Origin of the sequence: Helicobacter rappini (genome assembly GCF_900198625.1) — a bacterium.
Taxonomy (GTDB): domain Bacteria; phylum Campylobacterota; class Campylobacteria; order Campylobacterales; family Helicobacteraceae; genus Helicobacter_A; species Helicobacter_A rappini.
Map to the genome: position 1 here is coordinate 1 of NZ_FZPK01000014.1, position 57671 is coordinate 57671.

Below are 57671 nucleotides of genomic sequence, written 5' to 3' on the forward strand. Positions count from 1 at the left end.
CAAAGAACACCCTTTTTCAAAATACATTTTTGCCTTATCTTGATTTTGTATCACGCCTAAGCCCTCTTTATAGGCTATGCCAAGTTGCAGACAGCCAAGCCCTTCTCTGTTATCACAGATTTTTTCAAAAAGTGTATTTGCCATTTCATAGCTATGTCTCACACCTAAGCCATCATAATAAAGCATAGCAAGATTATAGCAGCCACTCATGCTGCCTTTATTACAAGCGATTTTATAGTATTTTTTTGCTTTTCTATAATTATTTAGTCGCTGATAGCTAAAGCCTAGTTTATCGCAACCTTCTTTATGATTATTATCACATGCTTTTTTGAGATAGGGGAGTGATTGTGTGTATTCTTGCACTTGAATGTAGAGCCACCCGCTAAATTCACATTCTGTGCGGACATTGCAGGTGCGTATGTCTGGTAGATTATCATTTAAAAGCTTTTCACAAGATTCTAAATGCGAGTTCGCACAAGCTACAATGGCATTTTTTCTCTCACTCTCACTTAACTCATTTTTAGAATCTTTTGCATAGCATAGATAAAAAAGCATAAAAAATAGAATGTATAATCGCATAGTTTTCCTTTATTCCCCTGCGTTTAGAATTATAACACACTCTATAATTTCACAGGGTAGTTTCAATACACAAAGCATTAAAACTTCATAATCTTTTGCTATGCTACACTTTTTTTAGCGATATTTTTTAACAGGGGCTTTTATGCTGACATTTTCAGAGATTCTATTAAAGCTACAAACATTTTGGGCGAATGCTACTTTTAATAACACAAAGGGCTGTGCGATTTTACAACCCTATGATATACCTGCTGGGGCTGGGACTTTTCACCCTGCCACATTACTAAGAAGTCTTGATAAAACGCCATGGGCTACCGCCTATGTCGCACCATCTCGCAGACCAACTGATGGACGCTATGGGGAGAATCCAAATCGACTTGGTAGCTACTATCAATTTCAAGTTTTAATTAAACCCTCACCAGATAATATACAGGAGCTATATTTACAGAGTTTAGAAGCTTTAGGGCTAGATACAAACGCACATGACATTCGTTTTGTAGAGGATAATTGGGAGTCGCCAACACTCGGGGCATGGGGGCTTGGCTGGGAAGTGTGGCTTGATGGTATGGAGGTAACGCAATTTACCTATTTTCAGCAAGTAGGCGGTATCCCTTGTGAGAGTGTGAGTGTGGAGATTACCTATGGGGTTGAACGACTTGCTATGTATATACAGGGGGTAGAATCTGTATTTGATATTGCATGGAATGAGAGTATGAAGTATGCTGATGTGCATTTGCAAGGTGAATATGAGTTTTCAAAATATAATTTTGAAGTGGCAGACACTGCATTTTTATTTACAAGCTTTGAAAACGCACAGAATGAAGCAAGGAATTGTCTGCTTGCAAAGCTGCCATTACCAGCCTATGACTACACAATGCTATCAAGCCATTTTTTCAATGTGCTTGATGCAAGAAAGGCTATCTCTGTCGCACAAAGACAAGAATACATTCTAAAGATAAGAGAGCTTGCAAAAGGCTGTGCTACGCTGTATAAAGAGCAAGAAGAAGAGCGACTAAACCGCATAGAATCTGTAAAAAGCAAATAAAATTTATACTAGGATTAAGAATGCAAACAAAACATGCCATTACCCTGCAATTTAAAAAGCTACATGAAAATGCGATAATACCGCAGTTTGCAACGGCTGAGTCTGCTGGATTTGACTTTCATGCTTTAGAATCTTGTGTATTAAAGGCTAGTAGCCATGCTTTAATTCGCACAGGGCTTTGTATGCAAATAGATAAAGGCTATGAGATACAGGTGAGAAGTAGAAGCGGTTTAGCCTTAAAGCATAAGATTATGGTGCTAAATTCCCCCGGGACTATTGATAGCGATTATAGGGGGGAGTTGCAAATCATTTTAGCAAACTTTAGCACACAAGATTTTGTTATAAATGCTGGGGATAGAATCGCACAAGGTGTAGTAGGTGCCTTGCCACAAGTAAATATCATCGAAGTAGCAGAAGTGAATGAAACAGAGAGAAATACAAATGGCTTTGGTAGCACAGGTGTGTAGGTTCTAGAGTCTACACCAACAGAGCACACAAACAAAACTACAAATTCTAGCAGTTGTTCTGTGGCTTTGGCTGAATTGTGATGGTATGAGTTTCTAAGCGATAATGACCGCTCTCTAATTCGCTCAATCGCCCAAATTGTATAGACAAGGGCGAATTTTTATAGAATCTAGATAGAATCTAAAAATACAGAATATTACAGGGTAAAAACATGCGATTAGTATTATTTAGCGGTGGAGTAGATAGCACCACAGCATTATTTTGGAGTAAAAAAGAGTGTGCTACACATGCTTTAATCTTTAAATATCCAAGTTTGCATAATAAAAGAGAGATAGATGCTGCTGTGCAGATATGTAAAGATGAAAATGTCTCTTACACACTTTTAGATATGAGTAGCGTATTTGTGGGCTTTAGGAGTGCCTTGCTGCAAAATAGCAGTGAAAGCATTCCACAAGATTCTTATAATCTAGAATCTATGGCAAAACTTGTTGTGCCTTTTAGAAATGGGATCTTTCTTAGTGTTGCGGCTGGACTTGCAGAATCTCTTGGCTATAAAGAGATTGTATTAGCAAATCATGCAGGAGATCATCCACTCTATCCAGACTGCACACAATCTTTTATAGATTCTATGAATGAGAGTATTATGCAAGGAAGTGGTGGTGCAGTTAAGCTTTGTAGTCCATTTTGTAATTGGGATAAAAAAGAGATAGTAAAGCTTGGTTTAAGTTTGGGTGTTGATTATACAAAGACATATAGTTGTTACAGGGGTGGTGAGAAGCATTGTAATACATGTCCTACTTGTATAGAATCTAATGAGAGTTTTTTAGCAAATGGCATTGTTATAGAGAGATAGCTTTGTATCTATAGAATCTAGCATAATCATAGAGATATTTCACCCATAGAATCTAGTCTAATATCAACTTATAGAATCTAAACGCAACATCAATATTACAATCACACAAAATAATACCTTTTTAGCTTTTTAAATCTTTAAGAGATGATTTTTACAGCCATTTTATAATAATTTTACAGCGATAGAATACACTACATCAATTTATATGAAAGGTGTATTATGCAAAAATTTCTTTTAATCCTATGTGTAAATATTATATTTTGTGCGTGTTCTTCTACCTTGCCAACTTTTTCTTATGAGAATGATTCTGCACTTAAAAGCAGCATAGAAGAAAAGGCAGCCCCCACATATCCACAAGCCTATTTTGCGGTATTAAGCGACACGCATATCTATGATACAAATCTTGGAGTAGATGGCGAGGCTTTCAAAGAATATCTCAATAATGATAGAAAAATGCTAGTCCAAAGTGTAGAGATTCTAGAATCTGCATTGAGTGATATTGCCTCAAAAAAGCCACAATTTGTGCTAATTTCAGGGGATTTAACAAAAGATGGCGAGATAAGCTCACATGAATTATTACAAAAGCGTTTATACGCATTAAAAGCACAAGGCATTCAAACCTATGTAGTCCCGGGCAATCATGATATAAATAACTCACATGCAAGAAGCTTTCATGGTGCTACAACAAAGCAAGTAAAGTCCGCTCAAAAAGAAGACTTTGCTAGAATCTATGCGGATTTTGGCTACAATCAAGCGATAAAAAAAGATCCAGATTCTCTAAGCTATATTATAGAGCCAGTGGAGGGTTTATGGATTTTTGGGCTTGATAGCACGAGATTCCGTGAAAATAACATGAAAAAAGATCCTATTGTAGATGGGAAATTCTATCCGCAAACGCTACAATGGATTGAAGCAAACTTAATTGAGGCAAACAGACAAGGAAAAGCAGTCATTGCCTTTTTTCATCACGGAATATTAGAGCATTATACAGGTAATGCGACCTTTTACCCCGAATATTTGATAGAAAATTTTCAAGCGATAGCAAAAATGTTTGCTTTCTATAATGTCCGCATGGTTTTCACAGGACATTTTCATGCGAATGATATAAGTATGCAAGAGTTTAATGGCAAGGTGCTATATGATATTGAGACAGGCTCACTTGTATCCGCACCCTCGCCTTATCGCTTTGTAACACTAAAGGATAATAAGGCTTTTATCGCAACTTCTATTGTAAAAGAGATTCCAAGTGTGCAAGACTTTCAAACTTTTGCCACAGAATATACAAAAAATGGCTTTGAAGTGCTTGGCAAAGCGGTTATGAATAAATTCTTTGTAAGCAAAAAAGATCAAAATATATTAGCACCTTATATCAGCAGTGCTTTTATAGCTCACTATAAGGGTGATGAGATGCCAGAAAAAAATCAAAAGCTTATCCCAGATTCTAAAGAGTTAGGTATGTTTGGCAAGCTTGTGCTACATAAAAAGAGAGATTTGATTATAAATATTTGGCATGACTTAAAACCGCAAGATAATAATATTGTTTTGGAATTTAAATAATTATGTTTTAACATATAGGAATATGCTATGAAAAGATTTCAAAAAAGTATTATATGCTTTATGCTTTGCTTTGTTATGGGCTTTGCAGATACTACAAAAGAGAGTGAGAATTTAGAAAAACATTTGCGAGATAATGTAGCACAAAAATTAGAATCTAGAATCACAGATTTAAGCGATGAGACAGGCTGGTATTTCACAAATAAAGGCGGATTTAAATACAACTATTTAGGTGCAAGTTACACAAGTCAATTCTACTATAAACGAGCATTATTTAGGGATAAACACCCGCTATTTTTTGGGAGTGCTGAGATAAATAGCGGGATTGAGGCGACTTTTACAAGTTATGGAAGACTTGGGGCTTTTGTAGATTTTCAGCCATTTAGCTTTTTTGGGATTGTGTTTAATGTAACTTATGAAGGGGCATGGAGTGAGCTTGGCAAACCCGTGCTTATAGAATCTCAAAGAGATTACGCACATGCGGTTACAGGCGGACCAAAAAGCACAAAAGAAGTCATACGCACAGGTGGCAATACCCTGCTTTTTCAAATCGTCCCCTATCTTACACTCGGTCTGCCTATAAAAGATGACTTTTTAGTGTTTGTGTATCGCCCCTTTATTACTATATATAAAGCCCTTGATGTAAGTCCTAATACATTTTTATACTATTCCACAGATAATGTTGTAGTAAGACCAAGCGATGTGCATGTAGCCCATGATATTATGTTGCTTTATAGTATCACAAGTCTTGGCATACGCTTTGGCGTTGATGGCGTGATAGAGCAGATAGGCTCATATAAAGGTATATGGCGACATGGAATCTTTGCGATAGGAATCTATCATAATCCACTAAAGCAGTATAAAAAACTCACGCCATTTGCCGCCTTAAAGGTTGGGACATGGCTTAGTGATAGATATTTTCAGCATGATTTTACGATATTTGCAGAATGTGGGTTACGCTTTAAAGTGTTTTAGCAATGCGTTTGTAGATTTCTACAATATGAATGCTTCAATGTATATCAAAGTGTGTTTTAGCACATTTTAAGATTAACATGCTAGAATATTGCTTTATGTTTATGGAATCCTTTTTGCACTTTGTGTTTTAGCATAAAGATTCTGTATGTAACAAGGAGTTATTTTGGATACGGATAGTTATCACTCGATTGGTATGGTTTTATTGGCATTTATTCTTATTCTTTTGAATGCTTTTTTTGTGTTATCCGAATTCGCTATGGTAAAAGTTAGAAAGTCTCGCTTAGAAGAGCTTGTAAAGCAAAATAATCAAGTCGCAAGACTAGCCCTTAAAATGTCTAATTCCCTTGATAGCTATCTATCAGCCACTCAACTTGGCATTACGCTAAGCTCACTTGCACTAGGTTGGGTGGGGAATCATATCACCGCTTTGATTCTCTATAGTATGAATGCGATTTTTCAAGTCCATACGCAGCTTTTAGATACCATTAGTTTGCTTATATCATTTAGTTTAGTAACGCTTCTTCATGTGATTTTAGGTGAGATTGTCCCAAAATCTATTGCTATTGCTAAAAGTGAGACAGCCTTTTTAGCGATTGCTCGTCCGCTTTATCTGTTTTGGCTTATCTTTTTCCCAGTGATTAAATTCTTTGACTTTGCTTCATCTATGTTTTTAAAGCTATTAAAAGTTCAAGCCCATAGTGAAGCCCATAGTGATGAAGAGCTAAAAATCATTGTGGGTGAGAGTTTAAAGGGGGGCTTTTTAGATTCTATTGAAGGGGAGATTATCAAAAATGCAGTTGATTTCTCCGATACTCTTGCAAGAGAGATTATGACACCTAGAAAAGATATGATATGCCTTGATAAGACTTTGAGTTATGAAAAAAATATTGAGACTATTATATCAGGTCCTAATCATACGCGTTATCCTTATTGTAATGGCAGTAAAGATAATGTGATAGGCGTTATTCATATACGCGATGTGCTTGCGGCAAATATTAAGAATAATTATCAGCCTATTAGCTTTGATTCCTTTGCAAAAAAAATGCTTATCGTCCCAGAGAGTGCCTCAATCTCGCAGATTCTATTAAAGATGAATAAAAAGAAAGTAGATACTGCCCTTGTCATTGATGAATACGGTGGCACAGCAGGTATGATTACCTCACAAGATATTATGCATGAAATTATGGGTAGCATTGTAATGGATACTAAAGAGAATGCTGATTATAAAAAGCTTGATGATAAAACCTATGAGTTTGATGGCAAGGTGGATTTAGAAAAGGTTGAGAGTATCTTTGGCTTTGAGTATGATGAAGAGTTTATGCAAGTTACCATTGGTGGCTATGTGCTAACACTCTTTGGCGATATGCCAAATATTGGCGATATAATTAGTGATGAAAAATGTCAATATGAAGTCTTAGAGATTGAAGAAACTCGTATAAAAAGGGTGAAAATCACTCTGGGCTAGACTAGATTCTATGCTTTTGGGTTAGCTTTTTCTTATTACAATAATGAAAATATTTATTTGGAGATATTGTTGCGATTTAATACTATTGTGTATTCTTATCTATTTTTTGCCCTTTTTGTTTTTAATGCGTTAGCTCTTTTAAGTGCAGAATTTATGCCTATTTTCTCACAGCTTTTTACTCTATTAGCAGAAGATGGTCGCATATATGATATATTCTCTTGTATTCTGCTTTTTGTCGTGCTTTTAACACTTCTTAGTATGCCTATCCGCATGTATAAACAAAGGCAAACTTTAGGCAAAACAGCACCTTTTATAGTCAGTATTACCGCTTTTATTTTGTTATGTATTGTATGTGTATTATTGTATTGGCTAAGTGGAAAGATTTTTGAAAAAGATTCTATGGACTTGCTACTTAGTGAAGAAAATGTCATGCAGACATGGCAGTCTTACTATACTTCATTTGAGTTTTTTATCTCATTTGCATGCTGGATTTTATTTATTATCTTGCCTTTAGCTTATAAGGCACTCTCTCTAAAGATTAATATAGAGCATAGAATCGGTAAATCCATGCTTATTTTAGAGCCAAGTATAACGACTATCATCATATTTATGAGTGCAAATGCCTATCACCCCTATTTTTCGCCCTTAGTGAGTAAATATATCCATTTTACTTGTTTTGTGATGGCAAATATATTACTACTTTATGTGCTATTTCGCAATAAAAAGCTATTTGGATTCTATGAATATGCAAATATTATTTTACTTTCTCTTAGCATTTTATATTTTGTGCTATGTAGTAGCAGTATGCTTCGTGGCGAGTTTTTTAACGCACAGCTTACACTTTATGCGTTAGGCATTGCTTCATGGTGTAGTGAATGGCTTTATAATCAAGAGATTGTCAGCGAACAAATCGCATCATAAGGGGGAATTATGAATATTGTTTTTTTAGGCACACCATTATTTGCTAAAGAGATTCTAGAAGGGCTTATGAAAAATCACACTATTTTATCTGTGATAACACAGCCAGACAAGCCCTTTGGTAGAAAAAAGATTCTAAAAGCACCGGAAGTAAAAGAATATGCTTTAGCAAATAATATCCCTTGCTTTCAACCTGAAAAAAGCATAGATATTATAGAAATTTTACATAACATAGACACAAAGCAAAAGATTGAAGCCATCATTGTAGTAGCCTATGGTAAGATTCTAAAAAAAGAGATTATATCTCGTTATATTTGCCTTAACTTGCATGGGTCTTTACTGCCCCATTATCGTGGTGCAAGTCCTATTCAAACAAGTATTATGAATGATTATAAACACTTTGGCTTAAGCGTGATTCACATGAATGAGGGGCTTGATAGTGGCAATATCGCCGCAATACAAGCAATAGAAAAAGACATAGTCGCAAGGAAAAATGTCGTGGAAGTTTTTCATATATTAGCACCTTATGGAATCTCTTTGCTAGAAAAAGTGCTTAATGATATAAAGCACAATACATTGCAAACTACACCACAAAACCACGACATTGCAAGCTATTGCAAAAAGCTTACAAAAAATGATTGCTATTTAGATTTTATAGACTCTTATACTTGCTACTTGCATTTCTTAGCATTAGGACATATCGGGGTATGGACGAAGTATAAAGATAGCGTTTTAAAGATTAATATGATACAAGATTATGTGTTAGATAACTCTGTGTTAAGCGATTCTGTTTTACAAGATTCTAGTTTGAAAGATCCTACTTTAAGAGATTCTAAACTACAAGATTCTATCCCAAAAGATTCTATGCAAAATAAAGTAGCTAAGCAAAAAGGCACAATCCTAGCAATAAAACAAAACATGGCATGTATCGCATGTGAAAATGGTGCATTATGGATAGAATCTGTAACACCACAAAATAAATCAAAAATGGCAATGGCAAGCTTTCTGCAATCTCAAAATTTAAAGGTTGGAGAAAGTTTGATGTTTGGATAGTTGTGAATCTTTAGGTGTATTAAAACATGGTGAGAACCAGCATTATTGTTGTTTAAATCTCCTTGTAATTTCATAATAAAAAATTTTACAAACAGGTAACCATGAGAGTAATATTTATCCAAAAAATATATTTAAATTTGTTGAGTTGTAACAATGGCAATTGGATTTTACTCCAAATTAATCATTTCTTGAAGTTTTCAAGTGCTTATCCTTTCCATATGATTATTTTCTTTCACTTCATTAATTATGCGATTTGAGACACACTTCCCAATCAAAGCAATATTACGGCTGAATAAATGATTTTCACTTTCCTTTATCCATTGTTGATTAAGTTTTATTGCCTCAATGCTTTCATCAATACCGATAATTTTTCTCCCTAAATTTAGGGCTTCTTGTAAAAACCCTCCCCCACCACAAAAGCAATCCATAACTTTAGATTCTGTATTTGATGACATAGCGATAATACGCCTTAGTATTGCTCTATTTTTCTCGGTAGGATACGCTGGATTTTGAGAGTCTTTAAACTCCCAAATATCTTGTATCTTTTTGCCTTTGCATTCATCTATATAAACTTTCTTGCGTGGATTATTATTTTTACTCCATTCAATTAGCCCTGCTTCTTGCAACTTGTCAAGCTCTTTATATTAACTTTTATAATCTTTACAATCTCGCACACATCATAGTTATGACTTTTACTTAGCATTCCAAAGATTTTAAAAATCTCTAGCAAAAAGCATTTGTCCTTAGAATCTAAAATAAGCAAACCGCATTCTTTAGATTCTGCCACTCTGCCTAAAAGCACGGGGCTACAATGTAGCTCTGTGATAGGGAAGCAGACATAAAGCATAGGTTGTACGCCAACTGCCCTTTGCTTTTCTTTAATGATGATTTCCACTAGCACATCAAAATGACTAAATTTATGCACTAAAAGTGGATATTTGACTTGAGATTCATAGAATTCCACGCCTAAAATATTTTTGCTTACAGGGTGGCTTCGTAAAATCTGCAAATCGCTCCTAGAATCTAAATATTCATCATCTTTAATATTTTGCAAAAAGGCTAATAAGTTTGTTATTTCACTCTCTGTGATAATCCCCCATTGCGTAAAATAGTAAAGATATTCACTAAGTTCATATAAGGCTTTTGTTTTGCCATTTGCCCCAATAAACTCACTTTGCCCTAAAGTGCTTAAAGCCAACTTTTCTTTATCATTTTTATCTACATCATAGCCGATTTGCCACTCAATGTAATGCTTTTGTGAAAATGGAATCTGTCTTGTCGCAGTGGGCAGTCCATATTCATAAAAGCTATTGCGTGTTTTTACTCTCGTTTTACCGCTTTGCGTGGTAAGTGGGATTTCTACAAAAATTTGTTGATTTTCACATTTTTGTATTTTCATAATGCACTCCTAGTAAATTTTTAAAATACTGCAAAATTTCAGGGCTTAGAATCTTGCTTTCACTTGCCATTATAAAGTGAGATTCTAAGGCTTTAAATTGTTGAAAATCAATCATCACATCACAATTTCCAAAATAATAAGGAATATGAGATAAAAATGATTTAAACACATCAACATAGCAATAAAGGCTATATTTTTCTTGTGTTACAAAAATCGTATTGCTATTTTCTTTATTTATAAAAGTCTTAGAGCGACGCAGGGCATTTATATCACGCATTGTGTAAAACATCGCTTTGATTTTAGAGCCTACTACACGCTTTTTATTAGGATATTTATCAATATAATTGCCAATATAATCAAACCCCTTTAGGCTAAATTCTTTTTCATTTATTGTCTTAAATTTAAAATTACAAATATATTCATAATCCATTCCCTTATTATCCCTTTTATACAGAGCGATAATAATAGGAAAATACCCCTTAGAATCCTTGCAAAAAAATTGAGAGCTAATGATTGTAGAATCTACAAGTTTATAAGCTTTTGTAAAATCTTTTAATGCGGTAAAATTTGCCCTTTTTATCAAATATGAAAGTGGGTGCAAAACACAGATAAAATCCGCTTTTAATCTCTCATAAGATCGTAAAAAGCTTATGCCTATATCTCTATGTTGCAAAGCAGAATCTATTTGTATGGATTCTTTATTTTTAAGATGATTTTGCACGATGGAAGTTCTATCATTATAAGGCGGATTGCCTATGATAATGAGCCTATCGGTTTGTGCGATAGAAAAATGCTCCCTAGTAACATTATGCAATGCGTTTTTATGAAGCAAAATCACCTTAGAATCCAATGTGCGTTTTGCGATATGTAAAGCCGTTTTATCAATATCAGTTCCTATGATTTTACTAAAGCTATCTTTAGCAAATCCGCTTTTTATAATGGCTTGTGATTGCAAGAAATTCCCACTTCCGCACGAGCTATCAAGTAGCACATAATCTTTAGAATCTACATATTTTTTAAGCATTATATAGACTGCATTGACCAAAAAATCAGCAGTATAAAAACTGCCGAGATTGATTTTTTCTTGTGTGCTTAAATGCGTTGGTTTTGTCATTGAATTATCTCTACTCCCACTCAATAGTTCCCGGGGGTTTTGAGGTGATGTCATACACTACGCGATTAATGCCTTTTACTTCGTTAATAATGCGGTTTGAGACAGATTCTAAAAATGCGTGGGGTAAGTGTGAGAAACTCGCTGTCATTCCGTCCATTGCTTCTACTGCCCGGACACAAATAGTATTATCATAAGTGCGGTTATCGCCCATTACGCCCACACTTCGCACATTTAAAAGCACACAAAATGCCTGCCACACAGAATCATACAAGCCCCATTTATGTAGCTCTTCTATGAAAATAGAATCTGCTTCTTTCAAAAGCTCTAAATCCGCCGCATTCACCTCGCCCATAATGCGTATGGCAAGTCCGGGTCCGGGGAATGGGTGTCGCATAAGCATAGATTCTGGCATTCCTAATTCTCTGCCTAACGCCCTTACCTCGTCCTTAAACAGCTCTCGCAAAGGCTCGATTAACTCAAACTTCATCCATTCAGGCAGTCCGCCGACATTATGGTGGCTTTTTATCGTTTTGCTAGGACCTTTCACGCTCACAGATTCAATCACATCTGGGTAGAGTGTGCCTTGTGCTAGGAATTTTATCTCGCCTTTTGTGTTGTGCTTTTTGGCTTCAGCTTCAAAGACTTCTATGAAGGTTTCGCCGATGATTTTGCGTTTCTTTTCCGGATCTGTAACGCCCTTTAATCGCCCTAAAAATAGCTCCCTAGCGTCCGCTACAATCAAAGGCACTTTTAAGTTTTCTCTAAACATCGCTTCTACCGCTTCTCTCTCGCCCTTTCTTAAAAGTCCAGTATCTACAAAAACAGGGATAAGATTCTCCCCTATGGCACGATAAAGAAGTGTAGCTACTACGCTAGAATCTACTCCACCACTCACAGCACATAAAACCTTAGAAAATTCAGCTTTTTCTAAAGAAACTTCGTTTTGCGAAAAATCGCTGCGGTCATTTATGTTTAATAAACTCCTTGCTTCAAAATCTGCACAACCCTTAAAATCATCACAAAATCCTTCCGCATTAGAATCTAACTTCTTGTCATTTTGAGCCATAGGCGAAAAATCCCTTCTAGAATCTATGTTAGATGTTTCGCTACGCTCAACATGACAATTATTAGAATCTGCACTCCCCCCTTGTGCTATGCCTAAAGTTTCAAAACTTCTCCACTTCTCTTTTAAAAGCGTTAGCACTAATTCATTATTAATATCTCTCTCGCCATTTGCCACAAAACCTAGCTTTTTATAGAATCTTAATGCACCAATATTTTCTTCATATACACTAAGATAGATTTCATCTTTTTTAAACCTACTAAAAAGTTCATCTATAAGTCTGCTAAATGCCTTGCTGCCAAACCCTCTGCCGCTGAAAGCCTTATCAATCATAAATCGATCGACCCACACTCTATCTTCGCATGGCACATAGCCATACATCACAAAGCCAATGGGAGTGCTATCACTATAAATAGCCCTTGTCTCCCAGTAGTCTAGCTTTTTTGCTTCATTTATAGAATCTAGATTAGATTCTATAAATCTTTTTTGCTCTTCACAAACACTTAAAGCACATACACTTGAGAGATTATGTTCGGTAATAGGATTAAAGGATATGCCCTTGCAATCTTGATTAGAATCCACTTTTTTAGACTCCCCTAATACCTTTTCACGCAGTTTTACAATCTCACTTTCCGCAAAATTCCGCATATTCCAGCTTGTATCCGCCCCACAAATCCCCACGGCAAAATTCCGCAAAATCTCCCCACCGCATTCACTATGCACCACTTCTGGGTGAAATTGCAAAGCATACACTCTCCGCTTAAAATCGGCGATAGCACAATAATGCGTATTCCCACTTTTAGCTAACTCCACAAAGCCACTAGGTAGAGACTCTACCTTATCAGCATGACTCATCCACACGATAGAATCTTGCTTCACATTAGCAAATAATGCTATCTTGTTATTCTTATTTTCTATATTATTATGAGTATTACCCCTTAGCGTTGAATATGTGCTTATAAGCAAAGATTCTCTATCGCAATATAGAGAATCTTGCAATAAGAATGAACGCAATGAAAGTTTCAGCTTGTCTTTTGTAACCCCATAAATAAAGCAGGGCAATTCTGTATTATGATAGTTATACACGAGATTTTTATCTACATTTGATATTTCATTTTCAAGGTGTTTAAAGTGAGTGTCATCACGGCTTTTAATAAAGCCCAGATACTCATATAATAGCCCTGCTTCATCTTGCTCTAAAAGGCAAGGTAGCGTAATTGTCTCACTCTCATTTGTATGCAATAATGCTTGTAATAATGCTATACCCTCTTTTTCTAGCTTTGCTTTTTTCGTGCATAAAAATATCTCTACAAAGCTATTTTTATCTGCTTTATCATATACGACTAAAAAGCCTAATGCTTCATTTTCTTTCGCATTCTCTTCTATACTTTCAATCACCAAGCATTGATGACATTTTGAGAGAATGTCTTGCATATTTTTACCACTACTAATGATTGCTTCTTGTGATACATGCGTATGCGTTTTTGCAAAGTATTCTTGCCATAACGCACTTAAATCTAGCACTTCTTTAGAATCTAGCGTATTCAATGAATTAATTTTTAGATTTAATCTGCTAAGATTTTTTTGCAAAGATTCTAGAGATTCCATAGAATCTGTGTAGCTATATTTTGTATAAGAGAGTGGATTTATCCTGCTTGTAGCACAAAACTCTGTGCATTTTGTATTGCTATTTTCATCAGTTACAATCCCCATTTTTTCCATGCCAACTCTCTTTGCTACATTTTGTGCAGCAATATCTTCTTCCCTGCATAGTGAATACATCTCTTTTACACGCAAATGCTTAAAGGCATATTCCTTACATGCAAGGGCTACTTCAATAGCATAGCCTTTATGCAAATGGTCTTTATGCAATACATACTGCATTTCAAGATATTTTGTATAATGAAGTCCTGCAAGTCCAATCACGCTGCCATTATTTTTATCAGTGATAACCCACCAGCCAACGCCAAATCGATCTATACTGCTTTGTTCTCTCTCTATCCAAGTCTGCACTTCTTCTTCGCTTAATGCACCATTGAAAGATTGCATAGTCTCTTTATCTTGCAAGATTGCCCTAAGCATAGGATAATCGAAATCTTTATAAGGACGCAATATCGTGCGGTTTGTCTCAAGGCTAAAATGCGTTGTATTTGTGTTTTTGATTCTATATACAAGCCGCTGCATTTCTCTACCACGATAAGTCCAAGTCGTCTCTCCAAGCAAATATGCTTGTAGTTTATTTGCTACCGCCTTTGACGCTTCACTATCTTCTTTAATAAGCAAGTATAGCTCTTTTGCTTTCAATACGCTAAAAGCATAATGCTTGCACCCAAGTGCCACTTCAGCACCATAGCCCTTTTTCCAATGGCTTTTTGCGATGATATAGGTCATGCCAAGCACTTTTTTATCATTATATGTTTGCAAACTAAGTCCTGCTTGTCCTATCATTGCCCCGCTTTCTTTCTCTATCACAGCCCAAAGCCCAAAGCCAAACTTTTTGTATCTCTCTAACTGCGTGTTAAGCCACTCTTGCACACTTGAATCATTAAAGTTATACTCCCATGAACTCATTACTTCATGATCAAGCAGCATAGCATTAAGCCCTGCTGTATCACTTTTACGCATAGCCCTTATTATAAGTCTTTCTGTCTCAAATAAAGGCATATCATAGCTAAGATTAAAAGAACGCATGAGTAACGCACTACTTGCCTTAAAATGCACGAGCGCTAAATCCCTATTATGTGAATCTCTAGGGCTTCTGCCAAAGATAGCAAAGCCTAGTGTATGATAGAATGCAATCGCATCAGTATTTGCTTCATTACAATCAACTAGAATATAATCATAATCGCCTAAGCCAGATTCTAAAGCCTTTGCTATCAATGCTTTTCCAACACCTTTTTTAAAAGCACTAGGTGTTATAAAGAGTGCTTCAATCTTATTGCCTCGCAACGCAATAAAGCCTAGCTTTTTGTCGTAATCGCTTGCTACAATAATATGCGTAGAATCTAGATTCCCAACCACTTGGGCGGGTGCAGGGCTTTGGGGTGCAAAATGTATAGAATCTAGATTCTCTACCAAATCTGGGTGGGTGCAGGGTTTAGGGTGTGTTATTTTGGAATCTAGATTCTTGTTTGACTGCGTTGTCTCTTTGCCACTTTTGCAGGAGTTTGATATTGCAACTGCGCCATTATCGTCTAGATAACTCCTTGTTGCAATATCTACACAACCTGCAAAATTGCCTAAAGATACTTCCGCAGAACTCTTCATTGTGCGTTTTGTAGAATCTAGATTCCGTGTCAAACTAGATTCCAAACAAATAGAATCTAAAAGATTCTCCATATCATTTGCAATCTCATCAATATCCTTTGCTTTCAAAAAATGATGGGTTGCATGCACAGAATCTCTCCATATCCTTAAAAGCTCATCTTTTGTATCGCTACTCATAGGATTATTTTTTGTATAACTTGCAAACTCAAGCAAGACTTTTTTAGAATCATTTGCATTTAAATCTAGCCCTATATAATCACTTGCCTTTAGCATATAGACAAAATGCGCTATATCTTTATTATCAAAAGTTTTATTACTTTTACCTATGATACGCATTTCAAGTCGCTTTGCTAGATTCTGTGGAGCGATATTATCCGTTTTTATAAGACTTATAAGCAGGGGCAAACCTAGCTCTTTAAACGCATATTCCATACACATTTTAGCTGCTTTACTTGCCAAGCCTTTATGCCAATGACTTTTTTTAAAGATATAGCCTAGTTCAGGTAATAATGGTGCTTTAGAATCTAGCAAGGTTTGCATAGCATGTTGTGTTGCATGGTTTAAATAGTCTGTATTACTCAAACTCGCCTTAATTGTGTCATAAAGATTAGAATCTTGCACACTCTGCCATGTAATGCCACACTGCCCCACTATCTCATTACTGCTTTTTTCAACGACTGCAAATAAGCCAAAACCATACTTTCTATATGACTGCATTTGCTTATCTAGCCATTCTTTTGCCTCTTGTTTGCTTAAAGCCCTGCCCCATGCACTCATCACTTCAGAATCTAAAAGCATAGATTCTATATCCTCTAAATCACTTGAGACAAACTCTCGCAAGATAAGCGTATGGCTTGTTATTTGCTTTATATTATTGCTTTCAATATTGTTTGTATGTGTGCTATGAGATTCCATATCATAAGTTTTAGAATCTCCATTTAAAATCGTTAAAACCGCCCTACCAAACTCTTGAGCTTCAGCCTTTACCACACTCCCACCAAAAAAGTGTGCGATATACTGCATACCATAGCAAATGCCAAGTATAGGAATATTTAAATCAAAGATTCTAGAATCTGGTTTATATGCCCCTTCCTCATACACACTTGCTGGACCGCCACTTAAAATGATACCTTTAGGCTTTTTTGCCTTAATAGAATCTAGTGTTTCAAAATAGGGGACAATCTCTGTATAAATGCCATATTCACGCAATCTTCTTGCAATAAGCTGTGTATATTGAGAACCAAAATCAAGGACTAAAATCTGCGGATTATTCATAATATCTCCTTTTATACTATATAACTAACTATAACTTAAAGAGTCTTATTTAACTAGATTATATCAAAAAAAATAAAAAATAAGTTATGATGAGTTTGTGTGAAATATCTTAAATAAAAATGCACTCTTTGATAAAAAATATAAAAAGAGTGTAATTTTTGTTTTATATATTATTTCGACAATCAATAAGATACGATTTCAAATAATGTGTGATCGTTTTAGTTTAAGTGTGTCGAATATTCAGTAAAAGAATATACGAACAAATAGCAAAAAGATATATAAAATTAAGATAAATGTTGCACGATTGAACAATTTATAAATCCAAATAAAACCAACCATACAAGGGCAAGGAAGCATAGAATATAAAAAACTAGCTTTTTACCCTATCTTTTTTCTGTGTATCTTTTTTCTTATTTTGTCCAGCCTGAAGTATCTTTTGAATCTGTTCGTTTGCCTTAAAGCTTGCTTGAAATTCAACTCTTCTTGACAATTCATCGCTTGCTAGTGGTTTTGCAAAGCTTACGCCATTTGCACGCAAAAGTTTAATAAGCCATTCTTGCTTATCATTAATGCTAGGCAATGAAAAGCAATATTTTAGCACTTGAAAGGCTCTCTCTTGACTTAATTCAGCATTGCCCAAATACCTTCTCTCTAGTGATTGTGCGCCTTCCCAGTCTTTAGAGGTATGCCCCTCGATTCTAATATCTTCTATAAAATCTCTGTATTTTTCACCATATAAAATACGCACATAACGCGGGAAAAAATCATCTAATATCTTTTGGAATCTCTCTTTTACCCTCTTTTGTCCCACATCAAATAAAATGTCTTGCTTTTGAAATCGTATCGTTGTATCTTCATCTATGAAAGCGTCCCATTTCTTTAAATCCTTGCCAAACTCTTGCATTAAATCCTTGTAGAGTTCTTGTTGCAGGTTTGAATAATTCTCCGCTAAATCTCGCATTTTTTCATTCTGTATCTCTAGCTGCTTTTTTTCATTCTCTAAAGTTACCATAAAGGCTATGGCAATCATCATAAAAATCATCATAATGCCAGACATCATGTCTGATATGGTAATCCAATGGCTTGACTTCTCTTCCATGTGCTTCCCTTAGCTATGCAACACCCATAATTTCTTTAACTTTCTTTAAAAACCATTCATAATTGTTCGCAAAGCTTTGTGTCATTTGCTCCATTTTAGAATCTAGGGCTTCAAGATTTGTGCCTAAATTTTCATGGATTAATGCCCCTTGTCTTACTATCTCATCTGTGTTTGTTTTAAAATGCGTTACCACTGCTTCTAGTGTTTCTCTCTGTTTTGTAAGCAATGTATCGCTTGAAGCTGTGATAGTTTTCACATTTATTTCTATGGCTTGGACTGCTTTATGCAATTCTTGTGTGGCTTGATTTTGATTCTTAATATTTGCTTGCATGCTTGCTTGCATAAGCTTAATGTATTGCACACAGAGATTTTTAAAATGCGTATTGAGATTTTCAAAGCTTGTTTTTGTGCTGCCCTCAAAGCCTTCAAGTGTGGAGCTAAAACTTGATATTTTATCATCAAAGCTTTGCAATAGAGTCTCATTTTTCTGCATAACACTACTAAATTGAGTGATAAGCCCTTGTGTGAGTGAGTTTAGATTTTCTTCTAAATTTGTATAGAATTTCGCATAAGTCTCTTTTGCTAGACTTAGGGCTTCTTGGCTTAGATTCTGATTATTCTCTCTCAAAGTTTTCATATCACTTAGAATATTTTGGCAGTTTGAGTGTATATCGCTGCTTGTTGTCTGCAAACTCTGCGTAAAACTCTCTAAATTTTTACCTATGGTATCATAGAATCCTTGCGATTTTGTCTGTATATCTGTGAATATTGTCTGCTGTGTGCTTAATGTGTGATTTAGCTTTTCATCATAGCTTTTTTGACTTTCTGTATTTGTCTCTTGTAGTTTTTCAATAATCTCTTGTAAATTCTCTTTTAAAGCATCACTTGTTAGCCCAAGATTCCTTGATAATGTCGTGCTATTATTTGTGATTTTAGAAAGCAAGGAGTCTGCATTATTGCTTAATTTTTCATAAGTAGAATGCAGGAAGTCATCTAGCTTTTGATGTGAGTTCATAAGGCTATTTGATAGATTTATAGCTTGAGAATCTAGACTTTTTACAATGAGATTATTATCTTTTTCAAGCATATCACTTAGATTCATATAGTTATGCTCTAGCATTTTATTAAACTTATTTAGCATTTGCTGTAAGTTTGTATCAAGGCAGGTAGTTTGTGTTTGTAAAAACTCATGCAATATCTCGCCTTTTTTGCTTAAATCTTGTTGTAATTGCTCTGTTTGTGTGCTAAAGGTTGTTTTTAGATTCTCATTTTGTGATAATAGATTTTCATTCAAGGTATTTGTTTGTGTTTGTAAAAACTCTTGCATTTCTTGGGCTTGTTTGTCAAAAGTGGTATTCATACGCTTATATTGCCCTTTGAGTAATTCTACAAAATCATCTGAAGTTTGTATGAAATGCTGACTTGAGTTTTTAATCACTGCAGTGATAGAATCTGTTGTCTTTGTATGCTGCGTTTGAAGTCCATCTTGCATGTTTTGCAGTGTGTCTTTTGTGGCTTCATGTAGCATATTTAGCTCTTTTTCTAGGTGTTCGTGTGTGGTTTGCAGACTAGATTCTATATTTTCTTTGTATGCAGTGTGGAGTGTAGATAGACTTTCTATTGTATTTTGTGTTGTTTCCTTGCTGCTTTCTTCTAGCTTTTCTAGTGCTGCTGTATGCAGGTTAGTTAGAGTTTGCATACTTGCTTCTTGAGCTTGTGTGATAAATTCTTTTGTTTTTAGGGCATGTTCGTTTATTTGCGTAAAGTTTTCTTCTTGCATATTTTGGAGTGTGTTTATATGCTCTTTTGCAAGATTGCTTGTCATTTCTATACTTGTGTGTAGATTTATCTTTCCAGAATCTTGCAATTCTTTCGCACAATCTTTTAGGAAGTCATAGGCTGTTTGAGAAGATTCTAGAATCTTATCTTGCATATATTGATAATCTTTGGCTACTTTTTCTTGGAAGCTTTGATGCAGACTATCAATATTTTTCATAATTGCTTCATAATTATTTTGCAATATGTTTTGTAAGATTTTATCGCGTTCTTCAAAGGCATTTGTAAGCGTTTGTATAGAATCTTTTGTAAAGTTTTCTAGCTTATTTGCGTTATTTGCAAGGGTTTCTTGCAAGACTTCTGTTGTATCTGTCATCTTTGTGTGAAGTGTAGCAAACTGCTCGTTATAGAGTGTTTGCATTTTCTCTTGCATTTGTGTGGCTTTGTGTATGCTTTCATTACTTGCTGTGTTAAGCTTTTCTAGCATAGAATCTGCGTTGTTTTTAAAGGATTCATTAAGAGATAGCATAGAGTTTGACTTCATCTCCATATCTTCATTAATCACTTTTGCTAAATCATTTGAAGTTTTACTTGCTTCTTTAAAAGATTCTAAAACTTCTGTATTTGCATTTTGCAGTGAATCTTTAAAGTCATTATAAGAGATTTTAATAGATTCTAGAATCTGGCTATTTTGAGTTTGCAGGGTTGCATTTGTGCTATCAAGTCTAGCACAGCTTGTTTCAACAAATGAAAGCAGCTTTTCTTCATAATTACGCAAATACTCTTGCAAGTCTTCTTTTGCTTGTTGCAAAGATTTTATAAAGTCTTTAGAATCTTTCAAAGCTTCAAGGCTAGAATCTTTTAGCGTTGCTATTGCCTGCAATTTCTCTTCAAAGCTTTGCTCTAGTGCGTTTAGCATTTGTAATGCTTGTATTAGATTTTCTTGTATTTGATTATTTTGCTTATTGTATTCTTGTATTTGTGCGAGATTTTCTTTATTTGCTAGGATAGATTCTGTTGCTTGCTGCATAGAATCTTGCGTATCTTTTAGGGTTTGCTGCATCATTTGCATTGAGTTTGTATTATCTAATATCTGTTGTTTATATTGGTCTTGCCATGTTAGCATATTATAGGTTGCTTCATTTAGCTGCTTAAAGTTTTCACCAAACTGCTCTTTTAAGTTATTATTAAAATCACTAATCACTATCTCTAAAGCTTTAATGAGTTCTTTACTTGCTCCACTTGCCAATGTCTCAAGGGCTTTATGCAAGGAGACATCAATATCTTTTAGCATTTGTTTTAAATCTTTTTCAAAATCTTCTTTTTTTACAAACTCTGCTTTAATCTCTCTTAATGCGGTATTTATATATGTGAGTTCTCTTAAGTGCATGAGTTCATCGAGTTTGTGTGCTTGTGTAGCGATAAAATCTATTTCACTATTTTCAGTTGCCTTGCTTTTTCCTTTTTGATATATGCTAAGGGCTATGGCTAATCCCATACCTACAATAGAAGTGTAAAAGGCTGTCTTTAAACCATCTAAAAGCATAGGCACAGAGCTTAATAAATCATGCGTATCAAAGCCTATAAGCCCCACAAAGATACCTGCAAATGTCCCAAGTATCCCTATACTCATAATGAGTGATTTAAAATCTTTGTGATTGTTACTACCAAAGCTTCTTAAATCCCATACAGCTAGTCCTAGCATAATTAGCGTAAAAACTATATTAATAATCATTGCAACCTCTATTTAATGTATATTTGATATTCTCACTCTTACATGTGTAATTTTTATAAGACCACGCAGTATAAAGCCAAGTGCTATGCAAAATGTAGCAAATATCACAACAAGCAATACTAAAAAAGCAAACAATAAACTAGAATTTGCCTGTGCTAAAGTCGCAATAGCCATATCAACCTGCATACCGCTTTGTATCCCGCTGGTATCAAAGGCTAATGCGACTAGAAAGATTCCTAAAAGCATAACAAAAGATGCTAACGCATAAAGTTTAAAGGCAGTGATAAAATGCCCTAAATTAGTAATAGAGCTCATCTCATAAGCGATTTTATAAGAAAAATACATATTGCAGCAAAGGACTACAATAAAATAGGCGATTAAAGCTTCTAAAAGCACTAACGCACTGCTAGATTCAAACAAAGCTAAGGCAAAGCTACAAAGAATCTGTATAACTATCATATACACATAATTGCGAAATAATAACGCATTAACAATCTTACTAAATCTATACAACACATAGAGACTATATACTAAGAAAGCAAGTGAAATAACATTAAAAAGCATGTCAGATTGCACGAGTATGGGGGATAACATGCAGATAATAATACCGCAAAGAACAGCATATACTAAGCCATTCTTTGCGCTCTTTAACTCCGCATGATTCTCAATCTCAAGGATTTCCATATACGATTTTACTCCCTTTTGCTATCTTGTTTTTTGTTTATGTTGTTTTTCCATTTTTTCGTTATCGCGTGATTATAGCAAAATTTTATTATTTTTTAATCTATGATATGAAAAGGATAAGTTAATTATGTTTTTGTTTATTTGGATTAATTCTAGCATATAGTAGAGAAGCATTGCATGTGATTTTACTATATGCTCCAAAAAATAGACTATACAAAAGATTTTAAGTAAAAAGTGTTTGTATGATAAGCACATACAGAATCTTATATCATCTTAAAACTTCTTCCTATTTACATCTTCTAGAATCTTAGCGGCAACAGAATCTATTGCAGTGCTTATATCTTGTGATTTGTTAGCGATTTCTACATTTTGTTGTGTGGTTTGCTCTAGTTGTGAGATAGATTCATTAATCTGTCCTATGCCTTGAGCTTGTTCTTTTATAGATTCTGCCATATCGTTAATGCTTTGGACTAGTATATTTGTATTTGCTTCAATCTCACCCAAAGACTTTTGCGTTCTCTCTGCTAGCTTTCTTACTTCATCTGCAACGACTGCAAAGCCTCTGCCATGCTCCCCTGCTCTTGCTGCTTCTATTGCTGCATTAAGTGCAAGTAAGTTTGTCTGGTCTGCTATATCTCTAATAATACCTATTACATTTTTAATGTCTTCGCTTTGTGCGATAACTTCACTTGTTCTGCCACTTACATTTTGCATTGATGAAGTAATCTCTTCAACTGAAGCAGCAGTTTGCTGAAGTGAGCTTGCTTGTGTGTTTGAGCTTTGTGTAAGAGTAGTTACTGCTTCTTCTAAATCTTTTGATTTAGATTCTAACTCTTTTGCAAAACTTTGACTTGTATGCAGCATACTTCTAATCTCTTTGCCCAAAGTATTTGTAACAATATCTACTCTACCTTGTGCGTCTTTTACTTCTGTTGTGAAATCTAGGCTTACATAAGATTCAAACACGCGATTGATTTCATTGAGATTCTTACCTACACCTACAGCTAAAAGATTTAAAAGTTCATTTACAGAATCTCTTAATTCATTTAATTGCGGATTATTCCCTTTAGATTCTATAAGGCTATCGGCATGTCCTTGTTTTGCTCTGCCTATGACTTGAAGAGATTCTGCTACAAGGGCTTTATCACATGTTAATCCTTGCGTTGTTTTCTCAATATTTTCATTAACGATTTGTGCCATTTCGCCTATTTCATCTAATGCCTTTGGTCGCAACGCATTTGGCAACTCTTTCCTTTCATGATTAAGAAAAGCAAAGAATGCATGTAAATGATGACGCACATTATGAATCCTTGAAACAATACGCTTTCTAATATAAAGCTGTGTAGCAACAATGATAACCCCTAGCGATATAAGCACGGAGCATAAAATAATAAGACGAAGTTTAAAAAGAGAACTAAATATAGAATCTTCTGGTGCGACAACCATAAATGTCCAATAGGTATCCATATTTCGCCCTGCTTTAAAAGGCACAATACCCGCATAGCTTAATTCTCCACGAGCATTGTAATACTCAAGCACACCTTCTTTGTGGGTATTGATAAAATTTACAACCGCTTTCATGCTTTCATGTGAATTTGCTTGAGTTAAAGTTTTACCTAAAAATGACTCATTTGGGTGAGCTACAATCGTGCCATCTTGTGCGATAAGTATATTATAATCATTTGTAAATACAGATCTTCTGCTTGCTAGAATCTCTTTGCTAAATGTTTTAAACTCAACAAAAAAGCCAATTATCCCTTTAATTTCTTTTTTCCTGTTTAAGATAGGAAAGTTTATAGTTACACCAAATTGACTATTGCCATCTATCTCTAATATCCTAGGTGTGCCGATATTGGGTTTTCCTGTCTGCATGACTTCTTTGAAACCGGGTAGATTTGTAAGATTTGAAGAAGCTTGTAAATGTTTTATATCCCCACTTATATTTGGATCATACATAAGGATCAAAAATTCATCATTATCTAGTCTATTCTTTGGATTTATGATATTATCACCACTATATCTAGAATCTTTTAAATACACATAGCCATAGCTCCCCCACTCAGTTGTCTTAATCATATTCATGACATTATCTTCCATGATTGCTTGATTGCCACCATTTGCCGTTAAGAGTTTTTCGATATTTCGTTGAGATAGGGCAAGAGATAGCATAACCTCGTCGAGATAACCACGCATGACATTACTTGTGCGTTTCCCTGCGTTAATAATCAATTTTTCTGCTTCACGCGATTGAATCTCTGTTGATTCTTTTACAATAACTCCAAGCATAATAAGCATACATATTATAAGAATGGTGCTTACATTTATAAGGATTTTTGCACCGATACCAAGTCTTGAGTAAAAATTCATAATATCATCTCCCTTCTCGCATTTAGTTAGAAATATTGTTGTTTTATTTAGAATCTATATCAGCACTTCTTTGGTGTAAGGTTACAAATCTAAAGAGAACATTTCCACTACGCTAAGACAATGCAAAAAAATAAAGATTCTATAAAACAAAATGGATAGTTGCAATTATAGCAAAAAAATACTTATTCTTAGTATATGAAAACTATCATATATATAATTTTGTAGCTATATTATTATATATTTTTGATTTTTAATTACATAAATATTATTTCTGTATATATGTATTTTTCATTATTTTTATTTAATATAAATTTTACATAGTTATGCATTATGAAATGGTATGAGTGCTTAAATATGGAATATTTGTATCAAAAAGTTTTATATCATGCGATTTTAATACTATTGACACGCAAGATTCTAAAAGTAGAATTAATATATAACACCATTAACAATCACATTATTTTCATTATTAAAAATCAATGTTATATTTTTTGCATTTCTATGTTTGCACAGATAGCAAACTTCAAAAAAGTTAGCCCTGCATACCTTACTATAATTTCATGCAACTAAAAATACAAACTTTTATGCTACCATAACAGGTTTATTCTAGAGTTCTATACTATTTCAAAGGAGATTTTATGTCACCAAGCCATTCTTCAATATCAATCATTCGCACAGAAGCTGATTTTAAACAATTTGTGGAAGCGTTCTATCAGGACAAAAAGCAGCCAAAAAGTTTTGGGATAGCTAGAGCAGAGATTTCCCGTCTTGATTCTAAAAGTGTTATAAGTATCAATTTTCCTTTTCTAAATTTTATGCAAAATTTTGGCAGCTTTGCAGTGTTTGCAACGGCGGCAAAATTGCAAAATTTTGAGAATAATGAAGTGGTTATTGATATTGATGCAGCATTTGTATTTCGTGCGTTATGTCTATTTTATCCCTTTATTGAAAAAGAGCTTTCAATCTATGATGAAAAACATGCAGGTGAAAACACTTTGCAAAAGTTTAAGAATCTTTGCGATAAATTTTCAACCGATCCATACTCAATAAAAACTGCTGATGTGCTTTTTACAGATAGCAAAATACACAGACATATCGGGGAGAAGCATAAAAATATACAAATTATTTTTGAGTTATTGCGTCATGTAAGTGATATTTATAAAGGTGAAAATGAGTTTTATAAATTCCAACTTGTTGCATATTTTGATGATTTACAAACAAACTCTCTGCAAGTAGCCTATGCTAAATTACACGCATTATCAGCAGGATTTGCACCGCTTAGAAGTCTTAATCTCGATGGAATCTTTGGACTTTTACCAAATCTTGCATGGAGTGGTAATAAGCCCTATGAATTGCAGTATTTGCGTGATAATGAAGTATCGCTAAAAATGGAGGGTGAATTCCCATGTATTGACTTTATAGACAAATTCCCCCGCTATTTAATGCAGGTATTACCACAAGCAGATAATATTAGAATCCTAGATAGTGCAAAAACTCGTTTTGGTGCGTTTTTGGGTGCTGGTTATACACAAATGCCGGGTGCTAGCTATGTGAATTTTAACTCTGGCACACTTGGGGCATGTATGAATGAAGGACGCATTAGCTCATCTGTAATCGTTGGTGAAGGCACAGATATTGGCGGTGGAGCAAGTATTTTAGGTGTGCTTAGCGGTGGGAATACAACGCCTATTAGTATTGGTAAAAACTGCTTACTAGGGGCAAACTCTGTAACAGGCATTAGCCTTGGGGATAGCTGTATCGTTGATGCTGGGACTACAATACTTGCTGGAAGTGTCGTAAAGATTAATAACGAAGAAGCACAAAAGATTAAAGAAGTAAATGCTAATTTTGAAATACAAAGTAATGGACTATATAAAGGACACATGCTAAGCGGTCTAAATGGCGTGCATTTTAGATTCATGACACAGAATCCTTGTCTTATTGCCTTTAGAAGTGCTAGGGCTATTAGTTTGAATAAAGATTTGCATTAGTTTGGAGTTTGCTACTAATAGGATTTAAAAACTATGTTTATTTATGTGAAGTTTTTAGGCATAAATAAGCCTTGCAAAATATTCTTTATAAAATTATAAAAATAGTATATAATTTATATTATTTTTTTGGAGTGTGGTTATGGCAGAAAAGAACGCAACAGAAGACAAATATGAGATTTTAGACAAGAAGCAGGTGCATACCCCGCGTGAGATTGAGCTAGCTTCATATCTTGAAGATATGATGGCAAATTATGAGGGGTTGCTTGATATGAAAGTGCTTTTTAGTGCAGATTTAGGCACGACACAAATACCACTTAATGAGATTCTAAAGTATGAGAAAGGTTCTATCATAGATTTACAAAAACCAGCAGGGGCAAGTGTAGAGATATTTGTAAATGATAGGGTTGTAGGCAAGGGTGAAGTTATGGTATATGAAAGAAATCTTGCTATAAGGATTAATGAGATTTTAGATTCCAATGCGATTGTGTATTACATTGCGCGTGAAGTCTCTGATCATGAGAGTTAATTGCATAAAGATTTAAGGATATGTATGCGTTATAGCATATTTGCATTTCTATTATATTACGCCCTATTCTCTTGTGTGTATGCAGCTACAAGGTATAAGATAACACAAGCCATATTGCATGATACGACAGAATCTAGCGTTCTTAAAATAGACAATAAAGAACATATTGCCCTACTTTTAGAGCTTACAATTGCACCACAGATTTTAGATTCTACAAGTTTTAACACATCTTTATCAATACAAGATTCTATCAAGCAAGACTCTATCAAAGCACAACAGCCAAGCACAAAATATAAATACATCATGCTAAAAGGCTTTATCATTGATAAAACACAGCATATAGCTACACCTTTAGGTAGTCTTTCAATAAAGCAAGATTCTATATTAAAACACGCCTATATTGAATTTAGCAAAGATACTGCATTACAGAGTGCCATGCTAATTTCACATGATAAAAAAGTATATCTTGTGTGTTTTGATACTACCCAAACCGACACAGATAAGCCCTTAGCTAAAGATTCTGATATAAAAAATTTATTAGAAGAGAGTAATTATGAGATTAGCTCATGGCGATATTTCCTTGTATTAGGCATTATGATTGCTATTTTGATACTCTTATATGTGATTAAGTTACGGCAAAATAGAGGGATAGAAACTTCTAGCATTGTATTAGAACAGGCAAAAATACTTGATTCTAAAAATAAAATTGCACTCATTAAATACGGGGGGAAACGCTATCTCATCGGTATAAATCCGCATGGTATAACCCTGCTTGATTCAATACAGCACGACACTCAAACAGACAAAACAAACGACATAGAATCTAGCCCAAAACAGCAAAGCTTCACACAGATTCTAAGTGAAAATCTTCTTTCTAAGCAACCAAAAAGGTAATAAATGCGTAGTGTTGCCACACATTATAGAATCTATAAGGATAGATTCTTACTTGCCTTTAGCCTATCAATACTTGCACATATTGCCCTATTTTTTATCTACAAAAGTTTGCCTATGCCAGAAAAAAAGGTGGTTTTGCGTCCTATCTCACTTGGTGTGTTGCAACAAGAAAATATGCAGCCAAACATTATAGAATCTAGCACAAATACATCACAACCACAGACAGAAGCCACGCAAAATAAGCCTACACCGCAACAAAAAACTACAAAAAAAAACACAGCTACAATCACGCAGCCACAAACGCCACCAAGCACAGATATAGACTTACAAAGTCTAAGTATCCCGCAAAATACAGGGGAATTCAACCCCTTTGCTAGTCCAAAGCCAAGCCTAACACAAGAGCTAAAAAGACAAGCAGATAATGCAAACTTTGATAAATTGCCACAAAAAATACGCGATGATCTCTTGCAGCTTTATGGCACAGAGCTGCAAAATATGAGTAAGGAAGAAAAGGATTATCTAGCAGAGAGCTATTTTTTAAATGGCGAAGTGTTTCAAAAAACCGCCGATAGAATGGGCTATCCACAACTTGCTATATATCTAAAACAGCAAGGCGTGGGCTTGATTGAATTTGTATTGTATCCAGATGGGCATATTGAGAATGTAAAAATATTGCAATCAACAAATGCAGAAGCCCTAGATGATTCTCTGCGATTATTAATAGAGCAGTCTGCAAAAAGTTTAAAGCGACCCCCAAAGCCAATCACAATACGCGTAAGAGGAAACTACAACCTAAGAATGCAGTAATCACAAATTTATTTGATAACTCTAAATTTAACACAGCCCCAGATTAGCCAGACTAAAACTCCAGCATATACGAAAACAAATATAACTCAACGCAAATAAATCTAGACTCTACCAATTTACAAATATGAGTCAATATTTGCGGTTTGAGACACCTTAACAAAGTAATAATCTCATTTCGTATTGTAGCTTTAAACTTGAGTACATAAATGTAGTTTCTACTTGGAAAAATAGGTTGTGGCAGTAAAAATAGAAAATCTAGATTCCAACCATTACACACTGAACCCCTATGTCCCTCATAGATGGTGAATCACCCCATAAGCTTGATCCACCTTAAGCAACAGCATAACAAGTAAAATGCGGTATAGCAATATTACCTTGGCTTTTTTATCCTATTTTGTGCGGTAATGTCAATCGTAATGCTATCATCTTCATTATTTGCATACGCCACAGCGTAATATACAATATAGTATGGTGATTTATCGCCTTTTTTGTCTTTCCAGCCATTGCCAAAGTCTTCTAGCACTTCTGTGTAGTAGTTTGCCACACATGTTCTTTTTTGCGTTTTTGTCTGTATGCCCTTATCTTCAATATTACTGATATGGGCGGTTAGCTTTGTGGTGATTTGAGCTTTAGTTTTATCCCATAATTGCATAAATTTTTGCTGTGCCTCTGTGCCGTTTCTGCGACCTTCCTCTTGGGCTCTTACCATAGCATGTTGGTAGAATCCCGCTTGTGCAAACTGCCTATATACAAGATCTGAATCACACATTGGCGGTGTGCGTCCTTGTGGCTTTTGCTGTGCTTCATTGTTACGCACAAGAGTTGTTGTTTGTTTGCGTCCTTGCACTTGAGTTTCATTTAAGATTGTGAGTTTGGCTGTATTTGAATCTTTGCATGAGATTTGATAGGTAACCTGATACATAGGCGATTTATCGCCCTTTTTGTCTTTCCAGCCATTGCCAAAGTCTTCTAGCACTTCTGTGTAGTAGTTTGCTACGCAGATTCTAGTCTCTCTATCAACTTGAGAATCTTGCTCATAAATATTACTTACACGCGAGATAAGTTTTGGTAAAATCGCCCCTCTTGTCTGCTTCCACAAACGCATGAATTCATCTCCAGCACTCTGCCCTTTCAGCCGTGCCTCTTCTCTAGCACGCACACTTGCATGTAAATCAAGGCTTGTTGCGGCAAATCTGCGTGTTATCTCACTGCTATTGCAGCTAAGAGCAGCTATGCAAGCACCTATTTGTGTGCTTTCTCTTGGCTGTGTTTGGTTTGCCTTGTCTTGGGGATTATCTTGCGTTGTTTTTTCTTGTTTGTTTTGCTTATCATCTTGGTCATTCATCGTTTCTTTATTGCTAGTTTCATGAGTTAAATCTTTATTGTCTGATTGCTGATTTGTAGAATCTTGATTGATAGAGTTTTGGTCTATATTTTCAGTGTTTGTAGTGTTTCTATTTTGCGTATTTGTAGAATCTGTCTCATTTTGGGCTAATGTATCATTAGGTTGATTAGAATCTTGGCGTGTGTTTTCTGTATTATTTGTAGTTTTAGATTCTGCATTTTTGTTGCTTTCTTGATTATCTCGTGTGTTTGTGTGATTAGAATCTGTTGTTATGGCTTCATATTTGTCCTTATTAGTCTCATCATTGGGGGCATTCTCTTTATTAGGTATATCTTGCGTGGTGTTAGATTCTGCAAGAGTGGTGGAATCTGCTTGATTATCATTAGTGGGGTTTTTATCAGATTTTTTACTGCTTGTTGTAGCGTCTGTATTTTGTGCGTGTTGCGTGTCTTTGCTAGATTCTCTGTTATCTTTTGTAGCGGTTTTTGTTACAGAATCTTTATGAGTTTTATTTGGGCTAGTTTTAGAATTATTGTTTTTAGATTCTGTTGTATTGGTTGTGGGGTTTAGATTTGCTTTAGGTTGCTGGTTGCTATCTTGCGATACCTTGGTGGTATCGGGATTTTGTGCTTTAGAATCCTGTGACTTATTTGAGTTTAGAGTATCATCTTCTGGTGAAATTGCTGTATCTGTTTTTATAGACTTAGTTTCTTGTCTCTCATTGGATGTATCCGTGGGTAACACACTATCATTGGTGTCTAAATGAGATTCCAAATTTTCCTCATGTTTTGTTTGAGAATCTTTTGATTTATCCAGATTGGTATCAAAATCTTGCTTATTACCTTGCTCTTTGCTCTCTAGCACTTTATTGTTCTGTGTATCACCAGCGGTATTTGTGTAATATACAGCAACACCGCCTACCAAAACTAGCAACACAAGTATAATGAGAATTCGCATCTTCTTTGCTTTCATCATGCCCTCACAAAATAAAAATAGGCTTATTATACATTAAAAGTGCTGAAAACATGCTTTAAAATAAAAGTATGAAATATCTATATTATCTTTGTTTTGACTAACAATTTTTATCTGACTATCTTTATTCACACTTATATATTTATATTTGCTTCTGTCTTAATTAATTATTGTCCAATGTTATGGACTTATCCCAAGCTCAAGGCTAGAAACTTCTTATTTACAGCGTGCAAATCCACACCTCACCCAGAGATATAAAGTCTAAGTCTTTGTCATTTCTAAACAACTTAACATAAACTTATGGAAATATAAGCAAAAAGTCTGTATTGTTCTAGATTCTAAAAATAGTAAAAGTTTTAGAATCTTGTGAGTTTTATCCATAGTATTGATTGATGGCAGGGTTATTTTAAAGCCAACTTTAATTAATAACTAAATCTTAATGAAAGGAAATCATGTATTTTCACACACAAAATAGAAACTATAAAACCGCATTTATGCTTATAAGTGCTATATATATGCTGAATGCTACTTTATATGCTAGAGAGATTGTTGCTTACAATAAACATCATATTGCACTATCAAGCGATAATGACGCATATTTTGAGCCTACAAATTACGATAGATACTATACAGCTGGGCATAATCTTAGTTACACCTCAAAGGAATGGCAGAATAGCCCGCTTGCATATACTGCATTATTCTCTAGGCTTTTTAAGAAAGATTTGGCAAGCTCTTTTAGCATTGGCATAGGGCAAGAAGTCTATACGCCCTCAGCCCGTTTTGCATTAAATCCACCTGCAAATGACGCCCCTTATGGCGGCTATCTCTATCTCAACACCATGATACAAAATCGCACGGATAATTTTTTAGAACAGCTTGAGTTAAATATCGGCATGGTGGGCAAGGCTGCACTAGGTAAAGAAGCACAGGATTTAATACATGAATTAATCAACTATTATCCTTTAGCAGGTTGGGATCATCAGATTAAAAATGAATTTGTCTTGAATGCGTATTATAAAGCAATGTATCGCTTTGATATCATCTCAAATATTTTTGATATACTGCCCTATGGAGTTATAGCCCTTGGTAATGCAAATACGCATTTAGAACTTGGTGCAAAAATGCGTGTTGGCTATGGTTTGCATGGTGATTTTGGAATACAAAAAGCTACTTCAAATCATATAGGTTCGATGAGTTTGAATGATGATTTTAGATTCTATGTAACTTTTGGTATTGCAGAGCGTTTTGTGGGACGCAATATGTTTATACAAGGAAACTCTTTTGGTGGATTTCAAACACAGCTTGATATGGCAAGGTGTGTTTATGAAGCAGAGATCGGGGCTTTAATCGCATGGAAGGGCATATCTCTAGCTTATATGTATTCATATAAACAAAAAGAATTTAGAGAACAATTACTTGATTCTAACTATGCGACACTGCGTTTGGAGATAAGTTTTTAGAAGTGCATACAATTAGTTGCCTATTATAAAACATATGATGCTAACTTACACCTCCACATAACACCAGCCTACATATGCAAAATACTATATCAATAATTTTTAGGACTGTTAATATAGTGTGTTTCAAATTTTAATATTGTCTATAATATAACAACCCCACAATCTTTTAATATAAAATAAGCGTATTAGACATACGCAAAAATAAAACATATAGACACAATAAAAACCTTTAATAACGAACACAACACAAAGCTTTGACATAAATAATAAAGCTTACCAAGACTTCGTAAAAGCAAAACTAGCCGCACAAAAGGGCGCAGAAGTCTTAAACGATAAATTCTCAAACAATGATTATATACAAGGTGCATACAGAGCAGTAAAAGAGAGTGCAAAAAGCTTTAATCCCCTTGATGAAGAAACAAAAGAGAGATATAACAGGGGCGGATTCTTTGATGCCACATGGGAAGCATGGAACACAATGACAGGACAAACTGCCCTAAGAAACTATAACAAAGAAAAGCTAAAAGAGAAAGAAGCACAACAGGCAGTGTATTCATACCTAGAAAAATATGGGACAAGTAAGGAATCTATAGGCTTAAAAAACTATGAAGAAGATAAGCTAAAAGAACAAAAGCTTATAAAAGGGATTCAAAACAAAGAGATAAAAGACTTAAGCGAAGAGGAAAAGGATTATTTAAGAGATTCTGAATCTAATATATCCCGCTTTATTGACTATCTTTTTACAGATGAAAATAAAAACCTCCAAAAGTATAAAAACAATCTTACAAGACAAAATATTAACCATGAATTAGTAAAAAAGCTAGTCATACTTGACTCTCAAAACTCATCGATATTTAACTTAACAGAGGATTTGCAAAAAGAAGCCAGACAAAAGACACTTACATCAGGCACAAAACTAGCCCAAATGTATGGCTATGATAGGCTAGAGTATGACAAACAGGCACAAGATTATGTTTTAATCGATAAAGAGGGTAATAAGCTTTACCCCGATATGCAATCAGTCTTTAATAACTTAGGGACTGCCCTTGAAGCAAATTATTATGATGTAGTGTCTTCCTTTGTCCCAGTAGGAAAAGCCCTTCAATTAGGAAAGGGGAGTGTTAAACTCACCCAAAGCTTAGCAAAAACAGCCCTGCAAAGTGCGGGAATGAGTGCGCTAGCTAGTCCGCTAGATTATATCAATATGCAAAACGAGACAGCCCAAGAGGGCGATATACAAGACATACTAAAGCATAGCACAGGAAATGCGTTAGGCAGTGCAGTAGGCGTGTATGTTGGTGCAGGTATAGCAAAAGGGGCAAGTAAGGCATACAACAGCATTAAAGATTTAAAGAATCTAAGCACAGATGATTTAAAAAATATAAAAATAAGCAAATACCTAGATAATGAAGAAGCTTCAATACACAGAAAACTAGCAAAATTCAATAAAAGTGAGATAGATTCTAACTATGAAATATTTAAAGGTTTGCAAAGCGATAGAATTATAAGTAAAGAGATGAAAGACCCCACATTCATGGGTAACTTCATGGATAAAATAAGCGATTATAATGTATTAAAACATCTCTCAAGTAAGAAAGAAAGCCAAGATAAGCTACTTTCTGCATTATTTTCTAATAAAGAGTTAGCCAGAGAGTTTGCAGGAAAACTCACAAGCGAAGAGGCTACAATCGTAAATAAGGCAATTCATGCAATGGGGGAAAACTTTACAAGACTTTCTAAAGAATACGAACAACAGATTATAGATGAGTATGCAAAGAGTGGGAAAATAAAGGGATTAAACCCGCATACTGAAATGCAAAATCGTCATGTTGAGACGAAGCACGAAACATCTTACTTAAATGAAAAAATCGATTCTAATTTCACATACACCACACAAGAAACAAAAGGTATAAAAGTTTTAAGAAATGATTTAATAGGAGTATTGAGCCTATATAAAACCCAGCCCATAACAAACAAAGAAACAGGAATGCAAGGCTTTATAACGACTGATGAGATTAATAAAATATCAAGTAAAAAGGCAATAGATAAAAGTATCGCAAACGGATTTAGTAGAGACGAGCATTTTAAAGTAGCACAAGATTTAAAAAGTTTATTTGAAAATAGTAAATTAAAAGAATCGCACGCAGACAATAAGCAAAGAGAGCATATAAAAGTGCATAGATTTATACAAGATTTAAGTATAAATGATAAAGAAGCACAAGCAAAAATCACACTATTTGAAAAAATAGAAGGGAAAAACAGAATCTATACTTTAGAATTAGAAGGTTTAGAAAAACCCGATTCCTTAAGCGTTAGTATGCGTAACGCAGAATCGGCGGTTAAAGCTCAATCGGTGGCGACCGCACACCCTGAAACCACTACTATTGCTAAAACCGATACTGACATTATACCACAAAACCTGCCAGAAGTCTATAAACACATGCTAGACGAAATAGACAAACAAGCAAAACAAGATTATAAAACAAGCATTAATAACTTGCAAAACGCATTAAGTGATACAGACTTTAAAGCCACATTACTGCAAGGCTACAAACAAGTAACAGATGATGCAATTGAAAGCTTAGGACTTGATAATCAACTCACAAATACTTTAATACGAGAAACACAAAAGCTAGAATCTAAACAAAGCATAAGTTTAAGCGAAGCCATAGAATTACGCAAAAATATAAATGAAATCATGCGAAATTATGAAAAAAGCAGCAGTGATTTAAAGAAATTTAGGGCAAATAAACACCTAGATAACATAAAAGATAATATCGATAATGCCATTAAAAACGCCCTAGATTCTAAAATATAAAGTGAGTTTTACTCACAACAACTAAGCGATATTAATGCACTCAATATAACAAAGTAATAAAGATTCTATTGTATAATTTTGCAAAAAAAGACAGAAACTTAAAGGATATATATGCCAAACCCCACACAACAAACACCAAAAATTGCACCAAAACGCACCGATATTCACACGATTTTACTCATTGGTTCAGGTCCCATTGTCATTGGACAGGCTTGTGAGTTTGACTACTCTGGCACACAGGCGGTAAAGACGCTAAAATCTTTAGGCTATCGTGTTGTGCTAATTAATTCAAATCCAGCAACTATTATGACAGACCCAGACTTTGCGGATCGCACTTATATTGAGCCTATTACTGAAGAGATTATTGCGGATATTATTAAAAGAGAGAGTGTTGATGCGATTTTGCCTACTATGGGCGGACAGACAGCCCTTAATGTTGCAATGAGTATGTATGAAAAAGGAATGCTAGAAGGCATAGAGTTTTTAGGTGCAAAGCCTAGTGCGATTAAAAAAGGTGAGGACAGACAGGCTTTTAAAGAGGCTATGCTAAAGATTGGTATGGACTTGCCAAAATCCCGCTATGCCTACACGGAGGAAGAAGCCTTAGAGGCAGCAAAAGAGATAGGATTCCCCCTTATCATTCGGGCTAGTTTCACTCTTGCAGGTGGGGGCAGTGGCGTAGCATATAATATTGATGAGTTTAAAGCGGTGGCAAAAAATGGCTTAGAGACAAGCCCTATTAATGAAATTTTGATTGAAGAATCTTTGCTTGGCTGGAAAGAATATGAAATGGAGGTGATACGGGATAAGTTTGATAACTGCATTATTGTGTGTAGTATTGAGAATCTTGATCCTATGGGCGTGCATACAGGTGATTCTATCACTATTGCACCAGCTTTAACACTCACAGATAAAGAATATCAAAGAATGCGTGATGCAAGTTTTAAAATCTTGCGAGAAATCGGCGTAGATACAGGCGGTAGCAATGTGCAGTTTGCTATAAATCCAAAAAATGGCAGAATGACTGTCATTGAGATGAATCCGCGTGTATCGCGTAGCTCCGCCCTAGCGAGTAAGGCAACAGGCTATCCTATAGCAAAGGTGGCTACAATGCTTGCTGTGGGCTTTAGCCTAGATGAGATAAAAAATGACATTACAGGCACGCCGGCGAGTTTTGAGCCTAGCATTGATTATATTGTTACAAAAATACCCAGATTCACATTTGAGAAATTCCCACAGGCAGATTCTACACTCACAACAAGTATGAAGTCTATCGGCGAAGTAATGGCGATTGGCGGGAGCTTTAAAGAGAGTTTGCAAAAGGCATTGTGTAGCCTTGAGACAGGCATATTTGGACTAAATCAAATCTGCAATGATTTAGAGACTATTAAAAAAGAGATTAGACGACCAAACGCAAATAGGCTGCTTTATATCGCTGAAGGCTTTGGGCTTGGAATGAGTATTGATGAAATGCACGAGCTATGCAGGATTGACAAGTGGTTTTTACACGAGATAAAAGAGATTGTAGATTCTGAATCTAGTATCACTTCGCAGATTCTAAGCGATGAATCTCTTATGCGGCGGATAAAAAGCTATGGCTTTAGCGATAAGATGATAGCCCATTGGCTAAAGCATAATGATGGAATGGAGATAAGTGAAAGCGAAGTATATCAGGCTAGAATTGGGCTTGGTGTGGAGTGTGTGTATAATGAGGTGGATACTTGTGCGGCGGAGTTTCCAAGTCTTACGCCTTACCTTTACTCAACAATTGGCAACTTTATGAGCGTTGGCAATTCGGCTTTCACGCGATCTTTTGGGGAGTTTGAAAATTCTTTGTGCGGCAGCCCTTTGAGGCTAGCCTCCGCAGAATTTTCTGCACAACCCCAAAATCTTACGCAAAATCCTAGAATTGCGGATTCTGTAAATACAGAATGCCAAGATTCTAGTGATATGGATTCTAGCAACACAGAAAATTCTAGTATCGCGAGTGAAGTTCGTGGGTTATCAAAGAATTGTGCGGAGACTAGCCTAAAGGGCTGTCGCACAAGCAATTCTGCAGATTCCCGCGAAATTCACCACGAGACGAATTTTCCCAAGGTTATGATTATTGGTGGTGGTCCTAATAGAATCGGTCAAGGCATCGAGTTTGACTACTGCTGCGTTCATTCAAGCTTTGCCCTAAATGATCTAGGCATAAAAAGCATAATGTATAATTGCAACCCAGAAACGGTAAGCACAGATTATGACACAAGCGATGTGCTTTACTTTGAGCCAATTGACTTTGAACGCGTCCGGGCGGTGATTGAGAGAGAAAAGCCAGATGGCATAATCGTGCATTTTGGCGGACAAACACCCTTGAAACTTGCAAATTCCCTAACAAAAATCAATGCCAAAATCATCGGCACAAGTGCAAAGGTCATCGACACCGCAGAAGATAGAGAAAAATTTGCAAGTTTTGTAAATAATCTAGGGCTAAAGCAACCCCAAAATGGCATAGCTTATGAGAAAGAACAAGCTTATAGTGTGGCTAATAAAATCGGCTTTCCAGTGCTTGTTAGACCTAGCTATGTGCTTGGTGGGCGGGCTATGCGGATAGTGTATGATGATGATGAGCTAAAGCAGTATATGGACGAGGTGATTGCTGTGAGTGATAGCTCTCCCGTGCTTATTGATAAGTTTTTGGAATACGCCATTGAGCTTGATGTGGATTGTATTAGCGATGGAGAGAGTGTGTATATCGGCGGGATAATGGAGCATATTGAAGAGGCAGGGATTCACAGCGGGGATAGTGCGAGTTCCTTGCCTACGATAAATATTAGAGAATCTATGCTAAAAGAGATAGAGCAAAGCACGGCAAAAATTGCTTTGAAACTTGGTGTAGTGGGGCTTATGAATGTGCAGTATGCAATCTATAATAATGAGTTGTATTTGATTGAAGTAAATCCGCGTGCTAGTCGCACCGTGCCTTTTGTAAGCAAAGCTACCGGACTGCCTTTAGCTAAAATTGCTACAAGAGTTATGTGGAATCATAGTGTAAAAAAAGCAGAATCTAAAGATTCTATATTAGAAGAGGCGTTAAGATTCTATGATAAATATAATATGGTAAAAGAAGTGGGTTGTGTTGATATGGAATCTTTGAATATAGATTCTAAGATAAATAAAATATTCACACATAAATCATTAAAACATTTCAGCGTTAAAGAATCGGTTTTTCCTTTTAATAAATTGCCGGGAGCTGATTTACTACTAGGACCAGAGATGAAAAGCACAGGTGAAGTTATGGGGATAGGCAAAAGCTTTGCATTCGCATTTGATAAAAGTCAAAGTGCATGTAAGAATCCACTGCCAAAAAAGGGAAAAATCTTTATTTCACTAAGAAATAGCGATAAAAAACACGCCGCAGGACTAGCAAAGACTCTGCAAGAAATCGGCTTTGAGATTGTAGCCACGCTTGGCACACATAAGATTCTAAGCGAAGCGGGTATAGAGGCTAAGGCGGTGCTAAAAGTGAGTGAGGGCAGACCGCATATTAACGACATGATAGCAAACCATGAAATCGACATGGTAATTAACACAAGCAGTAATAAAGCCCAGCCAGACGCAAGGCTTATTAGAGAAGCCGTTTTGCGTGCTAATATCCCATATTTTACAACCATTTCAGGTGCAAAGAGTGCCGCTATTGCTATGCAGGCAAATGGCAATGATAATGAAAATACAAGAGTTAGCACTAAAGCATTGCAAGATTATCTCAATGAGTAGTTGAAAATAATTTAAACAATAAAAGAAAGGATAAGTCATGTTTGATAATTTTCCAAAGATAAGAGAGGCACTACCACAAGCCTACCAAGAGATTTATGAGCAATTTTATAAAAGCAATCGAGAGGGCGAAGGGGTAGCAAGTGGCTTAGCCCAAAAATTAGAGCGTTGGCTACATTACAAAGTAGCCAATGACACACAAGGCATTAGCGGACATAAAACCCTAGAAATAGGTGCAGGAACGCTTAATCAAATATCCTATGAAAGCGATTTCACACATTATGATATTATAGAACCATTCAAAGCCCTTTATAAAGATTCCCCAAAACTCCAACATATCAATGCCATATATAAAGATATTGCAGAAATAGCACAAAGCAGTGATATTAACGGGGGGGGGGGGGGTAAATACAAATGCCGATAAAATAAGTGCATTTGCCAAATCCCACATAGAATCCCCTGTCTCCCTTGAATCCACGCAATCCATTCAATCCCAAGTCCAAAGCCCATTTTATGACAGAATCATCTCTTGTGCAGTTTTAGAACATATTGCAAACTTGCCTGAAGTAGTAGCACACTCGTGCTTGTTATTGAAAGATGATGGCGTGTTTTCCGCTGCTATCCCAAGCCAAGCTAGATTCCTATGGACTATGGCTTATAAACTCTCAACCGGCATAGAATTTAGACTTAAATACAAGCTAGATTATGATGTGATTATGAACTATGAGCATATCAACACACAAGCTGAAATTATTGAAATATGCGATTATTTTTTTGATTCTGTGAAAAAGTCGCTTTTTGGCGTGTGTGATGAGCTTTCAATCTACACACACCTTTCTTGCAGAAAGCCAAATAGACAGAGGGCAAAGGATTATCTCGCTTCATTTAAGTCGTAAGCTATTTTTAGGATCTCTAGACGCTGTAATTTTGATATTGCGTATAAATGCCTACAACCTATACGACAATATCATTTTCCCCAGCTATACAGATTTTCATCGATACAGCCTTACGCGCATAGCTAAAATAAGAAATAAAAGCACGCGGTTGCTTATGTCTCTCAAAGAAGTGTATTCTATCTTTTTTTGCTGCAATACTGCTGTTTTTACTGAATTTTCAAAGATTCTATAAAGCAATCTATATCAAGTGGCATAAACTTTAGATATTTCTGTTTAGTTTTCTCGTATTCTTGGCGTGTGAAATGGAAATAATAGTTTTGTATATCCTCTGCAACAATACTTGCACCAAACTTTTGATGAAATGCAACTACGCGTTCATTTTCTTTTCTCACATCAAAATGACTTTGTGTGAAACCAAGTCCATAAAATGCAAACTCATAAACACAACAAACAGATTCTATTGCAGCATAAAAAGGTGCATTTTCAATAGTGATAAAACTCCCCCAACAAAAAGAATCCTCTAAAAAATCATAAAGACGCACCAAGCCAAGTGGCACACACTCTTCTATCACAAAATAATATTCCTTGCCTAAAGATTCACGCTTTTTGTAATCTACAATCCATTCCCTTTGCTTTTCAATCTCGCTATCAATAGGGTGCAAAAACCTTGCTTTATGTTGATTAGAACGCAACGATAAAATAAATTCCGCATCAAAAACCTCCACCAAACGCAAAGTAATCTTGCGACCTTTTATCACCGCCATCATCGCACAACCCCTAAAAGCAATCGTTGCGATAAAAAGCATTGACACAATAGGGTAGTCAAACATTTTGCTAAAAGATTCCAAATAGCTACAAGGTATTCACCCCCCCCCCCCATAATAGCAACTTTATTACCTATTACTTTAGCATTATCACAAACATCTTTTATTACAATACTACCTGCTCCAATAAGCGCATTTTCACCGATAGTAATCCCGGGTAAAATCACAGCACCCGCTCCAATAGAAGCCCCTTTTTTAATCGTTGTTCTTAGAAATTCGCTAGGATATTGCTTTGATCTTGGATATTTATCATTAGTAAAACTCACATTAGGACCGATAAATACATTATCCTCAATCCTTAGTCCATCCCACACCTGCACCCCACATTTTATCGTTACATTATTACCGATTACAACATCATTTTCAATGAAGCAGTGAGAGCAAATATTGCAATTCTCCCCTATAATCGCATTGGGTAACACCACGCAAAACTGCCAGATTCTAGTCCCTTTGCCAATATTTTGGCTTTGCACATCAGAGAGTGGGTGTATCACGCCGCCCCCTTTGTAATGGGGTTTAAAGCAAAGTTTGTAATAGGTTTGCTAGAGCAGTATTTAAATCTTTTGTATTGAGTATGCCAAGATATAGGGCTTTTAGTTGCAAAACACTTAAGGGTTATTACCCCCCCCCCCCCGTTAATATTCAGCTCATAAAAACTATGCACAATTGTCCTTGCACCAAACCCCTCTTTTTGTGCGATAAGTCCTTCGTTTAAGAATAAACCATTATTCTCTGTGGAGATTCCAAAGTCAAAGTATTGTTTTGTTGTAGCATATTTATCTATCAATGTTTTTATAAGTAAGTCTAGCGCACCTATCGCCCTGCCCTTTTCACTTGTTGCTAAATATTGTGTATGCACGAGATTTGGATAGATAAAAAGCAAAGTAGCTGCTAGAATCTCATTATTTTGTTTTGCAATGTAGAGAGTAATATTTTCTTTAAATCTATTATGAAGTAATTCTAACTCTTTAGCTGAATGCACGGCTTGTGTATTATGCTTTGTTTGCAAGACTTCATTTAATAGCGTGATAAAAGCGGGGAAGTTGGTGGAAGATTCTATTTGCACTTCATTTTTTAATGCCTTTTTTACACCCCTTTTTCTTAACTCACTGAATCTAATGGGATTTTGTAAATAAATCGTAGCGGAACAATCTATCCGCATTATCTTAGCTCCACTTCTAAACAACGCATACAAATCTTCCTCAGCTGATACCTTGTGGTATATATGCGGTATGCTTTTATAAATCAAGCGATTAGATTTAATTTCTCGCATATACTCTTGCAATTTGCAAAAACACTCAAGCATTTTTTGCTGTCGCATAGAATAATCAACAATAAATCCACCAAAAGTTAGCCCTTGATGAGAATATAATACGCAATCTTTGATATTTAAAGGTAAAAGGGCGATAAGCTTAGAATCTTCATAAAACATTAATGAATGATCCATAAATCTATCGGCGTGATAGTCCATATAATTTCTATCAAACATAAAGATTCCATTTTTAGAATCTCTGTTAAAGGCATTCCATGTGTTTGCATACTCATTTGTGTAAGGCAAGATTCTAATCATAGAATCCCCCTTTTGTTTTTGCAATATTTAACCGCAAAAATACCAAACAACAAAGAGTAAAAGTATAGAAAAATGTGGTAACAAAAAAGTAGCGAAAATAGAGGTAACTTACCCCCCCCCCCCATAGTAGTCATGGCATTTGCAGTTATAGTCGCCAAAGCACTAAGCTCATAAAAACTATGCACGATAGTCCTTGCACCAAACCCCTCTTTTTGTGCGATAAGTCCTTCGTTTAAGAATAAGCCATTATTCTCTGTGGAGATTCCAAAGTCAAAGTATTGTTTTGTTGTAGCATATTTATCTATCAATGTTTTTATAAGTAAATCTAGCGCACCTATCGCCCTGCCCTTTTCACTTGCTGCTAAATATTGTGTATGCACGAGATTTGGATAGATAAAAAGCAGGGTAGCTGCTAGAATCTCATTATTTTGTTTTGCGATATAGAGAGTAATATTTTCTTTAAATCTATTATGAAGTAATTCTAACTCTTTGGCCGAATGCACGGCTTGTGTATTATGCTTTGTTTGCAAGACTTCATTTAATAGCGTTATAAAGGCGGGGAAGTTGGTGGAAGATTCTATAACTACACCCTCACGCTTTGCCCTAGAAATCTGTGCTTTTCTACCCTTTGGCATTGAAAGTAAATGTGCTAAATTAATGCTTGAAGAACAATCTGTGCGACAGGGCTTTGCCCCAAAGAGAGACAACGCATATATATCCTCTTGTGCGGGGTATTTATGATAAATATAGGGGATTGCTTTATAAATCATCTTTTGTGCCTTAATCTCTCGCATATACTCTAATAACGCCTTGAAACACTCAAGCATTTTGTATTGCTTCATTATGGAATTAGTGATAAATCCACCAAAAGTTAGCCCTTGATGAGAATATAATACACAATCTTTGATATTTAAAGGTAAAAGGGCGATAAGCTTAGAATCTTCATAAAACATTAATGAATGATCCATAAATCTATCGGCGTGATAATCCATATAATTTCTATCAAACATAAAGATTCCATTTTTAGAATCTTTATTGAAAGCATTCCATTCGGCACAATGCCTCATCTCGTATCGACAGATTCTCATATATCCACCTTGCCTATACTTGCCTTACACACACTCACTTTGCAATTTAGAAATATTTCCGCACCAAACTCTGGTAGATATTCAGTCATTTTATCTAGTCCTAATAACAGATTCTCATCAATGATTCCATTTTGCATACACTCTTGCATTTTCTTGTGATTAAAGGGTTTAATAAAATATGAGCCTTTATCCATAATGCTTACCCCCCCCCCCCATATTAGTTTTATTTACAAAGTCTATAAGACTTGCAAGGCTAAAAGTTGTGTGTTGCTGGAGATTTTTAGCGGTATGTGTTAAACCGCCAAGTGTCTCAATAAGCCCACTTTGATACGCCCACAATAAATGGAATGAATACGCATTAGGCACATTAATATGAAGTAAAGTATGAGAATCACAAAGGCTAAATATATCTCTTAAAAAAGATTCTGGATTTATCACTTCGTGCAAAAGAGAGCTAAGGATAATGAAGTCAAATTTTTGTGTTTTTAACTCTATAAGTTTAGATTCTATAAAGTCATTTATCACTTGAATGTTTTTATTGCCTTTAGAATCTTTTTGTGCTTTCTCTGCAAAGACTTTGGAAGGTTCAACAATGCAAAACGATTCAAAATCTTTATAATGATTTGCTATAGAATCGCTACCACAACCAATTTCTAGTATATGTTTCGCATTATAAGATTCTAAAAACTCTAAAACTTTCTTACGGCGAAAAGACACCATAATGCTTTCAAAGTCATAAGAACTCGCTAGATAATCTTGCGTATACTTATCTATATCTCGTTGCATTTTTACCCTTTGACTGCTTTTATTCTTATGAAACATTTCATGCACTCACTTTGCAATTTAGAAATATTTCTGCACCAAACTCTGGTAGATATTCAGTCATTTTATCTAGTCCTAATAACAGATTCTCATCAATGATTCCATTTTGCATACACTCTTGCATTTTCTTGTGATTAAAGGGTTTAATAAAATATGAGCCTTTATCTACAATGCTTGCTTGCTTGTCAACCTTAATAACAAAATCTACAAGGGTGGAAAGAGAAAAAGCCGTATGTCTTTGAAACTCTCTCGCTTCTTTCGTAATATCCCCAATTGTCTCAATAAGCCCACTTTGATACGCCCACAATAAATGGAATGAATACGCATTAGGCACATTAATATGAAGTAAAGTATCGCTATCACACAAGCTAAATATATCTTTTAAAAAAGATTCTGGATTTATCACTTCGTGTAAAAGAGAGCTAAGGATAATGAAATCAAATTTTTGTGTTTTTAACTCTATAAGTTTAGATTCTACAAAGTCATTTACCACTTGAATATTTTTAGCACCCTTAGAATCTTTTTGTGCTTTCTCTGCAAAGACTTTGGAAGGCTCAACAATACAAAAAGTTTCAAAATCTTTATAATAATTCATTATAGAATCATTGCCACAACCTATCTCTAGTATATGTTTCGCATTATAAGATTCTAAAAACTCTAAGACTTTTTTACGGCGAAAAGACACCATAATGCTTTCAAAGTCATAAGAACTCGCTAGATAATCTTGCGTATATTTATCTATATCTCGTTGCATTTTTACCCTTTGACTGCTTTTAAAAATTCATCATAATCGCGGATATATTCACTCTCATCATAGTAATCGCTAGCTAAAATCATTAGCTTACAACCATATGAGAAATTCCGCATTTCTCGCCACATATTTTTGCCAATATATAAGCCCACATCGGGGCGATTAAGCCATATAGACTGCCGCTTTTGCCCATCATCTAGGACAAACTCACACGCACCATCCATTGCCACTACAAGCTGCTCCAAATGCTTATGCGCGTGGAATCCCCTCTCTTCATCAGGCAATGTGTCATAAATGTAATACACCCTTTTAATCGCAAAAGGGAGATTTTTATTAGATTCTAAAGCGATGAGTTTCCCTCTCTCATCACCCATAACTTTTAATTTCACAATGTTATGCATTTTAACTATATATTCCCTATCTAACTCTTTATATACTGACCTGCAATCTCAAAAATTCTACACATTTCTTCTTGTGTTATTCCAAAATATAGGGGCATTCTAACAAGGGTGCTAGAAACTTTATTAGTTACTTTCATTTCCCCCCCCCCCCCATAAGTATGTCCAAATTTTTGTCCAGCAGGCGACGAATGCAAAGGAACATAATGAAATACTGGAAAAATTTCATTCTGCTTCATAAACTCTATAAAATCGCTTCTTTGCTGTAAGCTCTCAAATAACACATAATACATATGTGCATTATGTTTGCACTCTGCTGGGATATACGGCGTTTTTACACTTTTAAACACACGAAAAAAGTCATTATACTGATTCCAAATATCTAATCTTTTAGCATTAATTTTGTCCATATTCTCTAGTTGAGAATACAAAAATGCGGCTACCATGTCAGATGGCAAGAAAGACGAACCAATATCTACCCATGTATATTTATCCACCTCACCTCTAAAAAACTGAGTTCGATTGGTCCCTTTTTCTCTAATAATCTCTGCCCTTTCAATAAATCTCTCATTGTTGATAACCAGTGCTCCCCCCTCTCCAGAAATAATATTTTTAGTTTCATGAAAAGAAAAACAACCCAAATCTCCAATGCTACCAAGTGGCCTTCCTTTATAAAAGCTACCCACGCCTTGTGCTGCATCTTCCACAACAAATAGGTTATGTCTCTTAGCAATCTCTAGAATCTTATCCATTTCACATGCAACGCCTGCATAATGAACGCATACAATAGCCTTTGTTTTCTGTGTAATAGCAGATTCAATAAGATTCTCATCTATATTCAAAGTATCTTCTCTGATATCTACAAAAACAGGGACAGCTCCACGCAATACAAATGCATTCGCCGTAGAAACAAAAGTATAAGATGGCATAATGACCTCATCCCCTGCTTGCAAATCTAATAAAATTGCTGCCATTTCCAAAGCAGCTGTGCAAGAATGTGTAAGAAGCACCTTTTTGCAACCAATCTTAGATTCCAGTAATTTATGACACTGTTTTGTATAAAAACCATCACCACACAAAGCACCACGACGAATTGCATCTTGAATATACTTAAGTTCATTTTCAATCATGAAAGGTTTATTAAAAGCTATCATATATCTATCCAAATAAAAAGTAAGGTCGCATTATAACATATTTTTAATATATTTCAAATGCAACTAGGGACAATATCGCAACTATCTAAAATGTATTCGAAAATTTGGAGCAATCCATCTTTGTCCATTCTCATCTACAACTTCGCACAGTTTAACCAACCCAATCCCACACACAACAATACAGCATTTATTTTCCATAAAAATCACCTTACCACAATCTCTATTTGCTACCACAACATCTTTAATTACCTCTGCTTTAAGCACTTTTAAGATTTTATTCTCAAACATTGTTTTAGCCCCATCATACGGAAAACCAACAGCATCTATAAAACGAACAATTCTAGCGCTATCCCATTGCCAATTAATATGGTAATCTTGCCTATCTCTCCATAAACTATATGTGGCTTCTGCATGATTCTGCTTTTTAGCAATTAAACTTTTATTTGATTGAATATCTTTTAAGACCTTAATGCAAAGATCTGCATAAAGATGTGATATTTTACCAATAGCCTCCCATATCGTGATAGGATAAGATACTGCCATACTCTTTTGATAAATAATATCGCCCTTATCATACTCATTTGTGCCATATAGAACACTAACTCCAATCGTATCATCACCATTAATTAAACTAGTAACCAGAGGATTAAAACCCCGATACTTTGGCAACAAGGAATCATGAAAAACAATAATTTTAGAATACCCCTGAATCACCCATTTCCAACCGATCGCTACAGCATATGAGTTGTTATCCTTGTGAAATTTTGATATCTCATCTTTAAGACAAAATGGAATTCCATTTCGACAACATATTTCTTTAATATCATCAAAATAGCTCTTTTCGGTTTTGATGATATGTGTTACCACACATTCAATACATTGCAACAAGCCTTTTCGTTCAAGTTCGTTTAATACAAACAACCCCTTATATCCCAATACAAAAAGATAGCACTTCATGATGCCATCCCTTCCTTAAAGACATAATAACGATATTTAGTTACCCCCCCCCCCCCATTGATTGCATTAAAGCTTTTTAAGTACATTTTGGCATTTTCTCCCTCATTAAAGATAAGATCTATAACACTGACATTATGCACAAAAGGTGGATAAAGTTGAGTATATTCTTTATAATCAGAATAATCAAACCAAGTAAGTTTTATATTTGCTTGATTGAAAAGATCCTCTTGTATATAGCTTTTTGCTGCAGGTCCAGATATATATTCATCTGCCCCTACCTTTTGACATAAATCAACCAACCTTTGTGTTTTTCCTTCTATTAATCCATAATCTGTGTCCCAAGAAATTTTAGTTTGGATTCCAAGTATCGCATTAATCTCAATAATAAATTTATAATTAATCAACGATAAAAGAGATTCTGTGCTACATTCAGCATATAAAGATTCAAAAATTGTTTGATAGTGCTTAAAATATTGAGATTTAGCATAATTCATTTTAATGGCATTCCAATGTTTTTTGCTCCATCCAGAATCTGCAATTTGCGTTTGATTAATTGTCTGATTTTGAGAAATTCTTCCACCTATTTTAACCGGTATGCTTAACCATTGTATACCAACAGCAGTTTTGATTTGATTGCGATTTCTCCAATCATTTTTTGTGTATTGCATAGTATCATAAATAATAAACTCATCTACAGAATTGATTATGTCAAAATAACCTTTCCATGGAATGTAATTTGATTGTAAAATAGCTACTTTTTTCATCATATCTCCAAATATTTTTTATTGAATCTTAGAGATATAACTTGGAAACAAAAACTTGCATTGAGTAAAAAGTTGAAGAGACTTAAAAGTGAAAATTTTGCGATATACACATAGACAAAAAAGTATAAAATATAGGTATTTACCCCCCCCCCCCCCATAGAGTTTTACACGCTTAAGTAACTTTGCTGGAGTACCAACATATACACTATAACTCTCACATACGCCTTTAACGAAACTAAGCGCACCAACAGACACATAATCACCAAGCCTACTTCCAGCATAAATAACACTATTTGTCCCACAAATACAATGATGACCAATTACCACTCTATCTATATATACTTCATCTTTATTCGTTGTAACATAATTGTCGCTGCGAGAAAAAGCTCTTACACCATAAGCAAAGACACTATGATTGCCGATAATAACTCCACCTTTTTGCAAATCTTCACTTTTACTACCACCGGCAATTAAACAAAAAGGTGCAATGCTGACAGATTTTCCAAGATAAACATTGCCACTTATCACACAAAAATCATCAATCCTTACATTATCATCAAGAATCATTAAATGCGTATCATATAGACTTGCTTTTGAAGATATTAATACATTTTTGCCAAGAGATTTAAAGTCTAAAGATAAAAGTTCATGTTGTGTTAAATAGCTCATTTAATCACCTCTCTACATCTCAAAGTAGAAAGGCAACAAAACAATATTAAATATGCGGTTTTCTTAGATATATATGCAGATAAAAAGAGATAAAAATAAGGGTATTCACCCCCCCCCCCCCATTGATTGCATTAAAGCTTTTTAAGTACATTTTGGCATTTTCTCCCTCATTAAAGATAAGATCTATAACACTGACATTATGCACAAAAGGTGGATAAAGTTGAGTATATTCTTTATAATCAGAATAATCAAACCAAGTAAGTTTTATATTTGCCTGATTAAAAAGATCCTCTTGTATATAGCTTTTTGCTGCAGGTCCAGATATATATTCATCTGCCCCTACCTTTTGACATAAATCAACCAACCTTTGTGTTTTTCCCTCTATTAATCCATAATCTGTGTCCCAAGAAATTTTAGTTTGGATTCCAAAATACTCACATATAGCCTTCATCAAGATTAAGTTTATTTCACTTAAATAAAGCGATTTGATCTCCATCAATAAAGATTCTAGCCATGCAAAATTATCTTTAAAACACAGGGCTTTTGAATAATTATGTCTTAAACTCTCAATATGTTTAGCCTTCCACCGCATATCTGCAACCTTAGTTTCTCTTATTGGGCTGGTATAATTGCCTTTTGTTTCGACCGGTATACTTAGCCACTGCAACCCATTTGCCGTTTTGATTTGATTTCTATTTCTCCAATCTCTTCTAGTGTATTGCATGCTATCATAAATAATAAACTCATCCACAGAATTAATTAAGTCAAAATAGCCTTTCCATGGAATGTAATTTGATTGTAAAATAGCTACTTTTTTCATCATATCTCCAAATACTCTTTATCTTTAGAATCAAAAAACACAATATCCTGTTTTTCAATAACTAACGATGGATTAAAACCTTTATGAAAAGTATCATCTAATAAATGAATCTGATCTCTAGACACAAGAACACATAAAAAATTTAATAGTAACACGCTTTGATTAACAAACAACTTATGTGCGTATTGCACAAAATTATCACTATCTCTTTCAACAACACATCTAGCAACTCTAGGTCCCATATCAAGCTCCTTTGTTACATAGTGAATAGTTGCACCATATACAGAATCATCCGACACAAAACTTCTTTCGACGGCACGCATACCAACATAATTAGGCAACAAAGCTGGATGAATATTGAAAGCTTTTTTATTTTTACAATAACTATCTAACAACGAATATCTCAAAATTCTATCGCAAGTCAAAACTAAATAATCTACATTTTTAGATTCCAACCAGCACTTAGCCTGTCTCTCAAATTCCACTCCACCAAGCTCGCTATATTGCAATATAATGGAATCTATTTTGTCTTTCAAATCTACATAAGCACCACATTCTCTATCGCATAGAAGGTATAGATTTACCCCCCCCCCCATGCAAATTTCCCTAACATATCTCTATTTTGCTCAATAAACTTTAAAAACGAACCATTGCCTGTGCAAAAAAATGCAACATTGATTGACATTATCCTTCCTTTTCTACAAATTAATATCCCAACTATTCTTAGAAAGCCTGATAGCATCACTGGACCTATACACACTTCCTGTATTCGTGTCCTTTAAAATGCAACAACCTGCACCTATTAAACTTTTCTCACCAAGACACACACCATTTTTAATAATAGAACCCGCACCTAAAAAACAATTACTTCTCACTTCAACAAAACCATTAATGCAAACTCCCGAAGCTACAAAGCAGTGATCTCCAATATAACTATCATGGCAGACAATCGAAGCAGGCAAAATACTAACATTATCACCTATCTTAACAAATGGTTGTAGCACAACATTTTCAAATATAAAAACATTTTCACCAATACTTACCCCCCCCCCCCCCATTAATCATTCGCACACTAGAATGGATATAAGTAATACATTTATAACCACTTTCCTTAACGCTCTTATAAATTCGTTCTTTTATAGCATTGATTTGCTTGTAGCCAATTGCAACAAACATTTGGTAACTATGCGGTGGATACAATTCGCAAATATCTTCAAAAGCCACAAGCGGTTTATTTAAAAACATCTTTTCATTTAAATATTGTCTATGAACCACATAAGCAACAATCTCATAGCATTCCTGCAAATATTGAGTTACCACCTTTGCATAGTCACTATTGCCAAAAATCAATATCTTTTTCATACTGCATCCCTTTGCACCATATCTGCTATATTTTCAATCTAATCTTCAAAAAAATCCCTATACAATTTTGCAAGGTAGTCTTCGTTATAATACTTTTCTCTTGTCTCTTTTTTGTTAGCACTACTATATGGGTTTGATATAAATTCATCAAAACTCAAATTAACAATATTCATGCTATCGTAAATATGACAACCATCATTATTGAGATAGCCATAGACCGAAGATTCCCGTCGAATAAATACCTTTACCCCTAAATACAGAGATGCTATTGTGTTGCCAAAGCCTTCTTGATTGGCTTGGTTTAATATCAAAATATCATTTTGAGCTAAATACTGTGCATACTCATGCGAACTCAGAAGTTTATCTAGGTATTCAAACTTGTTGCCAAATATCTCTCTACCCTTAGCTATAATATCATTGTTATATCTCGTATCTCCATACGATACAACCGTTCTAACCACAATATCCTTATCTCTAAATTTTGCAAGTATATCCAGCATTTCAAGCGTCGATTTATCAGATGAGTTATTAATTTGTATCGTAACACAATCGGTTTGTTTTTTAACGGTGTTATCTAGCATTTCCCTAGAAAGTGGAAAAATATAGAACGATCTATAAAACTTACCTTCCATACCATAAGTTTGCAATGCATACTCTTTATCTAAATCGCTATGATAGCCTTTAAAGTGTTTTCTTACAAAATCATTTTTCTCGTCCCTTACTGGATGATACAGATCGCCTCCCCACATTATCCAATAACTCTTATTCAGTAAATCACGATTATTATAAAATAGGTCTACAAGCTGCTCATCAAATAACGAGTGACAAATAATTTTTTTGATATTATTGCAAGAAAAGTTCAGTCCAGAATAATCCATCACCTCAATAACATTTGAGCCTTCAGGAAATGAAAACTCGTTGAAAGTTCGTTTACATAAAATCAAATGCTCTCTTTTGTCAAAATATTTATTCAAAAAATCAACAAATGGTTTATTAAACTTATCATTGAACATTAAATGGACATATTTATAATGCCTTAATGCGCGATTGGCAACAAATCTCTGATAACGTTTCTCAAACGATCGTTTTAAATTCATATTTTCCTACCTTTCATATTTTTCAACATAATACCGCAATGTCTTCTCTAGCCCACTTGCGAAACTCTCTTGTGGCTTCCAGCCTAGAATCTTAGCTATCTTGCTAGAATCAATGGCATAACGCCTATCGTGTCCTGCCCTATCCTGCACAAAAGCAATTTGACTTTGATAAGACTTTTTATCCGCCCTTGGGGCAATCTCATCAAGCAACGCACAAATATGCTTTGCAATCTCTATATTCACACGCTCACAATTCCCACCGACATTAAAAGTCTCGCCATAGCATTGTGAGTGAAATACTACATCAATAGCACGGCAATGATCCTCCACATAGAGCCAATCACGCACATTTTTACCATCGCCATAAATAGGTATTGTCTCACCTTGCAGAGCGTTACGAATGATCGTGGGGATAAGCTTCTCATCGTGTTGCTTAGGACCATAATTGTTAGAACAATTTGTGATAAATGCCTTTAATCCATAGGTATGGATATAAGATCTCACAAGCATATCGCTTGATGCCTTAGAAGCTGAATAGGGGGAGTTTGGTGCATAGGGTGTAGATTCTGTAAAATACCCACTCTCGCCCAAAGAGCCAAAAACTTCATCAGTGCTAATGTGATGAAACACACAATTTTCCTTGCCTCTTTTTGCAATATGCGGTGCTTCAAACCAATGTAAATAAGCAGTATGCAAAAGATTAAAAGTCCCATTGACATTTGTTTTTATAAACGCATTGGGATTGGCAATAGAATTATCCACGTGAGATTCAGCAGCAAAATGTATCACACTTTCAATCTCATATTTTGTGAAAATCTCATTCACCAAGCTTTCATCGCAAATATCGCCCTGCATAAAAGTATAATTGCTGAAATTTTCCACACCTTTTAGATTCTCTAGACTCCCAGCGTAAGTAAGCAGATCTAAATTTACAATGTGATAATTTGGATATTTTTTCAAAAAATACAACACAAAATTGCTACCGATAAAACCAGCCCCACCTGTTATTAAAATACTTTTCACTGCCCTACCCCACCTAATGTTCTAAAAGATTTTTCAAATACTCACCATAGCCACTTTTTTGCAAAACACAAGCACGCTCTAGCAATTTTTCTTCATCAATCCAACCATTATGATAGGCAATCTCCTCTAAACAAGCAATTTTATAGCCCTGCCGCAACTCAATAGTCTGCACAAAAGTAGAAGCCTCCACAAGACTATCGTGTGTGCCCGTATCAAGCCACGCAAAGCCCCTTCCTAGCACTTGAGATCTTAGCTTATTTTGCTTTAAATACGCAATATTTACATCAGTGATTTCTAGCTCTCCCCTTGCACTAGGCTTTAAAGATTTAGCGATAGAAATGGCGTTGTTATCATAAAAATACAGCCCAGTTACCGCAAAATTACTCTTAGGATTAAGTGGCTTCTCTTCAATACTTAACGCCCTGCCCTCTTTATCTATCTCTACCACACCAAAACGCTCTGGGTCTTTAACGCGATAGGAAAAAATCGTAGCAATGCCATTTTGTGCCTCTTGCTTTGCCTCTAAAAGCATAGGCGAAAAGCCCTGCCCATAAAAGACATTATCCCCCAGAATCAATGCTACATCATCATTGCCTACAAACTGCTCTGCTAAAATAAGTCCTTGAGCTAATCCATCAGGGCTCTCTTGTATAGAATACTCAATCTCCATACCAAGCCAACTACCATCGCCAAAAATCTCTCTAAATCTTGGTGTATCTTTAGGGGTAGAAATGATTAAAACCTCTCTAATTTGCGCAAGCATTAGCACAGATAATGGATAATAAATCATAGGCTTATCGTAAATAGGTAGCAATTGCTTAGATACCATAAGCGTAGATGGATAAAGTCTTGTCCCACTTCCACCTGCCAAAACTATGCCTTTCATGCCTACAAACCTTTCTTTAAACAACTTCGAAAACTCGCCATAAAAGTGCAGATTGTAGCAAAAATTATTGCAAGTAAGGTAAATATAAAAGTTTATACTTGGCGTATCTATTATGCTTAATAGTCAAATATAGAAAATATATAATATTGCATCAGGACATTTAAAAAAACAGATTTTTTGTAAATAAAATGAAGTGAACATAAAACATCTTTAAACATAAGCTTGATATTCTTGCTCAATATCAAGCTATAAGTCAGTTATCGCCTTTTCTAAAGTTTCGCACTAGACACTAGCTTCACGCTAACTCGCAATTATGCAAGTCAATAATAAGGCTACATTTTATAGTTCTGAATCAACATTAAGATTCTAGCGTAAAGCCACCATCTTGCGACGCAAATATGCTATCTTGCTTTGAAGTGGCAACTCTTTAGGGCATACATCATGACAAGCAATAAGACTCATACAACCAAATACACCATCATCATTACCTACAAGCTCATAATAATCTTCATCAGTTCGCTCATCATGTGGATCAATCATAAATCGCACAATTCTATTCATACCAGCAGCACCTACAAAGTCATCACGCATAACCTTTGTCGCACAACTTGCGATACAGCACCCACACTCAATACATCTATCAAGCTCAAAAACTTCATCAGCCACTTCAGGCTCTATAGGCATTTCAAGCTTTGAAATATCGGGTTTATGCTGTGTGTGAATCCAGCTTTCAACTCGTTTTGTCATTCCTGCAAACCAATCACCTGTATTTACACTTAAATCCTTAATAAGCTTGAATGCAGGTAAAGGCATAAGCGTGATAACGCCATCAGGGAAATCTTGTGTCAAAGTTCTGCAAGCAAGACCGGGTCGCCCATTAATCATCATGCCACAACTACCACAGATTCCAGCACGACATACAAAGTCAAAGCTCAAATCCGGGTCTTGCTGCTCTCTAATCATACCAAGCGCAATAAAAACAGTCATAGAATGTGCTTCTTCAATTTTGTATTCCCTAAAATGTGGCTTTGAAGTGGCACTCTGTGGGTCAAATTTTAATGCTCTTATAGTTAATGTTCTTCCTTTAGTTTCAGCACTCATTATCTATCTCCTAATCTTTGATTTCTTGCTTTATATTGTGGTTGCAAATTAAATGGCATAAGAGCTTCTTGCAGGGCATATCTATCGCCACCTTTAGCTTGAATCTCTTGTGTGATTCTATCAATCTCAGCTTGTCTTATAGCACTATTTGGATGCTCAATAATCATACCTTTAGCACCATATCCGCGGAAGCCCGGAGCAATCTCCATTTTCATAATATCCAAATCTTCATAAGTTACCGTTGGTAATGTTTGGTTTGGATCTTCCCAGCTTGTAAGTGTGCGTTTAAGCCAATTTGCATCGTCTCTTTTTGGATAATCTTCCCTTGAATGTGCCCCGCGAGATTCTGTCCTATCAAGCGCACCTTTCGCTACACATAAAGCAACTTTAAGCATTTTTGGCGTGCGGTAAGCATCTTCTAGCTCTGGGTTATTATGCAACTTTTTGTTTTTCACATGAATATTTCTGCTGCGTTTAAATAACTCTTCAAGTTTATTAACAGCTTCTTGCAAACTCTTACCATCACGGAAAATACCCACATCATTATCCATAATATCTTTCATCGCATTTTTAAGCTCATAGACATCTTCATTGCCAGAATTATTAATAAGAGAAGCAATATAGCTTTCTTGCTCTTTAATAAACTTCTCAAGCACAGAAGTTTGCACTTCAATTTGTGCTTTCACACAATAATCAGTGAAATATCCACCGATAATCATGCCAGATACCACCGCTTCACTTACAGAGTTTCCACCAAGCCTATTGAATCCATGTAAATCCCAGCACGCAACTTCACCCGCCGCAAATAATCCTTTAAGATAAGTTTCACCTTGATAATTTGTGCGAATACCACCCATAGAGTAATGCTGCATAGGTCGCACAGGCGCCCATTTTTCTGCTGGATCTAAACCTGCAAATGTTTTACAAATATCTTGCACATCGCGTAAATTTCTCTCAACATGTGCTCTACCCAAGATAGCAATATCAAGCCACAAGTGATCACCATAAGGTGATTTTACACCTTTACCATTGCGGATATGCTCAAGCATTCTACGAGACACAACATCGCGGCTTGCAAGCTCCTTTTTCTCTGGCTCATAATCAGGCATAAAGCGATAGCCATCAACATCACGCAAGATTCCACCATCACCCCTACAACCTTCTGTAAGTAGGATTCCACTAGGCACAAGCGGTGTTGGGTGAAACTGCACAGCTTCCATATTGCCAAGTTTTGCAACACCTGTCTCCATCGCAATAGCTGCACCAATACCTTCACAAATTACCGCATTTGTCGTATTTCTATACACTCTACCATAACCACCTGTGGCAAGTAATGTGCCTTTAGATACATAGGCTATAAGCTCGCCTGTTACCAAATCACGCACAACCGCACCATAGCACTTGCCATCTTGATGAATGATAGAAATAGCTTCTTTTCTATCTTGTATATCCACACCAAGCTTATAAGCTTCATTTGCCACCGCATAAAGCATAGTATGCCCTGTCGCATCGGCAGTATAGCAAGTTCGCCATTTTTTTGTGCCACCAAAGTCGCGTGAATGGATATAGCCGTGGCGGAAGTCATCTTCTGTAATTGTTACTTTTTCGCCATTGATAACTGCCGGACGATCACCTTTTTGGATTCTAGTCCAAGGCACACCAAATCCTGCTAGCTCCCTAATTGCTTTTGGAGCGGTGGTAACAAACATTCTTGCTACATCTTGATCACAACCCCAATCGCTTCCTTTCACCGTGTCAGCAAAGTGTAAATCCTCATTATCACCATCACTCTTTACAGAGTTTCCAAGACTTGCTTGCATACCACCTTGAGCTGCTGCCGAGTGGCTTCTTTTTACTGGGACAAGACTTAATACAATTGTGTTTAATCCTGCCTCTTTTGCTGCAATAGAAGCCCTAAGCCCTGCTAATCCGCCCCCAATAACCAACGCATCACAATATACTACTTTCATATATCTTCCTTTTCTATTACTTGCTTAGATTTTCTTTTGCAATAGCAAGAGCTTTGTCTGCCATTGCATTTGTGTTTGTTGCTTCAACATGAACACCAAATCTTTCATGGTCATACTCTTTAGCATCTTGAATGCTTTTAAAATCCTGATTCATTCCCTTACTAAAATACGCATAGAATGTAGCTAGACCTAAAATAATAAAGAACGCACTCATAAGCCATTTTGCAGTTCTTAAACCACTGATTCCAAGCCCTTCAAACCATCCCC

At 35.4% G+C, this 57671-nt stretch carries 47 protein-coding genes and 4 pseudogenes (1 of these 51 running past the window's edge); 17 read left to right on the top strand and 34 right to left on the bottom strand.

From position 1 onward, the window contains the following. The coding region (locus C6H17_RS03435; RefSeq protein WP_104731339.1) for a tetratricopeptide repeat protein at window positions 1-579 on the bottom strand (579 nt) is incomplete at its 3' end. Window positions 580-721: 142 nt separating this feature from the next. Here C6H17_RS03435 and glyQ point away from each other — a divergent pair. The 8 genes from glyQ (at window position 722) to C6H17_RS03480 (ending at window position 8904) form a co-directional block, all read left to right on the top strand. Beyond that, entirely contained in the window at window positions 722-1621 is a 900-nt protein-coding gene (gene glyQ, locus C6H17_RS03440; RefSeq protein ID WP_005218082.1) for a glycine--tRNA ligase subunit alpha, read from the top strand. Window positions 1622-1659: 38 nt separating this feature from the next. Continuing rightward, the gene (gene dut / locus C6H17_RS03445; protein ID WP_190318789.1) at window positions 1660-2088 is read left to right on the top strand and encodes a dUTP diphosphatase; all 429 of its coding nucleotides are present in this window, start codon (window positions 1660-1662) and stop codon (window positions 2086-2088) included. Between the two features lie 209 nt (window positions 2089-2297). After that, complete coding sequence (queC, locus tag C6H17_RS03455; RefSeq protein ID WP_005218087.1) at window positions 2298-2939, top strand: 7-cyano-7-deazaguanine synthase QueC; 642 nt, start codon at window positions 2298-2300, stop codon at window positions 2937-2939. Window positions 2940-3158: 219 nt separating this feature from the next. Next, complete coding sequence (locus tag C6H17_RS03460) at window positions 3159-4496, top strand: metallophosphoesterase family protein (RefSeq protein WP_005218089.1); 1338 nt, start codon at window positions 3159-3161, stop codon at window positions 4494-4496. 27 nt (window positions 4497-4523) lie between these two features. Continuing rightward, entirely contained in the window at window positions 4524-5468 is a 945-nt protein-coding gene (locus C6H17_RS03465; RefSeq protein ID WP_005218091.1) for a hypothetical protein, read from the top strand. Window positions 5469-5631: 163 nt separating this feature from the next. Then, a complete protein-coding gene (locus C6H17_RS03470) occupies window positions 5632-6933 on the top strand; it encodes a hemolysin family protein (protein ID WP_005218093.1) in 1302 nt (433 codons plus the stop codon). A gap of 69 nt (window positions 6934-7002) precedes the next feature. Beyond that, entirely contained in the window at window positions 7003-7854 is an 852-nt protein-coding gene (locus C6H17_RS03475; RefSeq protein ID WP_020995915.1) for a hypothetical protein, read from the top strand. 9 nt (window positions 7855-7863) lie between these two features. After that, complete coding sequence (locus tag C6H17_RS03480) at window positions 7864-8904, top strand: methionyl-tRNA formyltransferase (RefSeq protein ID WP_005218097.1); 1041 nt, start codon at window positions 7864-7866, stop codon at window positions 8902-8904. 197 nt (window positions 8905-9101) lie between these two features. Here the strand turns inward: C6H17_RS03480 and C6H17_RS03485 are convergent, their stop codons facing one another. The 10 genes and pseudogenes from C6H17_RS03485 to C6H17_RS13400 form a co-directional block, all read right to left on the bottom strand. After that, entirely contained in the window at window positions 9102-9530 is a 429-nt protein-coding gene (locus C6H17_RS03485; RefSeq protein ID WP_005218099.1) for a DNA methyltransferase, read from the bottom strand. Next, window positions 9512-10303 carry a R.Pab1 family restriction endonuclease gene (locus C6H17_RS03490; protein WP_005218101.1) on the bottom strand — a complete coding sequence of 264 codons (792 nt, stop codon included), beginning with the start codon at window positions 10301-10303 and terminating at the stop codon, window positions 9512-9514. The genes C6H17_RS03485 and C6H17_RS03490 overlap by 19 nt, the downstream gene beginning before the upstream one ends. Further along, on the bottom strand, window positions 10284-11417 hold the full coding sequence (locus tag C6H17_RS03495) for an Eco57I restriction-modification methylase domain-containing protein (RefSeq protein ID WP_005218102.1): 1134 nt from the start codon (window positions 11415-11417) through the stop codon (window positions 10284-10286). The genes C6H17_RS03490 and C6H17_RS03495 overlap by 20 nt, the downstream gene beginning before the upstream one ends. Window positions 11418-11427: 10 nt before the next feature. Next, window positions 11428-12369, bottom strand: a pseudogene (gene guaA, locus C6H17_RS12810) (glutamine-hydrolyzing GMP synthase); the annotation flags it as partial. 297 nt (window positions 12370-12666) lie between these two features. Next, window positions 12667-16662: pseudogene (locus tag C6H17_RS03500) on the bottom strand (GNAT family N-acetyltransferase); the annotation flags it as partial. A gap of 27 nt (window positions 16663-16689) precedes the next feature. Continuing rightward, window positions 16690-17022 (bottom strand): annotated as a pseudogene (locus C6H17_RS12815) (glutamine amidotransferase-related protein); the annotation flags it as partial. Window positions 17023-17392: 370 nt separating this feature from the next. Beyond that, entirely contained in the window at window positions 17393-18121 is a 729-nt protein-coding gene (locus C6H17_RS03505; protein ID WP_077387925.1) for an OmpA family protein, read from the bottom strand. Window positions 18122-18134: 13 nt separating this feature from the next. Continuing rightward, on the bottom strand, window positions 18135-21632 hold the full coding sequence (locus C6H17_RS03510; protein ID WP_005218107.1) for a hypothetical protein: 3498 nt from the start codon (window positions 21630-21632) through the stop codon (window positions 18135-18137). A gap of 12 nt (window positions 21633-21644) precedes the next feature. After that, window positions 21645-22316 carry a hypothetical protein gene (locus C6H17_RS03515; RefSeq protein WP_005218108.1) on the bottom strand — a complete coding sequence of 224 codons (672 nt, stop codon included), beginning with the start codon at window positions 22314-22316 and terminating at the stop codon, window positions 21645-21647. Between the two features lie 273 nt (window positions 22317-22589). Next, on the bottom strand, window positions 22590-24683 hold the full coding sequence (locus C6H17_RS13400; protein WP_104731340.1) for a methyl-accepting chemotaxis protein: 2094 nt from the start codon (window positions 24681-24683) through the stop codon (window positions 22590-22592). Window positions 24684-25321: 638 nt separating this feature from the next. On the opposite strand from C6H17_RS13400, the gene C6H17_RS03525 reads away from it, so the two are divergent. From C6H17_RS03525 to C6H17_RS03540, 4 genes are all read left to right on the top strand, one after another. Further along, on the top strand, window positions 25322-26674 hold the full coding sequence (locus C6H17_RS03525; protein WP_005218111.1) for a tetrahydrodipicolinate N-succinyltransferase N-terminal domain-containing protein: 1353 nt from the start codon (window positions 25322-25324) through the stop codon (window positions 26672-26674). 139 nt (window positions 26675-26813) lie between these two features. Next, window positions 26814-27200, top strand: a complete 387-nt coding sequence (gene fliN / locus C6H17_RS03530; RefSeq protein WP_005218113.1) for a flagellar motor switch protein FliN — start codon at window positions 26814-26816, stop codon at window positions 27198-27200. A gap of 24 nt (window positions 27201-27224) precedes the next feature. Continuing rightward, window positions 27225-28094, top strand: coding sequence for a FliO/MopB family protein (locus C6H17_RS03535; RefSeq protein WP_005218115.1), 870 nt, complete (start codon window positions 27225-27227; stop codon window positions 28092-28094). A 3-nt stretch (window positions 28095-28097) separates the two neighbouring features. Then, window positions 28098-28901: a TonB family protein gene (locus C6H17_RS03540; RefSeq protein ID WP_104731341.1), complete on the top strand. Its 804-nt coding sequence runs from the start codon at window positions 28098-28100 to the stop codon at window positions 28899-28901. Between the two features lie 370 nt (window positions 28902-29271). Here C6H17_RS03540 and C6H17_RS03545 read toward each other — a convergent pair whose 3' ends face one another. Beyond that, a complete protein-coding gene (locus C6H17_RS03545) occupies window positions 29272-31203 on the bottom strand; it encodes a hypothetical protein (protein WP_223808381.1) in 1932 nt (643 codons plus the stop codon). A 467-nt stretch (window positions 31204-31670) separates the two neighbouring features. Between C6H17_RS03545 and C6H17_RS03550 the strand changes: the two genes are divergently transcribed. From C6H17_RS03550 to C6H17_RS12825, 5 genes are all read left to right on the top strand, one after another. Next, the gene (locus C6H17_RS03550; RefSeq protein ID WP_005218123.1) at window positions 31671-32678 is read left to right on the top strand and encodes a lipid A deacylase LpxR family protein; all 1008 of its coding nucleotides are present in this window, start codon (window positions 31671-31673) and stop codon (window positions 32676-32678) included. Window positions 32679-33156: 478 nt separating this feature from the next. After that, window positions 33157-35496 (top strand): hypothetical protein, encoded by a 2340-nt coding sequence (locus C6H17_RS03555; RefSeq protein ID WP_020995910.1) that lies wholly within the window; start codon window positions 33157-33159, stop codon window positions 35494-35496. Between the two features lie 111 nt (window positions 35497-35607). Next, the gene (carB, locus tag C6H17_RS03560; RefSeq protein ID WP_005218126.1) at window positions 35608-39255 is read left to right on the top strand and encodes a carbamoyl-phosphate synthase large subunit; all 3648 of its coding nucleotides are present in this window, start codon (window positions 35608-35610) and stop codon (window positions 39253-39255) included. Between the two features lie 37 nt (window positions 39256-39292). Further along, window positions 39293-39676 (top strand): hypothetical protein, encoded by a 384-nt coding sequence (locus C6H17_RS12430; RefSeq protein WP_199768856.1) that lies wholly within the window; start codon window positions 39293-39295, stop codon window positions 39674-39676. Next, on the top strand, window positions 39633-40148 hold the full coding sequence (locus C6H17_RS12825; protein ID WP_233714085.1) for a class I SAM-dependent methyltransferase: 516 nt from the start codon (window positions 39633-39635) through the stop codon (window positions 40146-40148). The genes C6H17_RS12430 and C6H17_RS12825 overlap by 44 nt, the downstream gene beginning before the upstream one ends. A 206-nt stretch (window positions 40149-40354) precedes the next feature. Here C6H17_RS12825 and C6H17_RS03570 read toward each other — a convergent pair whose 3' ends face one another. The 22 genes and pseudogenes from C6H17_RS03570 to C6H17_RS03665 form a co-directional block, all read right to left on the bottom strand. Continuing rightward, window positions 40355-40915, bottom strand: a complete 561-nt coding sequence (locus tag C6H17_RS03570; protein ID WP_233714086.1) for a GNAT family N-acetyltransferase — start codon at window positions 40913-40915, stop codon at window positions 40355-40357. A gap of 140 nt (window positions 40916-41055) precedes the next feature. Beyond that, window positions 41056-41466: pseudogene (locus tag C6H17_RS03575) on the bottom strand (DapH/DapD/GlmU-related protein); the annotation flags it as partial. Further along, on the bottom strand, window positions 41463-42542 hold the full coding sequence (locus C6H17_RS03580; protein WP_020995908.1) for a GNAT family N-acetyltransferase: 1080 nt from the start codon (window positions 42540-42542) through the stop codon (window positions 41463-41465). The pseudogene C6H17_RS03575 and the gene C6H17_RS03580, both read right to left, overlap by 4 nt. Then, entirely contained in the window at window positions 42539-43630 is a 1092-nt protein-coding gene (locus C6H17_RS03585; RefSeq protein ID WP_104731342.1) for a GNAT family N-acetyltransferase, read from the bottom strand. The genes C6H17_RS03580 and C6H17_RS03585 overlap by 4 nt, the downstream gene beginning before the upstream one ends. Further along, on the bottom strand, window positions 43627-43824 hold the full coding sequence (locus tag C6H17_RS12830; RefSeq protein ID WP_040463253.1) for a hypothetical protein: 198 nt from the start codon (window positions 43822-43824) through the stop codon (window positions 43627-43629). Before C6H17_RS12830 ends, C6H17_RS03585 begins: the two co-directional genes overlap by 4 nt. Further along, window positions 43817-44416, bottom strand: a complete 600-nt coding sequence (locus C6H17_RS03590) for a class I SAM-dependent methyltransferase (protein ID WP_233714087.1) — start codon at window positions 44414-44416, stop codon at window positions 43817-43819. Before C6H17_RS03590 ends, C6H17_RS12830 begins: the two co-directional genes overlap by 8 nt. 37 nt (window positions 44417-44453) lie before the next feature. Beyond that, window positions 44454-45206, bottom strand: a complete 753-nt coding sequence (locus tag C6H17_RS03595) for a class I SAM-dependent methyltransferase (RefSeq protein ID WP_020995906.1) — start codon at window positions 45204-45206, stop codon at window positions 44454-44456. Window positions 45207-45208: 2 nt separating this feature from the next. Continuing rightward, on the bottom strand, window positions 45209-45604 hold the full coding sequence (locus C6H17_RS03600) for a sugar 3,4-ketoisomerase (protein WP_005218143.1): 396 nt from the start codon (window positions 45602-45604) through the stop codon (window positions 45209-45211). A 20-nt stretch (window positions 45605-45624) separates the two neighbouring features. Beyond that, complete coding sequence (gene rffA, locus C6H17_RS03605) at window positions 45625-46755, bottom strand: dTDP-4-amino-4,6-dideoxygalactose transaminase (protein WP_104731343.1); 1131 nt, start codon at window positions 46753-46755, stop codon at window positions 45625-45627. 81 nt (window positions 46756-46836) lie between these two features. Then, window positions 46837-47712 carry a methionyl-tRNA formyltransferase gene (locus tag C6H17_RS03610; protein WP_005218146.1) on the bottom strand — a complete coding sequence of 292 codons (876 nt, stop codon included), beginning with the start codon at window positions 47710-47712 and terminating at the stop codon, window positions 46837-46839. Then, window positions 47709-48476: a WbqC family protein gene (locus tag C6H17_RS03615; RefSeq protein ID WP_104731344.1), complete on the bottom strand. Its 768-nt coding sequence runs from the start codon at window positions 48474-48476 to the stop codon at window positions 47709-47711. Before C6H17_RS03615 ends, C6H17_RS03610 begins: the two co-directional genes overlap by 4 nt. Window positions 48477-48494: 18 nt before the next feature. After that, window positions 48495-49145 carry an acyltransferase gene (locus C6H17_RS03620; RefSeq protein ID WP_104731345.1) on the bottom strand — a complete coding sequence of 217 codons (651 nt, stop codon included), beginning with the start codon at window positions 49143-49145 and terminating at the stop codon, window positions 48495-48497. A 46-nt stretch (window positions 49146-49191) separates the two neighbouring features. Continuing rightward, window positions 49192-49965, bottom strand: a complete 774-nt coding sequence (locus tag C6H17_RS03625) for a WbqC family protein (protein ID WP_104731346.1) — start codon at window positions 49963-49965, stop codon at window positions 49192-49194. Then, window positions 49965-50561 (bottom strand): formyltransferase family protein, encoded by a 597-nt coding sequence (locus tag C6H17_RS03630; RefSeq protein ID WP_233714088.1) that lies wholly within the window; start codon window positions 50559-50561, stop codon window positions 49965-49967. Before C6H17_RS03630 ends, C6H17_RS03625 begins: the two co-directional genes overlap by 1 nt. A gap of 102 nt (window positions 50562-50663) precedes the next feature. Continuing rightward, window positions 50664-51023 carry a DapH/DapD/GlmU-related protein gene (locus C6H17_RS12835; protein WP_233714089.1) on the bottom strand — a complete coding sequence of 120 codons (360 nt, stop codon included), beginning with the start codon at window positions 51021-51023 and terminating at the stop codon, window positions 50664-50666. Further along, window positions 50995-51327, bottom strand: coding sequence for a hypothetical protein (locus C6H17_RS12840; RefSeq protein WP_233714090.1), 333 nt, complete (start codon window positions 51325-51327; stop codon window positions 50995-50997). Before C6H17_RS12840 ends, C6H17_RS12835 begins: the two co-directional genes overlap by 29 nt. Before the next feature lie 38 nt (window positions 51328-51365). Further along, window positions 51366-52424, bottom strand: a complete 1059-nt coding sequence (locus tag C6H17_RS03640; RefSeq protein WP_005218154.1) for a hypothetical protein — start codon at window positions 52422-52424, stop codon at window positions 51366-51368. A 6-nt stretch (window positions 52425-52430) separates the two neighbouring features. Beyond that, a complete protein-coding gene (rfbB, locus tag C6H17_RS03645) occupies window positions 52431-53447 on the bottom strand; it encodes a dTDP-glucose 4,6-dehydratase (RefSeq protein ID WP_005218156.1) in 1017 nt (338 codons plus the stop codon). A 13-nt stretch (window positions 53448-53460) separates the two neighbouring features. Next, on the bottom strand, window positions 53461-54333 hold the full coding sequence (rfbA, locus tag C6H17_RS03650; RefSeq protein WP_020995901.1) for a glucose-1-phosphate thymidylyltransferase RfbA: 873 nt from the start codon (window positions 54331-54333) through the stop codon (window positions 53461-53463). 366 nt (window positions 54334-54699) lie between these two features. Further along, entirely contained in the window at window positions 54700-55434 is a 735-nt protein-coding gene (locus C6H17_RS03655; protein WP_004087231.1) for a fumarate reductase iron-sulfur subunit, read from the bottom strand. After that, window positions 55434-57404: a fumarate reductase flavoprotein subunit gene (locus tag C6H17_RS03660; protein ID WP_005218160.1), complete on the bottom strand. Its 1971-nt coding sequence runs from the start codon at window positions 57402-57404 to the stop codon at window positions 55434-55436. Before C6H17_RS03660 ends, C6H17_RS03655 begins: the two co-directional genes overlap by 1 nt. A gap of 16 nt (window positions 57405-57420) precedes the next feature. Further along, window positions 57421-57671, bottom strand: the 3' portion of a protein-coding gene (locus C6H17_RS03665) for a fumarate reductase cytochrome b subunit (RefSeq protein ID WP_004087235.1). The gene runs 583 nt beyond the window's last position; only the last 251 of its 834 coding nucleotides appear in the window; its start codon lies beyond the right edge, outside the window — the gene reads right to left on this strand; its stop codon occupies window positions 57421-57423.

Coding starts and splice junctions, on each gene's coding strand:
- glyQ (WP_005218082.1), top strand. CDS start 722: ATGCTGACATTTTCAGAGATTCTATTAAAGCTACAAACATTTTGGGCG.
- queC (WP_005218087.1), top strand. CDS start 2,298: ATGCGATTAGTATTATTTAGCGGTGGAGTAGATAGCACCACAGCATTA.
- C6H17_RS03460 (WP_005218089.1), top strand. CDS start 3,159: ATGCAAAAATTTCTTTTAATCCTATGTGTAAATATTATATTTTGTGCG.
- C6H17_RS03465 (WP_005218091.1), top strand. CDS start 4,524: ATGAAAAGATTTCAAAAAAGTATTATATGCTTTATGCTTTGCTTTGTT.
- C6H17_RS03480 (WP_005218097.1), top strand. CDS start 7,864: ATGAATATTGTTTTTTTAGGCACACCATTATTTGCTAAAGAGATTCTA.
- C6H17_RS03490 (WP_005218101.1), bottom strand. CDS start 10,303: ATGAAAATACAAAAATGTGAAAATCAACAAATTTTTGTAGAAATCCCA.
- C6H17_RS03495 (WP_005218102.1), bottom strand. CDS start 11,417: ATGACAAAACCAACGCATTTAAGCACACAAGAAAAAATCAATCTCGGC.
- C6H17_RS03505 (WP_077387925.1), bottom strand. CDS start 18,121: ATGGAAGAGAAGTCAAGCCATTGGATTACCATATCAGACATGATGTCT.
- C6H17_RS03510 (WP_005218107.1), bottom strand. CDS start 21,632: ATGATTATTAATATAGTTTTTACGCTAATTATGCTAGGACTAGCTGTA.
- C6H17_RS03515 (WP_005218108.1), bottom strand. CDS start 22,316: ATGGAAATCCTTGAGATTGAGAATCATGCGGAGTTAAAGAGCGCAAAG.
- C6H17_RS13400 (WP_104731340.1), bottom strand. CDS start 24,683: ATGAATTTTTACTCAAGACTTGGTATCGGTGCAAAAATCCTTATAAAT.
- C6H17_RS03525 (WP_005218111.1), top strand. CDS start 25,322: ATGTCACCAAGCCATTCTTCAATATCAATCATTCGCACAGAAGCTGAT.
- fliN (WP_005218113.1), top strand. CDS start 26,814: ATGGCAGAAAAGAACGCAACAGAAGACAAATATGAGATTTTAGACAAG.
- C6H17_RS03535 (WP_005218115.1), top strand. CDS start 27,225: ATGCGTTATAGCATATTTGCATTTCTATTATATTACGCCCTATTCTCT.
- C6H17_RS03540 (WP_104731341.1), top strand. CDS start 28,098: ATGCGTAGTGTTGCCACACATTATAGAATCTATAAGGATAGATTCTTA.
- C6H17_RS03545 (WP_223808381.1), bottom strand. CDS start 31,203: ATGCGAATTCTCATTATACTTGTGTTGCTAGTTTTGGTAGGCGGTGTT.
- C6H17_RS03550 (WP_005218123.1), top strand. CDS start 31,671: ATGTATTTTCACACACAAAATAGAAACTATAAAACCGCATTTATGCTT.
- C6H17_RS03555 (WP_020995910.1), top strand. CDS start 33,157: ATGACAGGACAAACTGCCCTAAGAAACTATAACAAAGAAAAGCTAAAA.
- carB (WP_005218126.1), top strand. CDS start 35,608: ATGCCAAACCCCACACAACAAACACCAAAAATTGCACCAAAACGCACC.
- C6H17_RS12430 (WP_199768856.1), top strand. CDS start 39,293: ATGTTTGATAATTTTCCAAAGATAAGAGAGGCACTACCACAAGCCTAC.
- C6H17_RS03570 (WP_233714086.1), bottom strand. CDS start 40,915: ATGATGGCGGTGATAAAAGGTCGCAAGATTACTTTGCGTTTGGTGGAG.
- C6H17_RS03580 (WP_020995908.1), bottom strand. CDS start 42,542: ATGATTAGAATCTTGCCTTACACAAATGAGTATGCAAACACATGGAAT.
- C6H17_RS03585 (WP_104731342.1), bottom strand. CDS start 43,630: ATGAGAATCTGTCGATACGAGATGAGGCATTGTGCCGAATGGAATGCT.
- C6H17_RS12830 (WP_040463253.1), bottom strand. CDS start 43,824: ATGGATAAAGGCTCATATTTTATTAAACCCTTTAATCACAAGAAAATG.
- C6H17_RS03590 (WP_233714087.1), bottom strand. CDS start 44,416: ATGCAACGAGATATAGATAAGTATACGCAAGATTATCTAGCGAGTTCT.
- C6H17_RS03595 (WP_020995906.1), bottom strand. CDS start 45,206: ATGCAACGAGATATAGATAAATATACGCAAGATTATCTAGCGAGTTCT.
- C6H17_RS03600 (WP_005218143.1), bottom strand. CDS start 45,604: ATGCATAACATTGTGAAATTAAAAGTTATGGGTGATGAGAGAGGGAAA.
- rffA (WP_104731343.1), bottom strand. CDS start 46,755: ATGATAGCTTTTAATAAACCTTTCATGATTGAAAATGAACTTAAGTAT.
- C6H17_RS03610 (WP_005218146.1), bottom strand. CDS start 47,712: ATGAAGTGCTATCTTTTTGTATTGGGATATAAGGGGTTGTTTGTATTA.
- C6H17_RS03615 (WP_104731344.1), bottom strand. CDS start 48,476: ATGAAAAAAGTAGCTATTTTACAATCAAATTACATTCCATGGAAAGGT.
- C6H17_RS03620 (WP_104731345.1), bottom strand. CDS start 49,145: ATGAGCTATTTAACACAACATGAACTTTTATCTTTAGACTTTAAATCT.
- C6H17_RS03625 (WP_104731346.1), bottom strand. CDS start 49,965: ATGAAAAAAGTAGCTATTTTACAATCAAATTACATTCCATGGAAAGGC.
- C6H17_RS03630 (WP_233714088.1), bottom strand. CDS start 50,561: ATGGGGGGGGGGGTAAATCTATACCTTCTATGCGATAGAGAATGTGGT.
- C6H17_RS12835 (WP_233714089.1), bottom strand. CDS start 51,023: ATGGGGGGGGGGGGGGTAAGTATTGGTGAAAATGTTTTTATATTTGAA.
- C6H17_RS12840 (WP_233714090.1), bottom strand. CDS start 51,327: ATGAAAAAGATATTGATTTTTGGCAATAGTGACTATGCAAAGGTGGTA.
- C6H17_RS03640 (WP_005218154.1), bottom strand. CDS start 52,424: ATGAATTTAAAACGATCGTTTGAGAAACGTTATCAGAGATTTGTTGCC.
- rfbA (WP_020995901.1), bottom strand. CDS start 54,333: ATGAAAGGCATAGTTTTGGCAGGTGGAAGTGGGACAAGACTTTATCCA.
- C6H17_RS03655 (WP_004087231.1), bottom strand. CDS start 55,434: ATGAGTGCTGAAACTAAAGGAAGAACATTAACTATAAGAGCATTAAAA.
- C6H17_RS03660 (WP_005218160.1), bottom strand. CDS start 57,404: ATGAAAGTAGTATATTGTGATGCGTTGGTTATTGGGGGCGGATTAGCA.